The following is a 53,692-nucleotide window of genomic DNA, read 5'->3' as shown; positions in this document are numbered from 1 at the left end:
CCATCTTTTAAATTTTGTTTAGGCACAATTATCTGACTGGTAACAAAGCCTCGCGCAATCATTTTATCTGACAGCATTTTAGATAACATACTGATACCCTTTGCCCCTATATACTGTCCCTTATACTGTTTTAACTCACCATTCATCCAGTTAAAACGCCTTGTACCATTATGCTCTATAACGAAATCACGAATTAAGAAACTGCGCTGTTCCTTTGGCAATACCAATACGCCATTTGCCTTGCTCGTTTTTTGCAATTGTACTGCTGGTGCATTTATTTGTTCTTGCTGCTGTTGGGCCTGCCGCTTTGTATTTTGATACTGATTTACTTCCTGCCCGGCTTAGGCAACAGCCCATACTGTATTACTAAAAGTACTAAAAAACAGTATTACCGCAATTATTATTTCCTTTTTTATCACTATTAACATCCTTGTTTATCTTAATATTTCACTTTACGCTTATATCTCCACCAAATAGTAGAGTTATTTTTTGGAACTAATTGAAATTCGTTTTTTTAACTTATTTTGTGTATTTTAATTCGAGAAGGGTACACCATTAGTCGGAAATAGAAATTAAGTCAGTAAACAAACAATCAAATATCCGTGCTTTTCCTTTCCCCTTTAATTCAGTCTCTACATCTTCGATTATTGTGTTAGCTAATTCACTTGTTATTTCTATATATCCATTTTGAAATAAAACAGCTTGCATTTTGTCAATCACATTTTTTATCTCTGTTGAATAAGTAGAAATATATTTAAAAACCCATTTATTTGTATGATTATCTAATATAGTTTCATTTATAAAAAAATAATAATAATTATCTAAAATACTTATAAATAAAAACAAATCTAATCGTTTCCCCCCTAAAGAATTAATCAATAAAATGTCATCATCTAAGATTAGTTGATTTTGATGTAAAAGAATTCTATATTCATAATCATTAGCAGATTCAAGATCTGTCCAGTCAATTACTTCATAGTCCTCAAAAATCTGAGCTAAAATTTCATTTATTTGATAACTATATGAACCATTTTCCGAATGCTCCCTTCTCTTTCTTACTAACCTTTTAATCTGAGTTGATAAATGATATTTCCGGTCACTGTACGATATATTTTGGGGATAATAAAAATATATCGTTTCTAAAATTTTGTCAAGTATTATCATCATTTTCTCCTTATCTTCATTTTCGGTTATCACCTTTATCAAAACGTTTATCTTTAAGTAATTTTTTTGCTGTCCGTGCGGATGCATCGCCTTTCCTAGCAGCGTTCTCAATATCTTTTAAAGATTTATCTAACCACTCTGCTGGAAATTCACGGTTAATACTTCCTTTTTTTCTTTTGCAATAACATCTTGTGCAATGGAGTCCCCCATTGAGGTATTCAAAATCAACCAATCATATGCTTTATTATATATCCATTCTCCAAACGCAGACTCAGCAGTGTATATAACACCCCAAACTACAACAGTTCCATTAACTAATACTTCAACTGCCCCTAATCCAGGAATATCATATGTCCCAGCAATTCCTTCAAAAAGGCTATTATTCTTTGTCCCATTAGCCGCGATTGAACCACCAGTCTGAGGACTTCCATTAGTCAATTTTGCCGTTGCTGAACCAATAACATAACTTGCCCATTGACGAACATCCGACGGAAGATTTTTTAATTCTTTTTGAAGGACTTCATTTAATCCCTCACCAAATCCTCCTGAAAGAGGATTTTCTCCACTCATTTTAGCCATAAGTGCGCCAAGGACTGTATGAAGAGCAACTTTATTAGGATCTCCCTCTTTCCAGCCTTTGCTATCACTTAGTTTATGAATTTCCTCAGCGGCTACTTCACCAAACAGACCTACCAGTTCTTGTTTTTCCTTAACTGTTTTTTTATTAAAAATTTTTCCTAATGTGTTTAACGAATTAGTAGTATCACGATTGAGTTTAGTTAAATCAGTAGTAGGATTACTACGAACTTCAATTTTACCATTTGAAATAGCTGATCTATTTGCAGTATTAGCCTCTCCACTTATAACAGTTCCAATATCTGGTGTAATACCCAGATCACCTAATTTCATGCCTATAGTAGGCTTATTGTTATAATTTGCACCTATACTACTTGCGCTATAGTCAGCTGTATTTTCTACATCGGAGTAGGTAAGTGTATCTGTAGATAGTTTATTTTTTTCCGGTGTTGCATTACTTGCTATTACGGCACCTTTTAAATCGGTATTTTTGCCGACGTTGATGTTAAAGCCGTCTTTTCCGGCATATATTCCGGCTTGTTCTGTACTGCTTTGGTAGTTGGAATCTATGCTGCCTTTGCTGATGGAGCCATGTTGCCCGGAATCTTTTTCGGTAATAGTTTTACTGCTTTTATCGTCGGGGGCTATTTTTTTTGTTTCTATACTAAGGTCTATACCGGCAGAATGACTCTGTTCGTCATAGTTATCTGTATCCTGCAGGGTTTTTATGTTTAGATTGCGGCCGACGTTCATGTCTACTTTGTTACCGCTGGCTTTGGCACCTATGATGTTGGTGTCTTCACCAGATTGTGTTTTCAGGGTGTCTTTGGCTGTGATGGTTGTTTGGGTATGGGTTGTTCCATTTTCTTTTATTTTTTCACTGTTTTTACTGGCACTTGCTGTATAGGTGATACCACCTGCCAGTCCAAAGGATGCCCCGATGCTGCTGGAGCTGGATTTACTGCTGCTGTCTGTTTTATTGCTGTTGTCAGCTGCTACTAAGTTAATATCTTTTTTGGCTTTGAGGGTAATGTTGTCTGCGTTTACGCTGCTGCCAACGATGTTGATGTCTGTTTTATCGGCTTTTATGTTGACATTGCCATTGGTTGTCAGGCTGGAGCCTACAGCTTGGGTGGTAGTGCTGTTAGTATGGCTTTCTGTTTTGCTGCTGCCAATGCTGACCTCTATGCTTACTGCTGATTTTATGCCATCTTTTTTTATTTTGTTTGCGGTACTTTTTATGCTGTTTGCTTCGTCAATGGCTTTTTTGGCATAAAGGGCTTTTAAGCGGTTGTCTTTTACTTGCCCGGCCCGTTTTATCGGTGCTGTAATGTTGGCGATATTTTGTGCCGCCATGCCTCCTAGTGATACACTAAGACCACTTTTTTTGTATTCGTAGTCTTCTTTGGTGTTATAGATGTTTTCTGCATTTTTTATATCTACTTGTCCAGCTTGTATGTTTATGTCTTTGTCGGTTATTATGTCACTGCCTTTTATGGCGGCTTTGTCACCTGCTTTTAGGTTCACGCTGCTATCTATACTGCCTACAGTGGATCCCAGCTGCTCATTGTTTGCTGTCTGCAGCAGTTCTTTACTGCTTTCTTTGCCGATGGTAAAGCCTATGCCGCCACCTGACAGGAATCCGGATTTTTGGACTTTATCATAGTGTAGTTCGTTGTTTGTTTCTTTTGTCGATTGGATGCTGATACTACCCTGGGCAGTAATATTAACATCACCTGTCCCTGCTATATTAGAGCCAGTAATATTTGTATCTTTACCACTTGATAGGCTGACGGTATTTCCTTCAATGCTGGTACTTTTAGCCTGCACCATATGGAGCCCGTCGATGGTGGTTTCGGTTCTGCTTCCTAGTATATCGCTGTCAGTTCTTTTATGGTTTTCTATTATGTCATTATTTTGCTGCCCGGCAGTAATGTTTATGTTTTTCCCTGCGGCTATGCTGATGTCTTTATCTGTTTGTATTGCAGCAGCTTTAGCTGTGATATCCTGCCCAGCTGTAATTGCAATATTACCTTTAGCTGTCAGTGAGCTGCCTACGTCTGTACTGCTGTTATCATGGCGCTTATTTTCGCTATCCCAGGTAGTTGTGTTATCTGAACCTGTTTTTACGGTGTTAATATTGGCATTTTGTCCCGCTGTGACTGTTATGCTGCCATTTTTCCCGGTACTGGTTACTATAGCGGCAGTTAGGTTTATATCACGCTTGGCTGCCAGTGATATTTTGCCGTCATCACCTGTTACGTTTACACTGCCGGCTTGTTTTATGTTGGTGGTATATCCATGCTTATTGGTCTGGGTTGTTATAACTGAATTTACATTTAAGTCCCGTCCTGCTGTAAGATCCATGCTGGTACCAGCCGTCAGTGTACCCGTATTATTAAGATCTTTTTCTGCTGCCAGGGCCACATTGGAGCCTTTGATTGTTCCACCAAAGTTATTTATATCGGTTGCGGATAGTTTTGCGGTATCACCAGCAATTATGGTTCCTGTATTTAGTATATCATTAGTTACTTTAAAGTTTACATTTTCCCCACTGATTACAGCTGCTCCATTAGCGGTATTATCGGCATCAGCTGCCAAATATACTTGTGGCACTAATGCTTTTACCACACTGCCATCTGGCAGTATTACTGATGTTTCTACCATCCATACTATGTCTGTTTTCAAATTGGCTTGCTGCTATTTAGATAAGGCTACGCCTACTTTTAGGGTATTGTCAGCCGCTGCATATTTAACGGCCGCATCCATCAGGGCTTTATATTGCTCATTATCTGAGGCATAGTCAGCTAAAAAACGACGCCCGGTCAATTCTAAAACCTGGTCATTTATAAGCTGTTCTCCGTAGTAACCATCGCCAAGACGTTTTTGAATATAGTTTGGATCCTGCTTCATCTGCTGGAAAAAATAATCTGATGAGAGGAATTTTTGTTGATTGGTATAGGCCGGATCTGTTTCCATAATGTAATTGGCAGCCACGTTTTTACTAATACTGTATAAGCTGCTGCCTGGTATACGCAAATCTACTGTGGGTATTGCTATAGAGTTAACAGCTGCTGTTGCTGTGTTTTGCATTTGTATATTGCTATAGTTATTGGCAGGTTTTGCTATATTGTATGGTATTGTACCACCAGTATAAATAACTGCTGGTACAGTAATATCTGTAATTATATCTGCCGGATTGTAATCGGTGGTACTGGTATGTGTGTCATCGGCTTTAAATCTAGGGTGATGTATCCAGTATGATGTTACGTTACCTATATCTTTTACGGTCTGTTTACCTTTACCATCAATGTTTTGCAAATTGCTTACCGCAGCGTTTAATGTTTTGCCTGCGGTAATACTGCTTTTGTCATTAATTAATGTATCAGCTGTTATGTTCATGCTGCCGCCACTGATTATTTGTGCGGGGTCACTTTGGGTAATAACATCCTGGTAGATGTATTCGTTATATGAGTATGTGTTAAAGCTAGTGTAATCGCCATTATCCGGCGTATGCAGATGCTGAATCTTGCCGCCAAAGATTATATATGCTTGTGAGTGGTCAGCTGGCTCACCATAACCGGAAAAAGGATATAAAAAGTTTCCTGAGCCTGAGGCTTTGTCATAATGGGTAGTGCTGATAAGTGTGTTGGCTGTGCTAAAATGGTTGTTGCTATTGTGGATAGTACCTGCTGCAATACTGCTGTCACCAGAAGCTTTAATATAGGCGCTGCTATTTTCAATAGCCCCGGCTTTATTTACAGCGTTATGTGATGCATCCAAACTGCCGCCTATGTATAAGTTTCCACCAGAAATAAGTGAGGCATGTTCTTTGTTGGTAATTGTTCCGGCAATACCTAAGTCCATTTTGTTTCTTGCGGCAATTACCGGTGAGGCCCCGCCATAAACTGCAATGTTATTAAGGTTATTTGCCTGCACTGCCAGATGGTCGCCGTATATCCGGCCGGTGTCATTATTATTGACAGTATTTCCCGTTATATAGGTTTGACTGCCGCCGTTTATTAAGCCAGAATTTGTTAATGTGCCCCTGCTCGTCAAATTTACTTTACCGGATTGTATCTGGGCAGAAGAAGTATTAGTTATATTTGCTGCAGTAAGTGTTAGGGAAGTATTGGATAAAATATTCTTTTGGTTAGTAATTGTACCATTTGTTGTAAGCGTAAGATTATTTTGTGCTTCAATACTGCCTGTGTTAATTACATCTTTTTGTAATGACAGGTCTAAGTCTCCGCCAGACAATATTTGACCTGCTGTTCCGCTGAGCTTATCCGCCTTGGCTGTTAATGAATCAGCACTGCTGATAGTACCATTACCGTTAGCAATATTATGCCCGGCTGTTAATTTCAGCTCGTGATTAGTCTTGATAGCTCCGGTAGTATTTAGTATATCCGCATCTGCTGCTATAGTGGCATTACTATTTTTACCAATAATTTTGATACTGCCTTTGGTATTATTTATATTATCGGCTGACATATCTAATGTATCGGCAACAATCTGTCCATTGGTATTATCTATAGTACTGCCTGCTTTAACGGAGGATTTTCCACCCTGTATTATGCCATTTTTGTTGTTTAACATCCCAGCAGCTGTCAAACTTATTTCCTGTTTGGCATACAATGTTCCTCCCTGCTGGACTATATCACCATGTTCGGTTTTGACTGTTATATTATCGCCTGCAACAGCTGTCCCACTTTGATAAATGTTATTTGCAGCATACATTTTGGTATTGCCAACACTGTTTAAAGTGTTGGTTGTTTTTATATTGCCACCTGATTCAAGATCAATGTTGCTGCCGGAATATGTCAGCTTTCCAGTGTTATATCTTTGCTGCTTGTTATACTTAATGCGCCTTGTACTGCTTTTAAGTCAGCCTTCTGACCACTATAGCTGCCAGCATTAATAAGCACGCTGCCATTACTTTCAATACTGCCATTATCTGTATTTAATACCCCGGTATTTATTACCATATCGCTTTGATTGAAATTTTTAATGGCGCCTTTATTATTTAGCGATGATGAAGCTATATTTAGTGTTCCAGCTTCAATATCGCCAGCACCTGCTTGTTTAATATCCGCAGCATTTATATTTATTTTTTTATCTGCTTTTATTACTCCATTAGTTGTTATGTTACCACTATTAAGAGAAAGATTTGATTGTGTATAGGTAATGCCTGTCCCTGCTTGATCTACACTGTTAGACTGTACAGCCATATCGCCGGTTGAATACAGCTTGCCGCTATTAATTACATCACCATTTTGATTAATAGTTATTGTTCCAGCCGTTGCTGAAAGCTGCCCGGCATTATTCACGCCGACTCCCTGCGCTGTACCAATAAGCTTAATACTATTGGCATACATACCGCCTAATGCAGCGACATCAAGACTTACGCCTTTATTTTCAGAGGATAATCCTGTCACTTTTCCGCTGGCATAGTCTATTTTGTTGTTGCCTGTTACGACATTTAAATCTTTGACCCATATCCCGGCATTTACTTGTACCGCCTGTGCCAGAATATCTGTCTTATCTACTGTGCTGGCATCAAGGCCTTGTCCATTGATGCTAACTTCCCCTTGGGACACACGAAAGCCGTCCAGTCTTCCATCCGGTGTGATTTGCGGCACACCAGTCGTAAGAACTGCACGGCTTGTATTTATATAACCAAAATTATTTCCACTTATGCCATTAGTATTGGCAATAATAAGCTCTGCCCGATTTCCGGCAACTTCCATATATCCATTTAACGTTGTCGGATTTGTACCTGTTACTTCGTTCAAGATTACTCTTGCATGCGAATTGCCAGCCAGATTATAGTTTCCCATTATAATCCCTGCCAATTTTGTTGTAGACATCTGGCCGCTGTTATTAAAAATTACGCCTTTTGCTCCCACCTGCAAATTTTTATACTGGTTATGTGATAAACCATGTCCATCGGGAGTACGAATATTTACAACAGTCAGACCATTAGCCGCCTGCGTCACCCCGGGATTTTTACCATTTGTCTTATCCGGTGTAATATCTGCAGCATACGCGCAGGTAGTAAATTGAATATAGGCAAGAACTGTTGCAACTGCCTTAAAAAAGATTCCTTCTTTTTGGATACATTTCATGTGTAATACGCTCCTTCGTATATGTACTGGATCTATATGTCATACTAAATTATGTAATATCTAAGTACTCTATATACTTATCTATATAACAAACTATCCTTGCCTGCTGTATAAATAACTATTTTTATCATTTTAATTTTTATATATTTTCAGATTATAAAGCTACCTTTCATATATAAAAATGATCTGTAAAACTTTTTATTATAATAACTTCATTGTTATTAACTATTTTTTTAAATAGTTCCTTTAATATTTTATTATATGTTTTCTCATTTGTATATAGTTTTCTGTTTTTTGTATTCTTTTAAATTTTTAGTATAATTCATTCAAAATCATAGATATTATTATACAAAATTTATTAATATTATTTATATTAGTATTTCTATTATATTGATAAATTTTTACATAACTTTACTATAATATTATTTAATTATTTTTTACTAAATAAAGACTAAAAAAACACTTTGTACAAGGCTCATAGCCCTGCACAAAGTGCTTTTGCTTATTCATATATATAATTGTAATTGCTAAACCTTTTATTATAAAAGATCTAACGTATTACATCATTCCTGGCATTCCGCCGCCCATGCCGCCTGGCATAGCTGGAGCTGCAGGATGTTCTTCTGGTTTATCTGCTACTAAGGTTTCTGTAGTAAGAACCATAGCAGAAATACTTGCAGCATTCTGTAATGCAGAACGGGTAACTTTAGCTGGATCAACGATACCAGCTTCTACCATATCAAGGTATTCACCAGTAAGAGCGTTGAAGCCTTTACCTGTGCCTGCTTTTTTAACATTTTCTACTACTACAGAGCCTTCAAGACCAGCATTGTCAGCAATCTGACGTACAGGTTCTTCGATAGCGCGTTTTACGATATCAACACCAGTTTTTTCATCGCCAGTAACTTCGATTTTATCAAGAGCTGGTAAGATATCGATGAAGGTTGTACCACCACCAGCAACAATACCTTCTTCAACAGCCGCACGAGTTGCATTTAAAGCATCTTCGATACGAAGTTTTTTATCTTTTAATTCAACTTCAGTTGCAGCACCGATTTCGATAACAGCTACGCCGCCGGATAATTTAGCAAGACGTTCCTGTAATTTTTCTTTATCAAAATCAGAGGTTGTTTCAGCGATTTGTTTTTTGATTTGTTCGCAGCGTGCAGTAATAGCAGCTTTATCGCCAGCGCCATCAACGATTGTGGTTTCTTCTTTGGAAGAACGAACCTGACGAGCACGACCAAGATCTTCGATTTCTACAGTATCAAGTTTTCTGCCGAGTTCTTCAGTGATAACCTGACCACCAGTTAAGATAGCAATATCTTCAAGCATTGCTTTACGACGATCACCAAAGCCAGGAGCTTTTACAGCTAAAGCTTTGAAGGTACCACGTAATTTATTTACAACGATGGTTGCTAATGCTTCACCATCAAGATCTTCTCCAATAATAACTATTTCTTTACCCTGTTTTACAACTTTTTCCAAGATAGGAAGAACATCGCTGATAGCGGAAATTTTACGATCAGTGATAAGGATATAAGGATCATCCATAACAGCTTCCATTTTATCAGTATCAGTTACCATGTATGGAGATATGTAACCGCGGTCAAATTGCATACCTTCAACAACGGAAAGGTTGGTTGCCATCCCTTTGGATTCTTCAACAGTGATAACACCGTCTTTGCCAACTTTTTCCATAGCATCAGCAATAAGGTTACCCATTTCACTGTCACCGGAGGAAATTGTAGCAACCTGAGCGATAGCATCTCTGCCTTCAACTTTATGAGCTTTAGCTTTTACTTCTTCAACTAAAGTTTTTACAGCTGATTCGATACCTTTTTTAATGATCATTGGATTAGCACCAGCAGCTACATTGCGCATGCCTTCACGAATCATAGCCTGAGCTAATAAAGTAGCGGTTGTTGTACCATCACCAGCTACATCATTTGTTTTGGTAGCAACTTCTTTTACAAGCTGTGCGCCCATATTTTCAAATGGATCTTCCAATTCTATTTCACGGGCAATGGAAACACCATCGTTAGTGATGGTAGGTGCACCGAATTTTTTATCAAGAACAACGTTTTTACCTTTAGGTCCAAGTGTTACTTTTACAGCATTAGCTAATGAATCAACGCCTTTTCCAAGAGCACGGCGAGCTTCTTCACCAAATAAAATCTGTTTAGCCATTATTAAAAACCTCCTGAATTTATATTTAAATAGTCGCTATTATTCAGCTACTGCTAAAATGTCGCTTTCGCGAACGATAAGATAATCTGCTCCATTAACTTTTACTTCAGTTCCAGCATATTTAGAGAAAATTATTTTATCTCCTACTTTTACTTCTGGAGCAACTTTTTGTCCATTGTCGAAAACTTTGCCTGTACCTACAGCTACAACTTCACCTTCTTGTGGTTTTTCTTTAGCTGTGTCCGGTAATACGATACCGCTAGCGGTTTTTACATCGCCTTCAGAAACTTTGATTACAACTCTGTCGCCTAATGGCTTAATCATTGTACGTTCCTCCTTATAAAAATTAAATTATTTTTTTATTTTGTTAGCACTCGTTTAAGTTGAGTGCTAACTACATTTCTTATAATAAATAACTTTCTGCAAAAAATCAAGTATTTTTGCAATTTTTTTCGAAAATTTTATTTTATAAAAATGCTTTGTTATCTATAAATCGCTTTATGATATAGATTGCTTTTTAAAAACCACTTTGTTATAATTTTTACAGTACTTGACCGTATTATTGTAAGCAAAGGGTGTGTTTGTGACACGCCCTATCTTTTTATTTTAAAATAACAATATATGAATTGAGGTATACCTATGGGAATTAAATTATTTGTTACAGATTTGGATGGTACATTATTAAATAATAATAATGTAGTTTCTGATAAAAATATTTCTGCCATAAAAGAAGCTATTGCGGCTGGTGTTATTGTCACATTTGCTACTGGCAGAATGTACAGTTCAGCTTTAAAATATGCCCAGCAAATTAATATAGATGTTCCTATTATCACTTATAATGGTGCTTTAATAAAATCAACCTCAAGCAAAATTTACCATGAGGATTTTATCGAGCCAGATGTTGTAACTGAGCTGGTAAACTATTGTGCACCCAAGGGCTGGTATTTATTAGTAGCCAGCAATGATGAAGTATATTTCCCTGATTATACTGAGCGTGCTGTTAATTATGAAAAAACTGCTGGTTTAAAAGGATTTCCTGTTGGCTGGGATAATTTAAGCCAAAAAACTGAAAATGTCGGTAAAATGCTGTTTGTGACGGAAAATTTTTGTCAAAACAAGCTTATTCTTCCCTCCCTTGAAGATAGTATAATAGAGGAAATTTCCCATAAATTTGCTGATAAATTGAACTTCGTAAAATCTAAACAAGGCCTTATTGAAGTCATAAAGCCTACTGTCAGCAAAGCCAACGCCTTACAAATTCTTGCCAAGCATTTTAACATTCCAATAGCTGAGGTCATGGCTATTGGCGACGCCAATAATGACTTGCCAATGCTTCATGCTGCTGGCAAAAGTGTAGCCATGGGCAATGCTGCTGATGACATTAAAGCCGTTTGCGATTATACTGTAAGCAGTAACGAAGACGATGGTGTAGCTGAGGCAATATACACCTATATTCTGAACTAAATTTATTACTATATAATATAATGATTGGATGTGATAAAAATGACTGACAACGATGATTTCCGTCTGGTAATTGTAACTGGCATGTCCGGCAGCGGCAAAACACAGGCTTGCCGCAATCTGGAAGATCTTGGCTATTTTTGTGTTGATAATCTTCCTCCAGTATTTATTCCTAAATTTGCCGAGCTTTGTCAGCATTCCGCCGGCCGTGTAAATAAGGTCGTTTTAGTAGTAGATACCAGAAGCCGCGAATTTTTTGATACATTTGTTCATGTAATACGACAAATGAATGAAGAAAATAAGCCTTTTGAACTATTATTTATGGAAGCGTCCGATGAAGTTATCATCAGACGTTATAAAGAAACCCGCCGTCGTCATCCCATGGCACCTAACTCACGCATTACCGAAGGAATAAATATGGAACGTGAACGTTTAGCGGGCGTACGCAATAAAGCCACATATATTATAGATACTTCAGCTTTATTAAAAAGCGAATTGAAGCAAAAAATAATTCGTCTGTTTGGTGATGACTACAACGAGCAAATGAATATAAATGTACTTTCATTTGGCTTTAAATTCGGCATGCCGCTTGATGCTGATATCGTTTTAGATGTACGTTTCCTGCCTAATCCCTTTTATATTGAAAAGCTCCGTCATAAAAGTGGTGCTGTCCCAGCTGTTGCTGAATATATTGCCAAATGGCCCGTTACCCAGCAATTTATGGAAAAACTCGATGATTTAGTGAATTTTTTAATTCCGCAATATATAAAAGAAGGTAAAAGTCAGCTTGTAATTGCCATTGGCTGTACTGGCGGCATGCACCGTTCAGTATTTATTGCCAGCCATTTATTCAATTTATTGAAAAATCGTGGCTATCTGGCTAATCTTGAGCATCGCGATTTGATGAAAAACGATGTTGCTGAACATATTCAATAACATCTGTTCATGAAGGAGATAAGATTGATGCATTTTTTTAAATGGCTATATCCGGGTATGAAATTTAAACGCTGGCTGTCGTTGTTTGCTGCTGGTGTTCTTTTAACGAGCATTGGTCTGACCATTGTTTTTAACTATAAATACATTGATGGTTTTGAAGATTTTATTTTTAAGATTGCCTATAGTATTATTGGCAGTTATAATTATACAGTTATAAATATTGTGGGATTTTTCATATCTGCCATTGGCATTTTAATAATGCTTGTTGCTATGCGCATGACAATACGTTCAATTATTACGGTACTATTACCTGATAATTCCGATAAACTGGTTGACCTGATCTATGAAAAACGCAAATTAGATAAAGGCCCTGCCATTACAGTAATCGGTGGAGGCACTGGCCTTTCCGTACTGCTGCGTGGCTTAAAAGAAGCTACTAACAATGTCACTGCTGTTGTCACCGTTGCTGATGATGGTGGTTCTTCTGGTCGTTTGCGTCATGAATTTAATATCATCCCACCAGGAGACTTACGTAACTGCCTTGTCGCCTTAGCTGATACTGAACCATTAATGGAAAAATTGTTCCAATATCGTTTTGAGGGTGATAGTGAACTAGCTGGACACAGTTTTGGCAATCTATTTATTGCTGCTATGACTCAGGTAACCGGGGACGTGGAAAAGGCACTTATGGAATCAAGTAAAGTTTTAGCCGTACGCGGTCGGGTTTTTCCTGCCAGCACTGCAAAAATAAAACTAAATGCCACTATGACTGACGGAACTATTGTCGAAGGCGAATCCCAAATACCATTAGCACACAAACAAATTAAGCGCGTACATATTTCTCCAAATAAAGTTGAGCCTGTCGCTTCTTCTATAAATGCCATAAAAGATGCCAATGTCATAATCCTTGGTCCGGGCAGCTTATATACCAGTATAATGCCAAATTTTCTTGTCGACAAGGTTGCCGATACTGTGAAAAAGAGCAAAGCTATAAAAATTTATATCTGCAATGTAATGACCCAGCCTGGTGAAACTGATAAATATACCGTTTCCATGCATGTTAAAGCAATTTTAGAGCATGCTGGTGTGGGCAGTGTTGATTATGTATTGGTAAACGATAAGCCGATTTCCAAGCCATTGCAAGATTTTTATGCCAAAAAAGGACAATATCCTGTTATTATTGATGAAGATGCCATTCATGATTTGGGTGTTGGCTTTGTCAAGGCTGATTTAATCAATGAAACAAATGTAATTCATCATGATTCGGAAAAATTAGCCCATAATATCATGCAAATGGCCTACGGTCTTAAAACTGACAGCAAACGGAAAAAACGTAAATTTGATTAATAGAGGTGTTATCTCATGCCCTCGTTTTCTACAGAAGTAAAAAATGAACTTGCCCATTTCAATGAAACAAATCTTTGCTGCATTAATGCTGAATTGTCAGCCTTATTGCGTATGAACGCATCTTTTTCCCTCAGTACACGTCATCGTCTTGGCATAAATTTCATAACAGAAAATGCCGCTGTTGGTCGAAGAGTACTTGCCTTCGTAAAGGGACTGTGCATTGATGACATTCAAACTGAACTGGTTGTTAAACGCTCCCGACGTCTCCATAAAAACAATCAATATACTATTCGTGTTATACCTTCTAACGCTGTAACCAATTTACTAGAAACATTAGGATTTATAAGCAATGACAGCTTTAATATGGGCAAAGACAATGCTCTTTTAAGTAAATATTGCTGTAAAGAAGCCTATCTGCGCGGCGCTTTTTTAGGTGGCGGCTCTGTTAACCGACCTGACGGCGGTTATCATTTAGAGTTATCAACCAGCAATTATGAATTTTCTCAACAATTATTATCATTATTCAAGCAATTTGGGTTTCCTGTCGGACACACCTCCCGCAAGGATAAATATGTATTATATCTTAAGGAAAGTGAAGCTATTATTAGTTTTTTGCGTATGATTGGCGCTGAAGAGGTTCTTGAAGATTTTGAAAGCACCCGCAATCTCAAAGAGGTTCGCAATCAGGTAAACCGCCTGGTCAATTGTGAAACTGCCAATTTACAAAAAACAGTAAATGCTGCCCTGCGCCAGGTACAAAATATATCAAAATTACTAAAGGCTGTTGATATTAAACAACTGCCGCTACCGCTGCAGGAAACGGCCACAGCCCGCATCAATAATCCTGATGCCTCCTTAACTGAATTGGCTGAAATACTGCATATCGGCAAATCAGGTGTCAATCACCGTCTGCGCAAATTAGAAACCATGGCCCTTGCGCTAAAGGAAAGTGAATAATAATGAAATACTATAAAATTACTGCGATTATTAGTATATTAATATTAATAATCGCTGGTTTTTGTTTTTATATCTACCAAAAGCCTTCTAATGGCCTTTTAATCCTTGAATATCACAAGGTTAATGACATTGATAATGATGAATATACCATTCCTGTAAAAGATTTTACTGCCCAGTTGGATTATTTATCAGCTGAAGGTTATACTACAATCTCATTAATGGACTTTATCCACGCCAAAAAATATGGTGAAAAGCTGCCCGCAAAACCGATTATACTTACATTTGACGATGGCTATGAAGATAACTTTACCAACGTTGCTCCGATCGTTAATAAACATAATATGAAAGCTACTTTTTTTATTATCGGTAACTACATAAATAAAAAGGACTATATAAACTGGGCACAACTAAAACAACTGCAAAACGATAATATTGAAATTGGCTGTCATACCGCCAATCATCTGCCATTAACGACTTTATCGGCGGCACAGATTCAAAATGAAGTAAAATTATCGAAACTTTTAATGGAATGGAACGGGTTAAAAACCATCTTTTTCTTTTCTTATCCTAATGGCATGTATAACAACACTGCGATACAGGCACTGCAGCAAAACAATTATCTGGCTGCTGTTACCGGCGATCCCGGATTAAATACTTTTAGCACTAATCCTTATCTATTACAAAGGACCTATATTCCCCGTGAAAGATTTTCGCTGTTAGGTCTGAAGCTGCGTATACTTAAAAGCAAGCTTTTTTACTATTTTCATATAAATCAGCACTAAACCATTAAATAAATACAAATTTGTGAGGACAAATGAAACATTTTACACGAATATTAGCATTAGTATTTTTATTATCAACAATAATTTTTTCCGTTACTAGCCCGCTTGTACAAGCACGACATCATGAGGAAGAAAACAATACCATCAACAAAACCCCTGGAATAGCTTCATCACCAATACCTGCTGATACAACTGACAATACTACATCCAACGCGGCTAATCAGCTGCCCAATAATGATTTTAAAAACAATATTTCTCAAATGAAAAAATGGCCCATAGAACGAATTGATAAAGGCGGTACTTTAATATTTTCTGACAGCCCGGAAACCGTCTATAATGATGGAATTTTATATGAGGATACTGTCGAAGGCAATGGGCGCCTTTATTATTATCATGTAAATGGCACCACTGCCAGCAAAAAAGTCGTTGTCATGTTAAAAAACATGGATGATAAAAATGTTAATTTTGATATTTCCCGCTCAGCCAATGCAGGTCCTAGTGCGGATTATCTCTATGTTGGCAAGATGTCACAAGTCCGTTATTTTGGTTATCAGGTGCCTGAAAATATCAATTTATTCCAAGGCCAGTCAAAAATTCTTGATACTAAAGCCGGCAATATGGTAATAAAAAAAGACCAGCTGGTCTGCGGTATTTATGATTTTAAAACAAACGGCAAAGTTAAAATTACCGTAGCCATGATGCCAATATATGAAAATCCGCAGACATTTTTAAAAACGGCCCATTATCTGCCAACCGACAGCAGTCGTCTGCGCGGCACTTTTAGTAATATGGACAGAATCCTGCGCAGTAAAAAAGCTTATAACCCAGAAAAAGACGGCACTGTTTATTTTCGTGTTGCCGATGACAATGATGATAAATATTTAACAGGAATCGACGCCACTGATGGCAGTCAGGTCAAAAATTATGGCAATTATGGTGTTTTGTATTATTTTGATTTGCCCGTTGTCGGCATGCAGAAGGCTCATTATTATTTACAGCCATTAGGCGGTGTATACGCTGGTGCCGTAGCCGCCAAAATGAATAACGAGCGTTCTTTAAGTGTTTTTCCTACTCCGGCTGAACGTTCCTTCTTCGGTGAAAATTCCTTGCAGACATATTTTGCTGATTTAGGGACGTATGGACGCAATGATAATTTTTATTTGCAGTATTCTCCACCGGGAGCTTCTAACTTACCGGTAAATATTATTATGATGCCAGCAGAAAATTAAATAAATTCATTATAAATGTTGCCACTACGGCAAAAAAATTATACAATATATATTGTATTAATTTATTGGTATATTAAGGAGGACTTTTTTATGAAACATATTAAAACTATCAACAAACCATATTTACAAAGCACTTTAAAAACTGGTGGCTGCGGCGAATGCCAGGCTTCCTGCCAATCTGCCTGCAAAACTTCCTGCACAGTAGGCAACCAGGTTTGTGAAAAAAGAAAATAATCTTATATAGTCTAAAAAGAGGCTGTTTATACAGCCTTTTTTTAATGTAAAGAAAGGATCTTATTTATAAAATGGATGTAAATATTCATAAATTCCGTTATAAGGATTTATATTTTTTATTAGATGTAAATAGTGGTACAGTCCATGTTATTGATAAAATTATCTACGATATAATGGATAGTTTCGCCGGTAATAATGATGCTGCTGTAATCAGCCAGCTGTCTGCTGATTACAAGCAGGCTGATTTACAAGAAGCACTCGATGAATTACATAAACTTATCGATATGGGACAATTATTTGCTCCTAATATTGAAATACCTCCCGTGTTTGCTGATAAAGGTCTTGTAAAATCAATGTGTCTGCTTGTTGCCCAAGACTGCAACATGCGCTGCAAATATTGCTTTGCTGATGCTGGCGAATATGGGGATGCCGATAAAACGCTTATGAGTAAAGAAGTCGGCGAAGCAGCCGTAGAATATATCATTAAGCATAGCGGCAAAAGAAAACACTGTGAAATAGATTTCTTTGGCGGCGAACCACTCGTTAATTTATCTGTGGTTAAGCATATAACTGCTTATGTGAGAAAAAGAGAACAAGAAACGGGAAAAATTTTCAAGCTCACTTTAACTACCAATGGTTTGGCCTTAAATGACGATAGTATCGCCTTTTTAAATGATAACAATATCAGTGTTGTCATCAGTCTTGACGGCCGCAAAGAAACACATGACCGTATACGCCCTGATGCTGGCGGCAATGGCACTTATGATAGAATTGTACCTAAATTCAAGAAATTGCTTGCCGGTCGCAATAATGAAAATTATTATATGCGCGGCACTTATACGAAATATGATCTTGATTTCACCAAAGATGTTTTATCTATGGCGGATGAAGGCTTTGATATATTATCCATGGAACCGGTTGTCACTAAAGGTGATGTCCCCTATGCTATTACCGAAGCTGATTTACCAGAGATATTTGCTGAGTATGATCGCTTGGTTGAAGCCTATATGCAGCGCCGCCGCGCTGGCAAAGGCTTCTTCTTCTTCCATTTCAATGTTGACTTAAATGATGGCCCATGTGTGGCCAAAAAATTAAGTGGTTGCGGTGCCGGTCACGAATATTATGCTGTTTCCGCACACGGTGACCTTTATCCTTGTCATCAGTTTGTTGGCCGTGATAAATATTTACTCGGTAATGTTTTTGATGGCGTCAAAAACACCGAAATGCCAAATCATTTCAGAAACTGTCACGTTTTGAATAAAGAACTCTGCCGTGAATGCTGGGCTAGATTTTTCTGCAGCGGTGGCTGTCATGCTAATGCCGATTTATTCAACAACGATATCTATAAACCATATGAATTAGGCTGTGAACTGCAGAAAAAACGTTTAGAATCAGCAATTGTAGTTCAAGCTATTAACGCTATGGAAGATTAATTTATATTATTTTTTATTATGATTTTTATATAAAACAATAGTCATATTTTATAGTCAAAAGATTATTATTTTAAGCAAAATAACAGCTATTTCTATTTGTAAGTAAAACCGTTGACAAATAACACGTTTTTATTGTATCATAAATGGTAGTAAAGCTAGTAAGTAGCTTAATTTAATACTATTAAGTCGTTTGCCTGAATAAGACTGTCATATGTTTTGATAGTACGGTTATTCAGTGAACATATTCTGGATTTTTCCGGAAAACTTTTTTTAATTTTTAGGGGGTATTTTTACAATGGCAGTTAAAGTTGCTATTAATGGTTTTGGTCGTATTGGCCGTCTCGCTTTCAGACAAATGTTCGATGCAGAAGGATATGAAGTTGTTGCTATCAATGACTTAACAAGTCCTAAAATGCTTGCACATCTTCTGAAATATGATTCTTCACAGGGCAGATATCAATATGGTGATACTGTAGAAGCAGGCGAAGATTCTATAACCGTAAAAGGTAAAAAAATCACAATCTATGCTAAACCAAATCCTGAAGAATTACCTTGGGGAGATCTTGATGTAGACGTAGTACTTGAATGTACTGGTTTCTTTACTTCCAAAGAAAAAGCTACTGCTCATATTAAAGCAGGCGCTAAAAAAGTTGTTATCTCCGCTCCAGCAGGTAATGACCTTCCTACCGTTGTATACAACGTAAACCATGATGTATTAAAAGCAAGTGATACTGTTATTTCCGCAGCATCTTGCACCACTAACTGCTTAGCTCCTATGGCTAACGCATTAAACAAATTAGCTCCTATCCAAAGCGGTATCATGTCCACAATTCATGCTTACACTGGCGACCAGATGACTCTTGATGGCCCACAGCGTAAAGGCGACCTTCGTCGTTCCCGTGCTGCTGCTGTTAACATTGTTCCTAACAGCACCGGTGCTGCAAAAGCTATCGGACTTGTTATCCCTGAATTGAACGGCAAACTTATCGGTTCTGCACAGCGCGTTCCTACCCCTACCGGCTCAACCACTATCTTAGTAGCTGTAGTAAAAGGCAAAGTAACTGTTGATCAAATCAACGCTGCTATGAAAGCTGCTGCAACTGAATCCTTCGGTTATACTGAAGAAGAACTCGTATCCAGTGATATTGTTGGTATCAGATTCGGTTCTTTATTTGATGCTACCCAGACCATGGTTGCTCAGATGGAAGACGGCAATACTCAGGTACAGGTTGTTTCTTGGTATGATAATGAAAACAGCTATACCAGCCAAATGGTTCGTACAATCAAATACTTCGCTGAATTATCGAAGTAATATTTGTTCGGCCTTGAGCCTATAGTGAGGTCCGGCCTTAATAGGCCGGACTTATTTTATACTGCGGGGGATTATAATGAATAAAAAAAGTATTAAAGATATTAATGTAAACGGCAAAAAAGTATTCATCCGCGTTGATTTTAACGTACCTATGGATGAAAATCAAAATATTACCAACGACAAAAGAATTCGTGCTACCCTTCCTACATTGAACTATTTGTTGGAAAACAACGCTGCACTTATCCTTGCTTGTCATGTTGGTCGTCCAAAAGGCGAAAGAGTTCCTGAACTTTCCGTAAAACCTATCGTAAAAAGACTTTCCGAACTTTTAGGCAAAGAAGTAAAATATGCAGAAGACTGCGTAGGCGCTCCAGCTGAAAAAGCTGCTGCTGACTTAAAACCTGGTGAAGTTCTTTTATTAGAAAATCTTCGTTACCACAATGAAGAAACTAAAAATGATCCTGAATTTGCTAAACAGCTTGCATCTTTAGCTGATGTTGCAGTTGATGATGCATTTGGTGTTTCCCATAGAGCACATGCTTCCAATGTTGGTATTTCCCAATATGTTGAAGTTGTAAGCGGCTTCCTCGTAGAAAAAGAAATCAAATTCATTGGTCAGGCTCTTGCTGCTCCTGAAAAACCTTTTGTTGGCATTATCGGTGGAGCTAAAGTGTCCGATAAAATTGGTGTTATCTCCAATATGCTTGATAAAGTTGATACCCTGCTTATCGGTGGCGGTATGGCTTTCACTTTCTTAAAAGCTCAGGGCTTTGGCATCGGCAGTTCTCTTGTTGAAGATGACAAACTCGACTTAGCTAAAGAACTTCTTGCTAAAGCTAAAACTAAAAATGTAAATGTTATTTTACCAGTAGACGTTGTTGTTGCTGATAAATTTGCAGCTGATGCCAATAATAAAATTGTCGCAGCTGATAAAATTGAAGATGGCTGGATGGGTCTTGACTGTGGTCCTGAAACCTCTAAACTTAATGCTGCTGCATTAAAAGAAGCTAAAACTGTTGTTTGGAACGGACCTATGGGTGTATTTGAATTTGATGCATTTGCTAAAGGAACCGAAGAAGTTGCTAAAGCTGTTGCTGATTCTTCAGCCATCAGCATTGTCGGCGGCGGCGATTCCATCGCAGCATTAAAGAAAACTGGTCTTTCTGACAAAATCAGCCATATCTCCACTGGCGGCGGTGCTACATTGGAATTCCTCGAAGGAAAACCTATGCCTGGTATCGAAGCTATTGCTGATCTTTAATAAATATAATATTTCTAAATCAGCGGTGTCCTGATCATCTTTACATAAAGAAAGTTAGGCCCGCTTATTTAGCGTATAGATAATATTTTAATATCCATATAATAATTAAAAATTTAAAAAGGTGGTTTTTTATTATGCGTAAACCTGTAATTGCTGGTAACTGGAAAATGAACAACACTATTGCTGCTGGTACTGAATTAGTAAAAGAATTGGCTGCATTAGTAAAAGACAATACTAAAGTAGATATCGTTGTATGCCCTACTGCTACAGCTTTAGCTGCTGTAACTGCTGCTGCAAAAGGCACTAACATTCATGTAGGCGCACAAAATGTACATTGGGAAAAAAATGGTGCTTTCACCGGCGAACTTTCCACTGAAATGCTTACTGAAATCGGTGTTGAATATGTTGTTCTTGGTCATTCCGAACGTCGTGAATACTTCGGTGAAACTGATGAAGGAGTAAACAAACGTTCCATCGCTGCTCTTGCTGCTGGTCTTGTTCCTATCATCTGCTGCGGCGAAACCTTAGAAATTCGTGAAGCTGGCACAACCAACACCTTCGTAAAAGGTCAAATCGAAGCTGCTCTTAACAATATGAGTGCTGCTGATGTTGAAAAAGTTGTTATTGCTTACGAACCAATCTGGGCTATCGGTACCGGTAAAACTGCAACTTTTGAACAAGCTGAAGAAGTATGCGCTGTTATCCGCGAAACCATTGCTGCTAAATACGACCAGGTTACTGCTGACAAAGTTCGCATCCAGTACGGCGGAAGCGTAAAACCTACCACTATCGACGGTCTCATGGAAAAACCTAATGTTGATGGTGCTTTAGTTGGCGGTGCTTCCTTAAAAGCTGCTGATTTTGCTCGTATTGCAAATTTTAATTGATAATTAATTAAAAAGAGGTTATCTATCCATGTCAAAACTTAAACAACCAGTTGCACTTATAATAATGGATGGCTGGGGCATCGGTGACACCACTGATAGCAACAATGCTGTTTTAAAAGGAAAAACTCCTGTTATAAGCGGACTGTTAGAAACATATCCACATGCTCAATTACAATGTTCCGGTGAAGCAGTTGGTCTGCCTGACGGACAAATGGGGAATTCTGAAGTTGGTCATATGAACATCGGCGCAGGCCGCACTGTTTATCAGGAACTTACCCGTATAACCAAGGCTATTCGCGAAAAAACATTTTTTGCGAACCCTGTTTTCCTTGATACAATCAATAAAGTAAAAGCCGCTAATGGTGCCTTGCATCTTATGGGACTTTTATCTGATGGCGGTGTTCACAGTCATCAAAATCACTTATACGCCCTTTTAGAACTGGCTAAAAACGAAGGCATCAAAAAAGTTTATGTTCATGCATTCTTGGATGGACGTGATGTACCTCCATCCAGTGCTGCCGGCTATTTAGCTCAGCTGGAAGAAAAAATCAAAGAAATTGGCATTGGTCAGATAGCCACTATTTCCGGTCGTTACTATGCTATGGATCGCGATAAAAGATGGGATCGCGTTGAAAAAGCTTATAGCGCTATTGCTGTTGCTAAAGGCAATACTGCCGCTAGTTCTGCTGAAGCTATTAAAGCTTCTTATGCTGCTGAAAAAACTGATGAATTCGTTATCCCTACAGCTATTGGCGATTATAAAGGCATGAACAGCGGTGATGGTGCAATCTTCTTTAACTTCCGTCCTGACAGAGCACGTGAACTTACCCACGCTTTCACTAATCCTGCATTTGACGGCTTTAAACAAGTTGAAGGCTTAAGCTTATCATTTGCTATCATGACCCAGTACGAACAAGGCATCCATGCTGAAATTGCCTATAAGCCAGAAAGTCTTACCAATACTTTAGGCGAAGTAATTGCCAAAAATGGCTTAAAACAGTTACGTATTGCAGAAACAGAAAAATACGCTCATGTTACTTTCTTCTTCAATGGTGGTGTAGAAGCGCCATTAGAAGGTGAAGAACGTATTTTAGTTCCATCCCCTAAAGTAGCTACCTATGACTTACAGCCAGAAATGAGCGCTGTAGAAGTTACTGACAAAGTTGTTGAAGCCATAAAATCACAAAAATTTGATTTTATCATCTTAAACTATGCTAACGGTGATATGGTTGGTCATACCGGTATTTTATCAGCAGCTGTAAAAGCTGTTGAAACCGTTGATACCTGTGTAGGACGTTTTGTCGAAGCTATAAAATCTGTAAATGGAACTGTCTGCATCACTGCTGACCACGGCAATGCCGAAAAAATGCTTGATGCTGCTACCAATGAACCGTTTACAGCTCATACTACTAATCCTGTACCTTTCATTGTTGTTTCCGACGATGTCAAAGAAGTTCACGAAGGAGCATTATGTGATATTGCACCTACTCTTTTAAAACTTGCTGATATTGATGTCCCGGCTGAAATGACTGGTAAAGCTCTTATCGATTAATAGCAAAACTTAGACACTATCAAATTAAATATTATCTGTCAGGATATAACTACTGTCTATCTTGACAGATAATATAAATACAATATATTATTAGTAGTGGATTATTTTAGTAAAGAGAGGAATACAAGATATGATTTATTCAGAAGAAGTCAACAGCATGACCTGTGTTGCCAAAGGAATTGAAAATCATGGTCCGGCCCCAATTCCTGAAGAAGGCAAATGGGTACAATCAAAAGAAATTAAAGATATCAGCGGTCTTACTCATGGTGTTGGCTGGTGTGCTCCACAACAAGGTGCCTGCAAATTAACTTTAAATGTTAAAGACGGTATCATTCAGGAAGCTTTAGTTGAAACTATCGGTTGCTCCGGTATGACTCATTCAGCTGCTATGGCTTCAGAAATTTTACCAGGCAAAACTATTTTAGAAGCTCTTAACACTGACCTTGTTTGTGATGCAATTAACACCGCTATGCGTGAACTGTTCTTGCAAATTGTTTACGGTAGAACACAGACAGCATTTTCTGAAGGCGGTCTTCCTGTCGGTGCTGGTCTTGAAGATCTTGGTAAAGGTCTTAGAAGCCAGGTTGGTACAATGTATGGTACCCTCAAAAAAGGCCCTCGTTATTTAGAAATGGCTGAAGGCTATGTTACCAGAATCGCTTTAGACAAAGACGATACCATCATCGGTTATGAATTCGTTCATCTCGGCAAAATGATGGAAATGATTGGTAAAGGCATGGCTGCTCAGGAAGCTATGGACAAAGCAAAAGGTTCTTATGGCCGCTTTGCTGAAGCCGTAAAATATGTTGATCCACGTAAAGAATAATACAAAAGAACAGGAAGGATTGAACTAATATGGCATTATTTGAAAGTTATGAACGTCGTATTGACAAAATCAATAAAGTATTAACCGAATACGGCATTTCCTCTATAGAAGAAGCTAAAAAAATCTGCGATGACAAAGGCATTGACGTTGCTGAAATAGTAAAAAGCATTCAGCCAATTTGTTTTGAAAATGCATGTTGGGCTTATACTGTAGGCGCAGCTATCGCCATCAAAAATGGCCGCACTAAAGCTGCTGACGCTGCTAAAGATCTTGGTATCGGTTTACAATCTTTTTGTATCCCTGGTTCCGTTGCTGACCAAAGAAAAGTTGGTTTAGGCCATGGTAATCTTGCTTCCATGCTTTTATCTGAAGAAGCAAGCTGCTTTGCATTTCTTGCTGGTCATGAATCTTTTGCTGCTGCTGAAGGCGCTATCGGTATTGCTGGTAAAGCTAACCGCGTAAGAAAAAATCCTCTTCGCGTTATCTTAAATGGTCTTGGTAAAGATGCTGCTCAGATTATCTCCCGCATCAATGGTTTTACTTATGTACAAACCCAATATGATTATGCTACCGGCAAATTAAACGTTGTAAAAGAAGTTCCTTATTCTGATGGTATCCGCAGCGAAATCAAATGCTACGGTGCTGACAGCGTTCAAGAAGGTGTTGCTGTTATGCATAAAGAAGATGTTGATATCTCTATCACTGGTAACTCTACCAATCCTACAAGATTCCAACATCCAGTAGCAGGCTGCTACAAAAAAGAATGTAATGAAAACGGCAAAAAATACTTCTCCGTAGCTTCCGGTGGTGGTACTGGCCGCACCTTACATCCTGATAATATGGGCGCAGGTCCTGCTTCCTATGGTATGACTGATACTATGGGCCGTATGCACTCTGATGCTCAGTTTGCAGGTTCATCTTCCGTTCCGGCTCACGTTGAAATGATGGGTCTTATCGGTATGGGTAATAATCCAATGGTTGGTGCCAGCGTTGCTGTTGCCGTTGCTATTGAAGAACATATGAAATAATTTTTAAAAAGATGTATAGGTGCAAATTACCTATGCATCTTTTTTTATCGTTATAGAAAACGTTATCTATTATATGTTTTTACTATACATAAAATAAAAAATATATTCTCAATACACATTAGTAATATATTTTTTATTCATTAAGTTAATATTTTGTAAAAATATATCGTATTTGCTTGTTTCAAATGAAATAAATATATTTATCTAAAAAAATATTAAAATATATTTAGCATAAATATCATTCATAACAATTTTAGATTAATAGCATGTTAATCCTTATAATACAAGGTTATTTATATTTTTATTTATTATCTTCGATATACACTTTATATGTACTGAAATTTATGATACAATATACGTGCAGTATTAAAAATGGGAAGAAATATTTTAATTAGGTGGGGTTTTTAATGTTGAAAAAAACAAAAATTGTTTGTACAATGGGTCCTAATGTTGACAAAGATCCACAAATTCTTGAAGACATGATTAACAATGGAATGAACGTTGCTCGTTTCAATTTTTCTCATGGCAATTACGAAGAACATGGAAAACGTATTAATTTAGTAAAACAAACTGCTAAAAAATTAGGAAAAACTATTTCTTTAGTACTTGATACTAAAGGACCAGAAATGCGTCTTGGCGATTTTGCTGCTGGTAAAGTATTCTTGAAAAAAGATACTACTTTCACTATCACAAACTCTGACGAACCTGGTGATGAAACCCACGTTTCTGTCAACCACAAAAATCTTTATAAAGAAGTAAAACCTGGTAACATTCTTCTTCTTTCCGATGGTCTTGTAGGTCTTCGTGTTGAAGAAATCAAAGGTCAAGATATTGTTACTACAGTTCTTAATGACGGCCCTATGAGCACACGCAAACGTGCTGCTGCTCCTGGTGTTGCTCTTGGATTGCCTGCAATCTCTGAGCAAGATAGAAAAGATATCATTTTCGGTATCGAAAATGACATGGATTTCGTTGCTGCATCTTTCATCCAGCGTGCTGAAGATGTTCAAGAAATTCGTGCACTTATCAACGAACATAAAGGTCATATGGAAATCATTCCTAAAATCGAATGCGCTGAAGGTGTTAAAAATATCGATAGCATCATTGCTGCATCTGACGGCATAATGGTTGCTCGTGGTGACCTTGGTGTTGAAATTCCAGCTGAAGATGTTCCTCTTATCCAGAAAGAAATTATCAAAAAATGTAATAAAGTAGGTAAACCTGTTATTGTTGCTACCCAGATGCTTGAAACAATGACAACTAACCCACGCCCTACCCGCGCTGAAGTATCTGACGTAGCTAATGCTATCTTCGATGGTACTGATGCTATCATGCTTAGCGGTGAATCAGCTAATGGTGATTATCCTGTTGAAGCTGTTCAGGTTATGGATTCAATTGCAAAACGCGTTGAAGGTGCTCTTGAATACAAACATATCTTCATCAAAAAAGGTTTTGAACGTCAGGATGAAACCACTGATGTTGTTGCTCATGCAACTGTACAGATGGCTTATGAACTTGATGCAACTGCTATCATCACTCCTACCGAAAGCGGTTATACTGCTAAAGTAGTTTCCAAATATCGTCCTCAGGCTGCTATCGTAGCTTATACTCCTAACGAAAAAGTTGCTCGTCATTTAAACTTACGTTGGGGTGTAATGCCTATCGAAGGCAAAGATTGGGAAACTGTTGATGAAATGATTGCTAATACAACTTCTGCTGCTGCTGCACAGAATATTGTAAAACAAGGCGATAAAACTGTTATCACTTCCGGCATGAAACTTGCTGAAGGTAATACCAGCACAATTCGTGTTCATACCATCTGATAATATCATCAGATAATATTAAACGCTGAGATTTTTTCTTGGCGTTTTTTTATGCCTAAATTTAAACAAACAAAAACGCCGTAGTAAGCATTAATTGCTCACTACGGCGTTTTTATTTATTGCTCTATAGAATATATTATTTTTTATTTAGACATCAACGATGCTATTTTATTAGCTATTTCAGCTGGATTTTCCGGCAGCATGCCTTCAATCAATAATGCCTGCGTATATAATAATTCGCAGTAATCTTTAAACTGGGCATTATCTTTACCTTGTTCATGTACTGACTGCAAACGACCAAATAACTCATGGTGCGGATTAATTTCCAAAATACGTTTAGCTTTAAACATTGGATTATTAGCATCGGCAAAAGCCTGTTCCATGGTAAAGCTTGGACCTTGTTCATCAGCAACAAGACATACAGCACTTGATTTTAAACGGTTACTGATTTTAACATCAGCTACTTTTTCGCCTAAGCTTTCCTTGATGTCCTTAATCAGACCTTCGTTATTTTTAGCGATATCTTCGGTTTCTTTTTTTGTCTGCTGTGATTCAACATCATCCAGCCCTAAATCACCACGGCTGATGGAATGAAATTGTTTGCCTTCATATTCACGCAATGCTTCAATAGCAAATTCATCAACGTTATCGAGCAAGTATAATACTTCAATATTTTTTTCACGCAATAATTCCATCTGTGGCAGGCTGTCAATAGCTTTACGATCTTTACCGGCAGCATAGTAGATCTTCTTTTGGCTTTCCGGCATACGTTCAATATATTCTTTAAGAGACGCAAGTCCCTTATCTTCATTAGATGTTGCAAACAATAATAAATCTTTTAATTTGTTTATGGTATCGTTACCAGAGTACATACTGCCATAAACACCAATTTTTAAAGACTTACCAAATTCAGCCCAGAATTTTTCATATTTTTCACGATTGTTTTTGAGCATACGCTGTAATGTTTTTAAGATGCTGTTTTCCAGATTGCGGCCGATTATTTTTAATTCACGGCTTTGCTGCAATAATTCACGTGAAATATTAAGTGAAAAGTCAGGTGAATCAACAAGACCTTTAACAAAACGCAAATATTCCGGCAATAAATCCTTACAATTATCCATTATAAATACATGACGGGAATAAAGCTGCAAGCCTGGCTGATAATCAGTATGATATAAATTAAATGGGGCATGTGCCGGAAAAAATAATAACGAGGTATATTCGATTGTACCTTCGGCCTTATTATGCAATACTTCCATTGGCTCTTCCCATTCATGGAAAAGATTCTTATAGAATTCATTATATTCTTCGGCTTTAATGTCTGATTTATTTTTAGACCATAATGGCTGCATAGAATTAAGCGTACGGATTTCATCACGTTTAATTTTTTCTGCGCCTTCAATATCTTTACCTTCATCATCTTTTGGTGCTTCTTCAATGACAAAATTCATTTTTATTGGATAACGTACATAATCAGAGTACTTCTTGATTAATCCTTCCAATTTATATGTATCGGTAAAGTTTTCTTCAGCCTTATCGCCATAAAAATCAGCAGATAAAGTCAATGTAATTGTAGTACCACGTTTTTCCTTATCACATTCTTCAATAGTATAAGAACCATCACCAGCAGATTCCCATTTGAAGGCCTGTTTTTCGCCGGCTTTACGGGTTATAACAGTTATTTTTTCAGCAACCATAAATGCGGAATAAAAACCAACACCAAACTGACCAATAAGTTCCTTGCCAGAAATAGCATCATCATCTTTTTTCGCATCCATCATTCTCTGTAAAAATGCTTTAGTTCCCGATTTAGCAATTGTACCAATATTTTCGATAAGTTCATCACGAGTCATACCAATACCATTATCAGAAATAGATAAGGTGTGTGTATCAGCATCTGGAATTAAAAATATTTCATAACTGTCATCATTTTCCAACAAATCCTTATTGGTAAGACTTTCAAAATGTATTTTGTCAATAGCATCCGAAGCATTGGATACTAACTCACGTAAGAATATTTCACGATTTGTATAAATGGAATGAATCATTAAATCGAGTAATTGTTTTGTTTCTGCTTGAAATTCATGCGTTTCTCTAGGCATAGTTCAAACTCCTTCACCATAAATTTTCTTTATTAGCACTCCATATAAGTGAGTGCTAATAACTATGTTTACTATACAACGCTTTACGAAAAAAATCAATAGCCAGAGCTATTTCCCCTTATTGTTTTTAATAAAAACCTATTACTATCTACATTATTAATATATTTTCTTCCTATAAATATATTAATAAATAAAATAATATTTTATAAATACAATTAAAAAACTTGAAAAAAAAGATACCATAGTATATATTGTTAACAGATTAATGTTAACTTTTCATTAATTTTTTATTAATAAAGGAGTGTCGATGTGAAGTACCTGCAAAATACTTTAAGCAACAATTTTAAATTCATAATATTATTCTTTCTATTAAATTATTTAACAATGGGCTGGCAGCTTATCGATAAAAATAAAATAGATTTAGCCATTTATTATGGTTTTACTGTTTTTTTTATGTCATTTATAGCCGCAGCAATAATTTTCCTAATTCCCCTGCGTTTTGCTCAAAAAGTCATTAAATCCTTATGCCTTCTGATAAATATTGTTCCATTTATCATGGAAGCATTTATTATGCATACATATAATATTCTTATAAATGCCGGCGTCATCTGTTCTCTGCTGGAAACAACCACAGCTGAAGCCCGCGAATATATTACAATGTACATAGGCTTTAAGGGTCTGCTGGCAGCAATTATCATTGCCGCAGCTGTAGTATTAGTATTTCGCTTAAATATAATAAATAAAATAGCGGCAAATAACAAGGTAAAAAAATACTTTACTGTCATTTCTTTATCTGCTGGCATTATTTCAACCGGCATTATGTTTATTGGTTACAGCAGTTTCTTTTCCGATAATGATTTTCTTCCACTCCAACGTGTAGCATCAGCTATGAATGTTGCTGTAAAAAACAAGGAAGCCTATGAGCATTTAGAAGCTCAAGTCAACAGCAAAGAAAATATAAAAATCACTGAAAACAACAGTTCTATGAAAAATGTCGTCTTTATTTTAGGTGAAGCTACTAATCGCAACCATATGAATTTATATGGCTACTACCTGCCTAATACACCACATCTTGATGAACTCAATAAAAAAGGGGATATTGCTGTCTTTCGTGATGTTGTAAGCGCTCATTCCACAACAATTGCTTCCCTAAGCAAAGTATTTACATTTTGCCATCATGAATCAAGTAAACCTTGGTATAATTACAACAATTTAATTGATGTAATGAATGCTGCTGGTTATAAAACTTATTGGCTGTCTAACCAGGAAAGTTCAGGAATTTGGGGCAGTGTAGCCCATGTTTTTGCCGACCACAGTACAGAACATGTCTTCACTAAATTACGTGATTCACATGAAGATTATGGCATTGTCGATGGTAATCTTTTCCCTTTGATTGACAAAGCTATTGCTGACCGCAGCGATAAAAAGAATTTTTATGTTTTCCATTTGATGGGCTGTCATGCTTTATATTATAATAGATTCCCATATTCGTTCAGTAAATTCAGTAAAGATGACATTCGGCTGCCGCTTACCGACAGACAAAAGACAATTGTTGCTCAATATGACAATGCCATTCTTTATAATGATTATATTGTTACTAATATTTTTGCTAAATTTCGTGACATGGAGGCAATTGTAATTTATATGCCTGACCATAGTGAAGCTATTTACGACGAAGGCGACACAGTAGCTGGCCATTTTGAAGGCAATGCCAACCGCCATATGATTGAAATACCATTTATTATCTGGGCATCTGACAAATGGAAAGCCCGTTATCCAAAGGAATGGGCACAGATAAAAAAATCAGTCAATAATCCTTATATGACTGACGATATGATTCATACAGTACTCGATATTGTTGGTGTTAAAACGCCGGAATTCGATGCTACCAGAAGCATTGTCAATCCACTATTTAATCCTAATCGCCCGCGTATATTCAATGACAAAAATTATGATACCCAAATAAAAAATGCTGTCACTAATTAATGAATAATCGCTGTTCAAAGCTGCTAAGCTATATGAGTTTAGCAGCTTTTTTATGATATATATTATAAAAATATATGTATTTGCTATTACGATAATAATCAATTATAATGTATAGGAAAGTACTTATATTTATGAAATGAAGATTATTTGCAGGAGGAACTACATGCGAAATCGTGGATTTGAAGTAATAAATTCTTATAAAGATAAAAATATTTCTCTGCCAGAAAGAAAAACCAGCAAAAGTGCCGGCTATGATATTGAAGCAGCCGCCGATGCTATTTTAAAACCTGGTAAAGTTACCATTATTCCCACCGGCCTAAAGGCTTATATGAATGATGATGAGTATCTTGGACTACATATGCGTTCAGGTATGTCTGTAAAGAACGCCTTGTCTTTTATAAACAGCCAAGGAATAATCGATGCTGATTATTACAATAACAGTGACAATGAAGGTCATATTATGCTGGGAATTATAAATCATGGCCAGGAAGATTTCATTATAAAAAAAGGAACCCGTGTTGCCCAAGGTATTTTTTATAAATATCTTATGATTGATGGCGATAACAACAATAAAGGTCAAATTCGTCAGGGCGGTATTGGTTCTACCGGGGTGTAAAAACAAATGGAAAGCATGGATTTATTCAGCAGTGCTGCCCAAAATCAAGAAAAGACAGCAGGTATTAACAGCAATCGTCCTTTATCAGTCAGAATGCGTCCGCAAAATTTTGATGAATTCGTTGGACAAAATGAATCTGTCGGCAAAGGTCATTTTTTACGCTTAATGATTGAAAATGACACCATCCCTTCTTTAATTTTATTTGGTCCACCCGGCACTGGTAAAACTACTTTAGCTCAGATGATTGCCACCATGACTAAAAGTCACTTTAAACAAATAAACGCTGTATCTTCCGGTATCAGCGATATCAGAAAAATTGTTGATGAGGCCCAAGAGCAACGTAAATTTTATAATACTCGTACGATAATTTTTATCGATGAAATACATCGTTTCAATAAAAGCCAGCAGGATATATTACTGCCTTATGTAGAAGATGGTCGACTTATTTTAATCGGTGCTACGACCGAAAATCCTTATTTTGAGGTAAATCATGCCCTGCTCTCTCGTGTCCGCGTCATACGCCTGCAAGCATTAACTGATAATCAAATGATACAAATCATGCAGCAGGCACTAAATAATAAGGAACGAGGCTTAGGTGAGTATAATACTACTTGTGATACCAACTGCTTACAAATAATTGCGCAGGTATCCTCAGGCGATGCTCGTGTAGCTTTAAACTTATTAGAGCAATCAACGATTATTGCCCATGGCAGCAATACTGCTGTCACTGAAAAAATCTTACAGGATATCATCGGTGAAAAACTGCAGTCCTATGATAAACATGGCGATAATCATTATGATACTGTCTCAGCGTTTATAAAAAGTATGCGCGGCAGTGATCCTGACGCAGCCCTTCATTATTTAGCCAGAATGATTGCCTCAGGCGAAGATGTAAACTTTATTGCCCGCCGCATAGCCATATGTGCCGCCGAAGATGTGGGTAATGCCGACCCACAAGCTTTAATATTGGCTATGTCCACTGTTCAGGCTGTGCAGTTTCTTGGTATGCCTGAGGCTCGTATTCCATTGGCACAAGCCGTTACCTATATTGCCTGTGCACCAAAAAGCAACGCGGCCTATTTATCTATTGATAATGCTTTAGCTGATGTACGTCATAAAGACTGTGGGCCAATCCCGCCGCATTTACGCGACGCCCATTATAAAAGCGCCGCTAAACTCGGACATGGCATTGACTATAAATATGCCCACGACTATAATGACCATTTTGTTGTACAGCAGTATCTGCCTGATAAATTAATCGGACAAAAATATTATTATCCAACTGATAACGGCAGCGAAAAAACTTTAAAAGAATATCTAAATAATCATCAAAATACTTTGCATAATTGATATACTTACTGTTATAATAATATATAGTAATTTATATTATATCGCTATAAATTATTATATATAAATGCCGTAAATTTTAACTTTGACATATATGAATTGGAGTGAACTATCATGAAATTATCAACAAGAGGTCGTTATGGTGTAACAGCCATGTATGAACTGGCCTTAAATTATGGTAAAGGACCTTTATCACTACGTACTATCGCTGCTAAACAGGATATCTCAGATAATTATCTGGAGCAGCTTATCTGCTCATTGCGCAATGCCGGTCTTGTAAAAAGCACGCGTGGTGCCCAGGGCGGCTATGTATTAACTAAAGATCCTGCCCATATTACAATTGGTGACATTATCACCATCATGGAAGGGCCTATTGCTTTAGTAGACTGCCTGCTTAACGATGCTGATTCTAAAAGCCAGGTCTGCAAAAAGGCTGGCAAATGCGTTACCCGTGGCGTATGGGAACGTGTATGCCAAAGTATTAGCGATGTTCTTGATTCCATCACTTTAGCTGATTTATGTAAAAACAACGGTCAGCCTACCATAACGGTAGCCCCGCCCGAAGCAAAAGAAGCATAAGTGTTAAAAGTTGCAGGAATATAATTATTCCTGCAACAACTATATTAATACGGTAAAATTAACTTGGTCTATTATGTATTCCAACTATTTTACTAATATATTTATTGCAAGGTGAAAATTATGTCCAACAAAAAAACGGTTGCTGTCGCTATGAGTGGCGGCGTCGACAGCTCCACAACTGCTGCGCTCTTATTAGAACAAGGCTACAATGTTTTTGGTGTAACCATGGTTTTAAGTGATGAAGGCCGCGGTTTTTCCAAAGAAGACAGTTATGAAAATCTAAGCTCCGTGCACGATGCCCGCATAGTTTGTGAACAGCTAAAAATAAAGCATTACGTCCTTGATTTTAAGGATGTATTTAAACAGGAAGTAACTGATTATTTTGTTAACGAATATTTAGCAGCACATACACCTAATCCTTGTGTTCGCTGCAATCATTATATAAAATTTGGTCGTCTATTGAAAGAATGTCTGGCACTCGGAGCCGATTTAATGGCTACTGGTCATTATGTAAGCATTGATAAAAATGATGCCGGCCGCTATCTGATAAAACGTGCCGCCGATACCCATAAAGATCAGTCCTATGTATTATACCATCTTCAACAGGATGCCCTAAAACATATTATTTTTCCATTAAGTTCTTTCAGTAAACCGGAAATTCGTGAAAAAGCCAAGGCCTATAATCTACCTGTTGCCAATAAAAAAGAAAGTCAGGAAATATGTTTCATCCCTAACGATGATTATAAAACATATCTTAAAAACCACACTGATATGAAATTCAAAGCTGGCAATATTGTAGACACCAACGGTAATATCTTAGGCCGTCATAACGGTTTATCGCTATATACTATTGGACAAAGAAAAGGCTTGGGTATTGCTGCTCCCGAACCATTATATGTCATAGAATTAAACACTGAAAAAAACCAGGTAATCGTGGGCAGCAATAATCAGGTATATTCCAAGGGGCTTACTGCCAAAAATCTGAATTGGATTCCATTTGATGGCATTTCCGCGCCATTAAAAACCACTGCCCAAATCCGCTATGGTAAAAACACTTTTTCTGCTACGGTTATCCCACAGGAAAATAATACTGCCACAGTTATGTTTGATGAACCGCAACGAGCTGTCACCCCTGGTCAATCAGTGGTATTTTACGACAATAATATATTGCTGGGCGGCGGCATTATTGAACAAGCTATCCGTGACTAAATAATCTTGACATTTTTTCTATTTACTTTTATACTTGTTACAAGCAATGGCGCTTATCAAAGTGGTAAGTGCTTTTTGTCTGTTTATTCGTAAACCAATCGTTATTATTGTTTAAACTAATTGGCGAAAATATACCAGCTGTACATTTTTTTACTATTTATATGTTTTTTATTCCAGCCTTTATGTTCTGCTGAATATTTATTTTGTCATCCTTGCACCAGATTATCTTACTCATCGGATAAACACTCAGTAACAGGCTTTTATTACAAGGAAGAAATTTTATAAATAAGGTGGTAACAATTACAATGGCTGTAAATATAATATCAGCAACTGACACTGCAACAACTGATTGGAGCGGTGGACAAACGACTCAATTATATATATCTCCCCAAGATGCTGACTATAAAAAAAGAACTTTTAAACTGCGTTTAAGTTCAGCAACTGTAACGGCAGATAAATCTGCTTTTACTAAACTAAAAAATATTGACCGTATCTTAATGACCTTACAATCAAATTGAACTTGAACACGACGGACAGGAAAAAATCACGATTGAGCCATTGAAAGCTCATTATTTCAGTGGTGATTCCGCTACTGTCAGCTATGGCTGCTGTCAGGATTTTAATGTTATGCTTAAACACGGCTCATATAAAAAAGCTGAGCTGTTTTTTAATGAAGCTGGACAGTTTGATTTGTATCCTGATACCGATGAATGTTTTTTATATGTATATACAGGCAGCTACCATATAATAAATAAAGAAGACACCTGCAATATTAATGCTGGTGACCTTATGCATTTAACAGATTTTTCTGCTGTTAAGGTAATACGCAGCAGTCTCGACGCGAAAATGATTGTTTTTAAATTAAATTGGTAATTATATATTTTACAGTAATATTCCATTAATCAATTACACTATAATCAGAGGAAGTATATATGGGAAAAAATATCGAGACTTTTGAACAATTGACAATTATGCTCAAATATGTTGCCGACAGTTCACCAACATATAAAAAAATTGCCATATATATAAATGACAATTATTTGCAGATAGTCTTTATGACTACCAATGAACTAGCCGAACAGGTTGGTGTCAGCCAAGGCAGTATTTCCCGTTTTTTTATGGCACTGGGGTACAGAGGCTATAATGATTTTCTGCAAAATCTACAAAATATTGTAAGCAAGGAACTTACTGCTCCTAAAAGATTACAGTTCAGTGAAGAGCACAGCATTAAGGGCAAATACATGCATTCTATATTTGATAACGAGCTGGCCAATATGGAAAAACTCGGTACTATTATCGAAACTCCCGCTTACCAGCAGTTAGTCAATATAATAGCTGATAATAAACCTTTAATATTGCTGTCCGCACGAATGTCAGCAACAATTGTCCCCTATATTTCCTATATTCTGCACAAAATGCGCAATGATGTTTCCTCTTACACACCCGCTTCACCACAATGGGATACTATAGAATTACTTAATCCGGAAAAAGTAAATATTATAACGGTAATGTTTCCCCGTTATCCACGTCTTTTAGTCGAAAAAGCTCAACGACTGCATAAAAAGGGCTTTAACATTTATGGCATCACCGACAGTGAATTTTCACCGCTTATTGAATGCAGTAAACAAGCTGTATGTGTTCCTCTTACAGTTTCTTCAATTTTCGATATATACAGTACACCAATGATATTTCTAAATATTTTATTACGTGATGCCGCCCAAAAACTACCAGCTATTTCTGAGCGTATGGAAGCTGTTGAAAGGGCCGAATTAGAAAATAATGTTTACTATTGACAATTTATAATGTTTATATTGGTAGAGAGCAATGGTGCTTTATTCTTTTTAGGATAAAGTGCCTTTTTTTATATCTTTTTCTGAATGATTTTTTCATTATATTTTTATTATGAATGAACTCATTTAGTATTATATTTATTTCCACCTATAAAATATTATCCTTATGCAGGAGATGATAGTTTATGACCGAAAAACAATTAGAAAGTAAAAACATATTGATCAATTCTACACGTTTAATGAACCGTTTTAATAAAATTTCACAAATAGGCCTAAACCCATTAACTGGTGGCATTGAAAGGCAACTGGGAACACCTGGTGATAAAGCCGCCCGTAGCTGGCTTAAAGATATATGGCAAAAGGAACTGCATTTAAATGTTTATACTGATGCCATTGCTAATTTATGGGGAACTTATGGTAAACATCTGGAAAATAAGCCTATCGTATTTGGCTCACATCATGACAGTGTTCCTAATGGAGGAAAGTACGATGGTGCTTTAGGAGTAATAATCGCTATGGAAGCTATGCAAACAATAAAAGAAAATAATATTATCACACGCCATCCCTTGGAAATTATTTCTTTTACGGGTGAAGAGCCCAACACTTATTCCGTATCAACCCTTGGCAGTAAAGTTTTATGTGGCCGCTTAAATAAAGATGATATCTTTAAACTCAGCGATTGTTATACAAAAAAAACCTTAGCCTCAACAATTGATTACCTTGGCGGCAATAGCGAAAAAATTAATGAAGCCCGCTTAAGCCGCGATCGCATTACTGCTTTTCTGGAATTTCATATTGAGCAGGGACAGCGGCTGTTTAAAAAGAATCAGTCTGTTGCTGCCGTTAGCTGTATAACCGGTATTTATCGCGAAATCATTACAATTATTGGTGAAGCTAACCATGCTGGTACAACGGAAGCAGCCGACAGACGCGATGCTTTATGTGGTGCTGCTGAACTCTGCCTAGCTATAGAAGGGATCATGCGTGAATGTAACAACCTATCTGTAACGGTAGGCAAAATAACCGTCGAGCCTAATTCATCAAATATCATTCCTGGACAGGTTGTTCTGACACTTGATATGCGTACGGCCTATCCTGATGAAAAAAAGAAAGCTTTAACTTTATTAACAAAATTCACTCAGCAAATAAGTGCTGAACGTCATATTAAAATACAACGTGAATTAAATCTGGACCAATCAGAAATGCCTATGTCTGAAAACATAATAAACAGTATATTACAGGCATCAGTTCTTGAAAATCAACCGGCTGTAAAATTAGTGAGTATGGCCGGTCATGACGCTGCCAATATGGCCCGTCTTACAAAGTCCGGCATGTTGTTTGCCCCTAGTGTCGATGGCTTCAGCCATTGTCCACAGGAATATACACATCCTGAAGATATTGCGATTGCCGCTCAGGTTTATCTTGATACCTTACTTATTTTAGACAAGGAGCTCAATTAATTATGCCCATCAAAATCATACAAGCCGCCGCCTTTTTTATCGATAATACTCTGCAAGAAAATATTGCTGCAGCCATTGATACTCATAGCGGTGATATCAAGGAAATTGCTTCGCCTGATATATTATTAAAAAAATATTCTGCTTCCCCAAAAGAAAACTGGGGCGATTTAGTAATCGTTCCCGGCAGCGTCAATGCCCATAATCACAGCTTTCAAAGTCTGCTGCGCGGCATAGCTGCCGACAGACCATTTCTCGAATGGCGCGATAACTCATTATATAAATATTCACCGCGTATGCGTTTAGATGATATTTATAGTGGTGCTTTATTTGCCTTTACTGAAATGATGAAATGTGGTGCTACTACTGTATCAGATTTTTTCTACCTGCATCAATTTGGCAGCGAAAGTGATGAGGCTGTTGTGCAGGCTGCTAAAGACTGCGGTATCAGGCTCGTCCTTGCCAGTACAATGTACGATTGGGATGGAGCGCCGGCTGGTTATGTAGAAAATGTTGCCGCAGCTGTAGAACGTACCGAAAAACTTATGAAAAAATATTCCGGCGGCATGACTAAGGTTATTCCCGCCCCGCATAGTCTGCACGCGGCATCGCCTGATATGATAAAAGCAGGTCATAAACTGGCCAAAAAATATAATACCCCCTATCATATTCATGTTGCCGAAGAAATGTTCGAAGTTGAACAAGTGCAAAAAGAACATCATACAACTCCACTAGCCTATCTGGACAGTCTTAATGTTGTTGATAAGCATATGTCAATAATCCATGGTGTCTGGCTCAATGAAAACGAAATAAAAACAATGGGCGAAAAAGGGGCCCACCTTATTTATTGCCCATCCAGTAATATGTTTTTAGCCGATGGTATTTCTGATATTCCATGTTATTTACAAAATAATGTTCCCATTGCGCTTGGCAGTGATGGGGCCTGTGGGAACAACCGCATCAGCGTATTTGAAGAAATGCGCATGGTATCAATACTGCAAAAAGCAAAGACTTGTGATGCCCTTTGTGTCAATTATAATGATGCCTTTACAATGGGAACCAGTAATGGTGCTATTGTTTTAGACCTGCCAATTGGAAAAATAGCCGCCGGCTGTAAAGCTGACTTTGTCGGTATATCAATCTCTGATTTTTCCATGCAGCCTTTAACCCAAAAAGGCCAGCAATTTTTGCCTAATCTTATATACTCTATGCAGCCAACTGCCATTAAGCGGGTAGCTGTAAATGGTCAGACTACTGTAATCAATAACACCCTTACCAATATAGCTGATAAACGTGTACTTGATTTAGTGCATTCCACCATGCAACATTTGGAAAAAGATTAATTCACATAAATTCTCAGGGAGGCTTATCATGTATTTAACAGATGAAGAACAAAAAATGCTTAATGGTGATTATGGCGAAGGTACCCAGCTGGCTATGAAAATATTAGCAGCTATTGGTGAAGCCTATGATGCACCTAAAATGGTTCCGGTCAGCCGTACCCATGTTGCCCTCAGCAATCAGGAAGCAGATTTATGGTTTGCTGAAAAGCTTGTCAACGGCGGTGCCAAATGCCGTGTACGTCCTACTGTAAATCCTAGTTTTAATTTAGAACAATTCCAACAAATAACTACTATTGATAAAGAAGATGAAGAAACCGTTAAACGTACTCATGCTGCTTACAATAAATTAGGTGCTATTATGACCTATAACTGCACACCTTATCTGGAAAAAAATATACCTTATTTTGGTGAAGTTATTTCTTTTTCTGAATCAAGTGCCACACCATTTGTTAATTCTGTATATGGGGCCCGTACCAATCGTGAATCAGCCCAAAGTGCTTTGTGCAGTGCCATTACTGGTGTAACTCCCTACTATGGTTTTTTATTAAAGGAAAATCGGGCTGGTCAGGTGCTTGTGCATGTTGAAGCTGATATGGATGATGATTTTGCTTATCAGATGCTCGGCTATTTTGCCCCCCAAAAAATTGGTTTCGATATTCCTGTATTTGAAGGAATACATAATCCCAGTAAAGAAGCTTTGATGAATCTTGGCGCCCAGCTTAATACCGGCGGTAATGTCGCTTTATATCATATTCTTGGTTTTACACCGGAAGCGCTTACTATGGAAGATGCCTTCCAAGGTAAAAAACCTACAAAAGAAGTAACCATTACTAATGCTGATTTAAAAGCTATGCGTGAAGAAATTTCCGATGCAAGCGGCAAAATTGATTTTGCCCTTTATGGCTGCCCGCATCTTACCATTGATCAGATAAGTACTATTGCTGATCTTGTAAATGGTAAAAAACTTGCCGTTCCTCTTTTCATAATGACATCTTCCCTTACCCGCAGTCTTACAAAAAAAATGGGCTATATGGATATAATTCGTGCTGCAGGCGGCGAAATTGTCGAAGATACCTGTATGGATCAACCATGCTGGAAATTTCTTTATGGCAAAAAAGGCATTACGGATTCACCTAAATGTGCCTATTATACAAAAAGACGCGATATGCAGTTCGTCATTGCGCCATTAAAAGATAGCGTCTTAGCTGCCTTGAAAGGAGAATACTAATATGTCTAAAGAATATAAATGTCATAAAATTTCTGGTGGTAAAGTAAAAGGTGAACTATTATTTTCTAAAGATGGTCTGTGCTTTTACTTGATTGATCCCAAAACCGGCGAAGTAATCGAAAAAGAACATTGTCTATATAAGCAGTCCATTGCTAATAAAATATTAGTCTTTCCTTACGGTAAAGGCAGTTCTGTTGTTCAGGCTGATGGTATGTATCAATTGAAAATGACCAGCATGAATCCCGCAGGCATGATAGTTATCAATGCCGATACTACCCTAGCTGCCAGTGCCATTATTTTAGATGCACCAATGGTCAATAAAATGGACAGTACTTTTTATGATGATCTGCCTAATGGCACTATGGTTGAACTTGATGCTGATAATGGTCTTTTAACAGTTCTATAAGATTGGAGGCACTATATGAACCCCATTAAAATCTGGATAATTGATGAAGAATGGCCGGAATATGAATACGAAACAGCTTTACTGCAAAAAGAACTTCCTGGTTGTGAAATCCACTATTCTGATTATAATTACAAACAAGATTTAGAAGCATTTGGTCAATATGCTGATATTATTTTGGCACAGATTTACGTCAATATCGATGCTCCTGTAATTAATAAACTTCAATATTGCAAAGGTATTGCTGTTTATGGTGGCGGCTATGACCGAGTAGATATCGAAGCTGCCAGGGCAAAAGGTATTTCTGTTACTAATGTCCATGGCTACTGCACAGAAGATATAGCAGACTATGTCGCTGCTGCTATATATAGTGCCTGCAAACCGCTTAATAATTATACTGATACTATTATGCAAGGCCTTTGGGGCGCCCAAGCTGTTAAAAACAATATTGCCCAGCGCGTTTCTGCCCGAATATTATTTATTGCCGGCTTTGGCATAATCGGACGCGAGGTTGCAAAAAAAGCCCAGCAATTAGGTCTAAAAGTATTAGCCTATGATCCGTTTGTCAGCCAAAACACCATGCTGGCCGCTGACGTTACTCCGGTTAGTTTGGCAGATGGTTTTAAACAAGCCGATTTTATTAGTATTCATATAATTTGTAATGATAATACTACTAACATGATTACAAAGAAATTTTTTTCTCTGATGAAAAGAACCGCATATATTATAAATACTGCTCGCGGTAAAATAATAAATGAACAGGATTTAATTACTGCTGTCGAAAACAAAAAAATTGCTGGTGCCTTTCTCGATGTAGTCACTATTGAACCTCCTACTGGTAAGGAAAAAATCTTTCATACAAAAAATATTACAGTAACACCACATATTTGTTATATTTCTCAGGAATCATATAAAGAACTAAAAGAACGTACCGCCCACAATGCTATAAAAATGCTGCGTGGTGAGATTCCTGCTGATTTAGTAAATTAATTAGTTTTATTAAAGGCCAGGTGAACAATACTTATGAATCGTCTTCTTATTCAAAATATCAGTCAAATAGCAACTCCTATAGGCAATAAAGCAATACATGGAACTGCTATGGATAATATTAAAATATATAACGATGCTGCTATATATTGTGAAAATGATATTATCCGAAAAGTTGGTTCCACAGCTGAAGTACTAGCCAGTGTTGGCAGCTGCTCCGATATAAATGTTATTGATGCCTCAGGAAAATGCGTTGTCCCTGGTTTTACTGATCCACATACTCATTTTCTTTTCGGCGGCACCCGCGCTGATGAATTTATATCACGCCTCGAAGGTGTCCCTTATCTTGATCTTCTACGACAAGGCGGCGGCATTGTAAATACCATGCAAAAAACCCGTGCTATGAGTTGTGATGAACTTTATAATGCCGGCAAAAAAACTCTTCAAAATATGATAAAACAGGGCTTTACGACTATTGAAGGCAAAAGTGGCTATGGCCTTGATTTTACTACTGAAATCAATATGTTAAAAACCATGAAAAAATTACATGACAATTTACCTGTTTCATTAAAAACAACTTTCCTTGGTGCTCATGCGGTACCACCTGAATATAAAAATGACAGTGATGGATTTATTGATTTTACTATAAAAAAAGTTTTACCGGAAGTTGCCAAAGAAAATCTAGCTGATTTTTGTGATATATTTTGTGAGCAGGGTGTTTTCAGCATTGCGCAATCAGAAAAACTTTTATTGGCAGCTCAAAAGCTTGGCCTAAAAAGCAAAATACATGCTGACGAAATAGTCTCCACCGGCGGCGGCGGCTTAGCTGCTAAAATAAATGCCACCAGTGCCGACCACTTACTAGCCGTATCAGCTTCTGATATAAATAAACTAGCTAATAGTAAAACGATTGCTGTTTTATTACCACTTACAGCTTTTTGCATGCGCAAGGATTTTGCTCCCGCCCGTAAAATGATTGATAAAAATTGTGCTATAGCTCTAGCCAGTGATTTTAACCCCGGCAGCTGTTATTCCTATTCCTCCGCACTTATTTTAGCCCTAGCTGTCATCAATATGCATATGACTATAAACGAAGCCCTCACCGCTATAACTTTAAATGCTGCGGCGGCGATTGATGAAGCTGCAATATGCGGCAGTATTGAGGCTGGCAAAAAAGCTGATATCTTAATTTTAGAAAAACCCGATTATCGTTTTTTAGTTTATCATACCGGCATTAATATTATTGAACATGTTATTAAAGACGGACAATTATTATTTTAAATAACATAATTTTATTACAAGGAGCATAAAAATGGTTGAAATTATAACTGATATAAAACTTGATAATATTTTCCCTGAAATGCCTGTATTTCAGGAAGGAATACGTCGCGCTCCAAGCCGTGGCTTTCATCTAAGCAAGGATCAAACAAAAATAGCCTTAAAAAACGCTCTGCGCTATCTGCCCAAAGAACTTCATGAAAAAGCAGCACCAGAATTTTTACAGGAACTGAAGACATATGGTCGCATTTATGCTTACAGATGGCGCCCACAAGGACGCATCTACGGCAAACCTATCGATGAATACAAAGGCAACTGCATCGAAGGCAAAGCTTTTCAAGTTATGATTGACAACAATCTTGATTTTGAAGTAGCACTATATCCCTATGAACTGGTAACCTATGGTGAAACCGGCAGTGTCTGCCATGATTGGCTTGGTTATCACCTGATAAAAAAATATCTGGAAGTAATGACTAACGAACAGACTTTAGTTGTTGAATCAGGCATGCCGCTGGGCTTATTCCCATCAAAGCCCGATGCTCCACGCGTAATAAATACTAACGCTTTAATGATAGGTATGTTCGACAATGAAAAGGACTGGGAAATCGCTGAAGAAATGGGTGTTGCCAACTATGGTCAGATGACAGCCGGCGGCTGGATGTACATCGGACCGCAAGGCATTGTGCATGGTACATATAATACTTTACTGAATGCCGGCCGCATGCATCTTGGCATTCCTAATGACGGTGATTTACGTGGTCATATTTTTGTCAGTTCGGGACTGGGCGGCATGAGCGGTGCACAGCCTAAAGCTGTAGAAATAGCCAACGGTGTCGGCATCGTTGCTGAAGTAGATTATTCCCGCATAAAAACACGTCTTGACCAGGGCTGGGTCAGCGAATGTTTCTCTGATCTTGATGAAGTTTTTGCCTGTGCCAATAAGCATATAAATGATAAAACGACAATCTCCATTGCCTATAATGGCAATATTGTCGATTTACTCGAATACATCGTTAAAAACAATATAAAAATAGATTTGATGAGTGACCAGACTTCCTGCCATGTTGCTTATGACGGTGGCTACTGCCCACAGGGTATCTCCTTTAATGAGCGTACCCGCATGCTGGCTGAAGATCGTGAAACATTTGAACAACTTGTCAATAAAAGCCTGCGCCGCCACTATGAATTAATAATGGCCTGTGTCAAAAACGGCACCTATTTCTTCGATTATGGTAATTCATTTTTAAAAGCTGTTTATGATGCTGGTGTTAAAGAACTATCGAAAAACGGTATTGATGAAAAAGACGGCTTTATTTTGCCATCATATGTTGAAGATATAATGGGTCCACACCTTTTTGATTATGGTTATGGTCCGTTCCGCTGGGTATGCTTAAGCGGCAGACATGAAGATTTAATTACTACTGACAAAGCCGCAATGGGGTCAATTGACCCTAATCGCCGCTATCAGGACAGAGATAATTACAATTGGATTCGCGATGCCGAAAAAAATCAAATGGTTGTCGGCACCCAAGCCCGTATTCTCTATCAGGATGCCGAAGGCCGCATAAATATCGCCCTTAAATTCAATGAACTGGTACGTGAAGGAAAAACCGGACCAATTATGCTGGGACGTGATCATCATGATGTCAGCGGCACTGATTCACCTTTCCGTGAAACCTCAAATATAAAAGACGGCAGTAACGTCATGGCTGATATGGCTGTGCAATGCTATGCCGGCAATGCTGCCCGCGGCATGAGTCTCATTTCTCTGCATAACGGCGGCGGCACAGGTATCGGTAAGGCTATAAATGGCGGTTTTGGTCTTGTTCTTGATGGCAGTCAGCGTGTTGATAATATTATTAAATCAGCTATGCTTTGGGATGTAATGGGCGGTGTTGCCCGCCGCAACTGGGCTCGCAATCCACATGCCATTGAAGTTTCTGAAGAGTTTAATAAAAAATACGCTGGAAAAGGACATATAACAATTCCGTTTGTCGCTGATGATGAACTAGTTGGCAATCTTGTCGATAAATCATTCGCAAAATAATTAGCTTAGTAATTAAATATTTTTTATTTTTTTATATACTTTATTTAGTTAAAATTGTATATTAATTTAATTTTTAAATATATATAATTGAAACTTTGTAACTTTTATGTTATGATACCATTTATAAAAGACAAAGAAGTCTATTTTACAAGGCTTCTTTGTCTTTTTTTATATTTTGCAATTATCTACAACAAATTATGGAGTTGATCTTATGAATATCTTAACTGAAGCGGAAAAACTTAGCAGTCAAATTATTTTCTGGCGGCGGCAGCTGCATCAAATACCGGAAATCGGTCTGGTACTGCCCCAAACAGCTGCGTTCGTAAAGAAATGCCTTGATAATATGTCTATTTCCTATCAAACTTATGAAAACCATTCAGGCATCGTTGCTGTTTTAGGTAAAAATACTGGTAAAACCATCGGAATCCGTGCTGATATGGATGGCTTGCGCATTCAAGAGGATTCTGATTTTGAATACAAATCCAGCAATAAAAATATGCATGCCTGCGGTCATGATGCCCATACAGCTATTCTCTTGGGAACAGCTGCCTTATTAAAAAAACATGAAGCAGAACTTGCCGGACAGGTAAAGCTAATTTTCCAGCCAGCCGAAGAAGGTCCTGGCGGTGCTAAGGTCATGATTGAAGACGGTGTAATGGAAAACCCTCATATTGATGCCATGCTGGCACTGCACACTGAACGACGCGGTTACAGCCAATCCGTTAATTCCGGTGATATATTATTTAAATATGGCAACAGCTCTGCTGCTGATGATCAAGTAAATATAACTATAATCGGTAAAAGCGGTCATGGCTCTGCCCCTGATTTATGCATTGATCCGATTGCTGCTGCTACACTGGTTATTAATAATATCCAATACATTATAAGCCGGGAAATTGACCCATTTAAGCCTTGTGTTATTACTTTTGGCTCCATTAAAGGCGGTGACGGTGCTGAAAATATTATTCCTGATACTGTAGAAATACATGGCACGATTCGGAATCAAGACTTACAGGTGCGCGATTTTGTCATGAAACGCATTGAAGAAATTGTAAAATATGTTACCAAAGCTACCCGGACAGATTATGAAATAGAGTTTCTTAATGGTTATCCACCAACTAAGAATGATGATAAAATGGTTGACGCCGTTATCGCTTCTGCTAAAAAAATATTGCCGGGAGAAACACTAAAAATCATAACTGACGAAAGCATGGGCGGCGAAGATGCTGGCTTTTTCTATCAAAAAGCACCTGGTTGCTTTTTCCGGCTGTATACACCAGCTGCCTATACCGATAATATTGTTCACCCGGCACACAGTTCCCGCTTTGTTCTCGATGATTCCCAATTATATCGCGGCACAGCTCTATTTGTTCAAAGTTCTCTCGACTACTTAAATAACTAAAGGAGTTTTCACCATGATAAAAAATAAAAAAAGTTTTTTAACTATTGCTTTACTATCTCTTATTATGCTTATGTCTATAGTTTCCGGCTGTGGCTCTACTACAGCCTCCAATGATAAAAGCACCGATAATAGTTTGGCAAAAATAAAAGAAAAAGGTACTCTTGTAGTCGGTATGAATGCCGATTTTGCTCCATACGAATTTCATGCTATGGTTGACGGCAAAGATACTATCGCCGGCTTTGATGCTGATGTAGCACGTGAAATTGCTAAAGATATGGGCGTAAAATTAGAAATTAAAGAATTATCCTTTGATGCCTTAATGACCACTTTACAGTCAAAACAAGTTGATGTATTAATTTCCGGCTTATCTGCTACTAAAGAACGCCGTAAGAGTGTTGATTTTACCGATTCATATTACCATTCTCCTAATGTTGTCTTAACCACTAAAGAAAAATTAAGCCAATTCAATACATTTGATGATTTAAAAGGTAAAAAAATTGGTGTACAACTATCCTCATTGCAGGATCACTTAATGTCCAAATTACTGCCTGATGGCAATTTTTCCCGTATTGACAGCATGAGTACATTAATGTTGTCTTTAAGCCAGGGACAAATCGATGCTATTGTAACTGCTGAAGATACCTGCAAAATGGCTATTGCCAGCAATCCCGATCTTGTAATTGCCAAAGATATTAAAATTGATGATTCATCTTTAGATAGTCCGGGTGTAGCCGTTGCTCTGCCAAAAGATTCACCGGCCTTAAAAGAACAGATGAATAAAACGATTAAACGTCTTAAAGATTCTGGTGAATTTGCTAAATTTGTTGATAAGGCCTGTGCACTTGCTGCCTCCCAACAAAAAAAATAATTACCTAGTAATATGACTGTATAGGAAGTGATTTAAATGGATTTTGGCGTCGTTATGCGCTATATTCCCATGTTTTTTACAGGAATAAAGCTGACAATATTTATCTCTATTGCCGCTATCTTTATAGCTGTCATTGTCGGCTTACTTATATATTTTATGAAAGCCTCATCTATAAAAATCGGCGGTTTTCATTTTCTGCGGGTTATCGCCTTTGCCTTTATTGAAATAATGCGCGGTACACCACTGCTTTTACAGGTACTCATTGCTTATGTATTAGTTGGTATGCTGCCCATGTCATCTGAATTACCCAGTAACTTTGCAGCAATAATTGCCAGTATTGCCGCAATCGGTCTTAACTCCAGCGTATATATTGCCGAAATATTTCGAGCTGGCATCCAATCAATTCCCAAAGGTCAAATGGAAGCCGCCCGCAGTTTAGGGCTTACTCATTTAATGGCTATGCGCAAAGTAATTATGCCTCAAGCCATAAAAAATATTCTGCCAGCCATCGGCAACGAATTTGTTGCCGATATCAAAGGCTCCTCTATGGCATATGTTCTGGGTATTGCTGAACTTACTTTTACTGCTAAGGTTGTACAAGGTGCTACCTATCGCGGCTTAGAGCCACTTATTGTATCAGCGGTATTTTACCTTATCCTGACATTTTCCCTAGGACGTTTTGTTGGCTGGACTGAAAGGAGAATGCAACAGGATGATAGATATTAAAAATTTATATAAAGACTTTGGATCAAATTCTATTTTAAAAAATATCAATACAACTGTAAAAAAAGGGGAAGTTGTCGTCCTAATCGGCCCATCAGGTGCTGGTAAATCGACTTTGCTGCGCTGTATGAACCTACTAGAAACACCGACTAAAGGACAAATATTTTTCGACGGTGAAAACATAACTCTACCTGCTGCCAATATCAATAAAATACGGGCTAAAATGGGCATGGTATTTCAGCAGTTTAATCTTTTTCCCAATATGAACATAGTTGAAAATATTATGCTGGCACCAACAATGCTGAAATTAGCCAGCAAAAAAGAATCATATAATAAAGCTGTTGAACTATTAAAAATGGTTGACTTAAGTGAAAAAGAAACTAAAAGTATTAATTCACTCTCTGGCGGTCAGCAGCAGCGTGTCGCTATTGCTCGGGCTTTAGCCATGAGTCCCGAAGTAATGCTATTCGATGAACCCACTTCAGCTTTAGATCCTGAAATGGTCGGTGAAGTATTAAATGTAATGAAAAAGCTTGCTACCGCTGGTATGACCATGGTAATCGTTACCCATGAAATGGGATTTGCCCGTGAGGTAGGTGACAGAATTCTCTTTATGGATCAAGGCTCTATCGTCGAAGAAGGCAGACCAGAACAAATTTTTAATAAACCACAAAATAAACGTACAGCTGATTTTTTATCCAAAGTATTATATGTATAACATAAAAATAAAAACAAAATAAATATTAAGTTTACAACTTTATATTTATTTTGTTTTTATTTTATTTTTTTATTGACATTTTAATATATATGTCTTATAATTTGAAACATAAAAGCAACGGCGCTTATCTTTTTATCGACAAAAGGATAAGCGCTGTTTTTTATTTTCATATAAATGAAATCATCATTAATTCTTTTTAATTATTTATTTCAATCATCATCATGATTAAATAAATTAATTTAACACTAACACAGCAGGAGGTAATCATGGGCACTATAGTTAATTCATTCACCCCAAAAGGAAAAATCAGGCCTTTATATATTTTTACAATAGCTTTTATTGCCTTTGCTATTATTCTAAGTATTTGGGCATTATTTACATTGACAGGTTCAGTAGATCCATTTTTTTTACCAGCACCAACTGCCGTTATAAAAACAGCTGTTGATTTATTTACCCAGGGAACCTTCATAGCAGATATTAGTATAACCGTCTTTCGTGTTATGGCTGGATTTTTAATTGCTGCAGCAGTAGCACTACCATTAGGTTTAATGATAGGTACCTATGCTCCAATGTCTGCCTTTTTGGAATATGAATTTAAAATGGAAAAAATTATTGGCCGCTGCTATGGTCTCAACCCTGCTTATTGCTGTTACTGGCTGTGGTAGCACTAAAAGTGCCGAAAAATCGGGCCCAGACAAAGTAATAATTGGACAGTCATCCTGGATAGGATTTGCGCCGCTTTATATTGCTGAAGAAAAAGGATTTTTTCAAAAACATGGTGCCGATGTTAAAATCCAGGCTATTGAAAGTAAAACTGATAGTAAAACAGCCTTAGCTGCTGACCGTATACAAGGTGTTTCAACCGATATTTCTACTCAGGTTATGAATGCTGCCGCTGGAATTGACCTGGTACAGATATTAGCTCTTGATACATCTGCTGGCGGTGATGGTATCGTGGCTAAAAAGAATTTTAAAACACTGGAAGATCTTAAAGGAAAAAAAGTTGCTTTAGATACTACCGGCGGTGCTGATTATTTCTGGTTTCAATATTTATTACAGAAAAAAGGCATGAGTCTCAAAGATTTTGATGTACAAAACATGTCTGCTGGCGATGCTGGTGCTGCCTTTGTTGCAGGAAAAGTAGATGCTGCTATTACTTGGCAGCCATGGCTTTCCAAAGCCGAAAAAACCCCATTTGGCCATACCTTAATGGATAGCACTGCCAGTCCCGGTGTTATTGTTGATACTTTTGCTATGAAAAAATCTTACTTGAAAGATCATCCTAAAGTAGGTAAAGCCATTGTTGCCGGCTGGTATGATGCTATTAATTATATGAAAAGCAATCCCGATGATGCTATAGCCATCATTGCTAAACGAATTGGTGAAAAACCAGAAAACGTAAAAGCAGAACTACATGATGTTCAGTTCTATGATAAAGCCGGAAATATGAAATACTTTGGCAGTAATAATAACGGTGAATTTTACGAAGTAACCGGCATAGCCGCGAAACTTTGGAAAGATCTTAATTTAATTGATAAAAACATCACCGCTGCTAACATAATTGACAGCCAATATTTAAATGCCCAATAATGCCAAAGAAGCAAGAAACCGTCACGTACAGTTTCTTGCTTCTTTTAATAAATACTAAAAAATTGTCGTTCATTTAACAAGCTGATTATTTCCTGGGCAAAAGCCTTATATTCTTTACCACTAGCCGATATTATATCATCATCAATAATTACATTTTCATTGACGTATACAGCTCCCATTAATTCAACAGCACTCAACAAAGATTTATCTACTGCCAAACGGCGTTTTTTTAATAGTTCATAGATTGGCAGCATTATCCCTACACCCTGATTAAGAAATCCCTTAATTAGTGTCTTATCAGCAAAACATTTCTTCAAAAAGGCACTGGCTGGCGGCAATATATCTAAGTCTTCAGTTTCTCTTAAATGGCTTGCTACATAAGCATCTGGAACAATTACAGCTGCATATTCTTTTAATTCAGCAGCTGATATTTCTGCAAAATTCTCATTGCAGTTAATTTTGACATTATCCTTATAACTTGTGTATTCGACTGTATCATTTTTTAATAAATTTCCCAATAAATGTACATCAAATCCTGCTTCAGTAAAAGTTTCCTTATAATAACTTAGTTCAGCATTATAAAAATCATCATGTATAAGAATTGCAATTTTTTTTCTTTCACTGATTATTTCCGGATCAGTTAATATTTTATCAATGGTCAGTATATTTTGACCATTTCTATATTTATAGTTAACCTCATCCATAATAGTTGTATATATCTGTATTCCTAACCCTGTATCATCCTGCTTAACCTCAGCTAAAGGATTATACTCAACACCATCATCAATAAACATCAACCGTAAAAGAGATGATTCCATATCATAAAAACATGTCAAAGTTATTTTACCTGGATTATTACCAGGATAAGCATAATCTATTATATTACATAAAATTTCTTCACAAACTAACTCCAGACGTTTTAATATTTTCTCATCACATATATATTTTTCCAATTCGGTTCGTATAACTGCTAATATTTCTGGTAAATTATCCCTAGTAGCAGTAAAAATAACATTATCCAGCATATGCTCTCCTTGCAAATAAAATAGTTTTATATATTATTTCGGCAAAAAAAATTATATTCCTGTATCCATTTTAATAATTTAAAAATAGTAAGCAGCTTTATAAAAAAATCTAACTATATTATTATTTAGCTTATAATTTGCGAATTTTTCTGTCTTTAATATATTCTAAAAATAAGGTATAATTATATATAGTAAATATAAAAAAAGGAAAGCAGGTGAATATACAAATAATATTAATTAAAAATTTAATATTATAATTTTTTATAAGTTCGATAATTTGGAGGGCATTTTATGAAGATATCTTTTTTTCTGATTCCCAAAGATGATATTGTGTATCTTGATTCAAATGCAACACTTCGGCAGGCTATGGAAAAAATGAAATACCATAGTTATACTGCTGTTCCATTAATAAACAAAGATGGCAGCTATGCCGGCACTTTAACTGAAGGAGATATATTATGGGCACTTAATGATAAAATTAATTTTGCCGCAAAAGATACAGAACATATAAATCTAAAAACTATCCATAAAAAATTTCATAATAAAGTGGTTCATATTGATGCAGAAATGGAAGATTTATTGACATTATCAATGAATCAAAATTTTATTCCGGTAGTTGATGATCGTAATATTTTTATTGGCATTATCAGACGACGCGAAATCATAGAATATTTTGCTAAAAAATATTATTCACAGCAGCATATTCATCATTATGACAAAAATAATATTTCGCTTAGTCTTGCTAAATAAATGCGAATATTTTATATATTATAATTAAAAATTAACAATAAAAGTGTATTTCTGTGCCGACCCCCAAAAGTCTAACTTTTGGGGGTCGGTTCATTTCTTAAATAAGCTGACTTTTATATTTCATCTTCATCCATTATCCCAAGTTTCTTTTTCCAATAACGCGAATATATAGCTCCTAGTGGATTATGTGACAACAACCTATCTTTTACTACCAAAGTTGTCACCGGACCGGGACAATTTTTATTGAAAATAGCATCATGCCCTACACACAAACCACATGATATATATAATTCTACATTTTTCTGCTGTAAAAATTGCGCCTGCAATTTAGGATTGCACATTGCTTCATGTTCAAGCTCCGGTCGAACCTGCCTTAATTCAAATTCCTTTTTAGGAAAACTACAAGTTTTACAGCATACACTGTAAAATTCAAACCCGTGTTTTTTAAAAAAGCGACTAATATAATGTGCTTCAGTACTAAGACCAATACAAAATGCCATACCGAGTTTTGTATAACCCATAGCTTTAGCAAATTCTGCCGTTTCTTCCAAACGGGTAATATTACTATAAAAAGTTCCTTCAACATATGCCGCACTTTGCATAATTTTTAGTTCTTCTTTATTATAAGCAGCCTTCACTATTTCTTTATCAATACCTGTACAATTAACACCCTTGGTATAACAGACTTTAGTTGAACATTCTGCACAATTACACTTCATTTTTATCGCCCTCTCTTTATCTTACTTTTTGATAGGATTAGTATATACAAAAAAACCTTCCTCGAACGAAGAAGGTTAAAATTCAAATGGTGGCTCACCCGAGATTCGAACTCGGGACACCCTGATTAAAAGTCAGGTGCTCTGCCAACTGAGCTAGTGAACCAAATGGCTGGGGTAGCTGGATTCGAACCAACGAATGCGGGAGTCAAAGTCCCGTGCCTTACCGCTTGGCGATACCCCAATCAAACAATAAGTATGAATCTAATAACTGATACCAGGTTATCAAAGATAACCTGACACCAACTTAACCGGCAACATCCTATCCTCCCAGGGGGCTGCCCCCCAAGTACTTTCGGCCTGTGGATGCTTAACTACTGTGTTCGAAATGGGAACAGGTGG

At 37.2% G+C, this 53,692-nt stretch carries 48 protein-coding genes, 2 tRNA genes and 1 rRNA gene; 37 read left to right on the top strand and 14 right to left on the bottom strand.

Annotated elements, in window-relative coordinates; genetic code table 11:
* The 8 genes from HNR32_RS09020 to groES all read right to left on the bottom strand — a co-directional run.
* On the bottom strand, positions 1-221 hold a 221-nt coding region (locus HNR32_RS09020), incomplete at its 3' end, for a POTRA domain-containing protein (protein ID WP_311636692.1).
* Positions 187-357 (bottom strand): hypothetical protein, encoded by a 171-nt coding sequence (locus HNR32_RS09015; protein WP_183861838.1) that lies wholly within the window; start codon positions 355-357, stop codon positions 187-189. The genes HNR32_RS09015 and HNR32_RS09020, both read right to left, overlap by 35 nt.
* Positions 358-555: 198 nt before the next feature.
* The gene (locus HNR32_RS09010) at positions 556-1,206 is read right to left on the bottom strand and encodes a hypothetical protein (protein WP_183861836.1); all 651 of its coding nucleotides are present in this window, start codon (positions 1,204-1,206) and stop codon (positions 556-558) included.
* Positions 1,207-1,293: 87 nt separating this feature from the next.
* Positions 1,294-4,428 (bottom strand): hemagglutinin repeat-containing protein, encoded by a 3,135-nt coding sequence (locus HNR32_RS09005; protein WP_183861834.1) that lies wholly within the window; start codon positions 4,426-4,428, stop codon positions 1,294-1,296.
* Between the two features lie 12 nt (positions 4,429-4,440).
* On the bottom strand, positions 4,441-6,480 hold the full coding sequence (locus tag HNR32_RS09000; protein ID WP_183861832.1) for a beta strand repeat-containing protein: 2,040 nt from the start codon (positions 6,478-6,480) through the stop codon (positions 4,441-4,443).
* A gap of 83 nt (positions 6,481-6,563) precedes the next feature.
* The gene (locus HNR32_RS08995) at positions 6,564-7,868 is read right to left on the bottom strand and encodes a filamentous hemagglutinin N-terminal domain-containing protein (RefSeq protein ID WP_183861830.1); all 1,305 of its coding nucleotides are present in this window, start codon (positions 7,866-7,868) and stop codon (positions 6,564-6,566) included.
* A gap of 558 nt (positions 7,869-8,426) precedes the next feature.
* Positions 8,427-10,058: a chaperonin GroEL gene (gene groL / locus HNR32_RS08990; protein ID WP_183861828.1), complete on the bottom strand. Its 1,632-nt coding sequence runs from the start codon at positions 10,056-10,058 to the stop codon at positions 8,427-8,429.
* A 39-nt stretch (positions 10,059-10,097) separates the two neighbouring features.
* A complete protein-coding gene (gene groES, locus HNR32_RS08985) occupies positions 10,098-10,382 on the bottom strand; it encodes a co-chaperone GroES (protein WP_183861826.1) in 285 nt (94 codons plus the stop codon).
* Positions 10,383-10,697: 315 nt separating this feature from the next.
* Here groES and HNR32_RS08980 point away from each other — a divergent pair, with 315 nt between their 5' ends.
* The 15 genes from HNR32_RS08980 to pyk all read left to right on the top strand — a co-directional run bounded on the left by HNR32_RS08980 (position 10,698) and on the right by pyk (position 27,126).
* Positions 10,698-11,522 (top strand): Cof-type HAD-IIB family hydrolase, encoded by an 825-nt coding sequence (locus HNR32_RS08980; protein ID WP_183861824.1) that lies wholly within the window; start codon positions 10,698-10,700, stop codon positions 11,520-11,522.
* 39 nt (positions 11,523-11,561) lie between these two features.
* Positions 11,562-12,455: an RNase adapter RapZ gene (rapZ, locus tag HNR32_RS08975; protein ID WP_183861822.1), complete on the top strand. Its 894-nt coding sequence runs from the start codon at positions 11,562-11,564 to the stop codon at positions 12,453-12,455.
* A 27-nt stretch (positions 12,456-12,482) separates the two neighbouring features.
* A complete protein-coding gene (gene mgfK, locus HNR32_RS08970; RefSeq protein WP_183861820.1) occupies positions 12,483-13,802 on the top strand; it encodes a gluconeogenesis morphogenetic factor MgfK in 1,320 nt (439 codons plus the stop codon).
* A gap of 15 nt (positions 13,803-13,817) precedes the next feature.
* Positions 13,818-14,759 carry a DNA-binding protein WhiA gene (gene whiA / locus HNR32_RS08965; protein WP_183861818.1) on the top strand — a complete coding sequence of 314 codons (942 nt, stop codon included), beginning with the start codon at positions 13,818-13,820 and terminating at the stop codon, positions 14,757-14,759.
* Positions 14,760-14,761: 2 nt separating this feature from the next.
* Positions 14,762-15,541 carry a polysaccharide deacetylase family protein gene (locus HNR32_RS08960; protein WP_183861816.1) on the top strand — a complete coding sequence of 260 codons (780 nt, stop codon included), beginning with the start codon at positions 14,762-14,764 and terminating at the stop codon, positions 15,539-15,541.
* A 32-nt stretch (positions 15,542-15,573) separates the two neighbouring features.
* Complete coding sequence (locus tag HNR32_RS08955; RefSeq protein WP_183861814.1) at positions 15,574-16,770, top strand: copper amine oxidase; 1,197 nt, start codon at positions 15,574-15,576, stop codon at positions 16,768-16,770.
* 90 nt (positions 16,771-16,860) lie between these two features.
* Entirely contained in the window at positions 16,861-17,004 is a 144-nt protein-coding gene (gene scfA, locus HNR32_RS08950) for a six-cysteine ranthipeptide SCIFF (RefSeq protein WP_183861812.1), read from the top strand.
* A gap of 71 nt (positions 17,005-17,075) precedes the next feature.
* Positions 17,076-18,437 (top strand): thioether cross-link-forming SCIFF peptide maturase, encoded by a 1,362-nt coding sequence (gene scfB, locus HNR32_RS08945; protein WP_183861810.1) that lies wholly within the window; start codon positions 17,076-17,078, stop codon positions 18,435-18,437.
* A 295-nt stretch (positions 18,438-18,732) separates the two neighbouring features.
* A complete protein-coding gene (gene gap / locus HNR32_RS08940; protein ID WP_183861808.1) occupies positions 18,733-19,749 on the top strand; it encodes a type I glyceraldehyde-3-phosphate dehydrogenase in 1,017 nt (338 codons plus the stop codon).
* Positions 19,750-19,825: 76 nt separating this feature from the next.
* Positions 19,826-21,010 carry a phosphoglycerate kinase gene (locus tag HNR32_RS08935; RefSeq protein WP_183861806.1) on the top strand — a complete coding sequence of 395 codons (1,185 nt, stop codon included), beginning with the start codon at positions 19,826-19,828 and terminating at the stop codon, positions 21,008-21,010.
* 134 nt (positions 21,011-21,144) lie between these two features.
* A complete protein-coding gene (gene tpiA / locus HNR32_RS08930) occupies positions 21,145-21,897 on the top strand; it encodes a triose-phosphate isomerase (protein WP_183861804.1) in 753 nt (250 codons plus the stop codon).
* A gap of 28 nt (positions 21,898-21,925) precedes the next feature.
* Positions 21,926-23,449 carry a 2,3-bisphosphoglycerate-independent phosphoglycerate mutase gene (gene gpmI / locus HNR32_RS08925; protein WP_183861802.1) on the top strand — a complete coding sequence of 508 codons (1,524 nt, stop codon included), beginning with the start codon at positions 21,926-21,928 and terminating at the stop codon, positions 23,447-23,449.
* A gap of 130 nt (positions 23,450-23,579) precedes the next feature.
* Positions 23,580-24,275 carry an iron-sulfur cluster assembly scaffold protein gene (locus HNR32_RS08920; protein ID WP_183861800.1) on the top strand — a complete coding sequence of 232 codons (696 nt, stop codon included), beginning with the start codon at positions 23,580-23,582 and terminating at the stop codon, positions 24,273-24,275.
* Positions 24,276-24,304: 29 nt separating this feature from the next.
* Complete coding sequence (locus tag HNR32_RS08915; protein ID WP_183861798.1) at positions 24,305-25,303, top strand: GGGtGRT protein; 999 nt, start codon at positions 24,305-24,307, stop codon at positions 25,301-25,303.
* A gap of 407 nt (positions 25,304-25,710) precedes the next feature.
* Complete coding sequence (pyk, locus tag HNR32_RS08910; protein ID WP_183861796.1) at positions 25,711-27,126, top strand: pyruvate kinase; 1,416 nt, start codon at positions 25,711-25,713, stop codon at positions 27,124-27,126.
* A gap of 143 nt (positions 27,127-27,269) precedes the next feature.
* On the opposite strand, the gene htpG is transcribed toward pyk, so the two are convergent.
* Positions 27,270-29,228, bottom strand: a complete 1,959-nt coding sequence (gene htpG, locus HNR32_RS08905; protein ID WP_183861794.1) for a molecular chaperone HtpG — start codon at positions 29,226-29,228, stop codon at positions 27,270-27,272.
* 309 nt (positions 29,229-29,537) lie between these two features.
* Between htpG and HNR32_RS08900 the strand changes: the two genes are divergently transcribed.
* The 21 genes from HNR32_RS08900 (at position 29,538) to HNR32_RS08800 (ending at position 50,799) form a co-directional block, all read left to right on the top strand.
* A complete protein-coding gene (locus HNR32_RS08900; protein WP_183861792.1) occupies positions 29,538-31,214 on the top strand; it encodes a phosphoethanolamine transferase family protein in 1,677 nt (558 codons plus the stop codon).
* Positions 31,215-31,377: 163 nt separating this feature from the next.
* Entirely contained in the window at positions 31,378-31,830 is a 453-nt protein-coding gene (locus HNR32_RS08895) for a dCTP deaminase/dUTPase family protein (protein ID WP_183861790.1), read from the top strand.
* A gap of 15 nt (positions 31,831-31,845) precedes the next feature.
* Complete coding sequence (locus HNR32_RS08890) at positions 31,846-33,180, top strand: replication-associated recombination protein A (RefSeq protein WP_183861842.1); 1,335 nt, start codon at positions 31,846-31,848, stop codon at positions 33,178-33,180.
* A gap of 111 nt (positions 33,181-33,291) precedes the next feature.
* Positions 33,292-33,756, top strand: a complete 465-nt coding sequence (locus HNR32_RS08885; protein WP_183861788.1) for an RrF2 family transcriptional regulator — start codon at positions 33,292-33,294, stop codon at positions 33,754-33,756.
* A gap of 120 nt (positions 33,757-33,876) precedes the next feature.
* Positions 33,877-34,965 (top strand): tRNA 2-thiouridine(34) synthase MnmA, encoded by a 1,089-nt coding sequence (gene mnmA, locus HNR32_RS08880; protein WP_183861786.1) that lies wholly within the window; start codon positions 33,877-33,879, stop codon positions 34,963-34,965.
* A gap of 305 nt (positions 34,966-35,270) precedes the next feature.
* Positions 35,271-35,483, top strand: coding sequence for a HutD family protein (locus tag HNR32_RS08875; RefSeq protein ID WP_183861784.1), 213 nt, complete (start codon positions 35,271-35,273; stop codon positions 35,481-35,483).
* A 40-nt stretch (positions 35,484-35,523) separates the two neighbouring features.
* Positions 35,524-35,838, top strand: a complete 315-nt coding sequence (locus HNR32_RS08870) for a HutD family protein (RefSeq protein ID WP_221300595.1) — start codon at positions 35,524-35,526, stop codon at positions 35,836-35,838.
* Between the two features lie 59 nt (positions 35,839-35,897).
* Entirely contained in the window at positions 35,898-36,758 is an 861-nt protein-coding gene (locus HNR32_RS08865) for a MurR/RpiR family transcriptional regulator (protein ID WP_183861782.1), read from the top strand.
* A gap of 182 nt (positions 36,759-36,940) precedes the next feature.
* On the top strand, positions 36,941-38,215 hold the full coding sequence (locus HNR32_RS08860; RefSeq protein WP_183861780.1) for a Zn-dependent hydrolase: 1,275 nt from the start codon (positions 36,941-36,943) through the stop codon (positions 38,213-38,215).
* Positions 38,216-38,217: 2 nt separating this feature from the next.
* Complete coding sequence (locus tag HNR32_RS08855; protein ID WP_183861778.1) at positions 38,218-39,555, top strand: amidohydrolase family protein; 1,338 nt, start codon at positions 38,218-38,220, stop codon at positions 39,553-39,555.
* 28 nt (positions 39,556-39,583) lie between these two features.
* Positions 39,584-40,783 (top strand): aconitase X catalytic domain-containing protein, encoded by a 1,200-nt coding sequence (locus tag HNR32_RS08850; protein WP_183861776.1) that lies wholly within the window; start codon positions 39,584-39,586, stop codon positions 40,781-40,783.
* Between the two features lies 1 nt (position 40,784).
* Positions 40,785-41,189, top strand: coding sequence for an aconitase X swivel domain-containing protein (locus tag HNR32_RS08845; RefSeq protein ID WP_183861773.1), 405 nt, complete (start codon positions 40,785-40,787; stop codon positions 41,187-41,189).
* A 15-nt stretch (positions 41,190-41,204) separates the two neighbouring features.
* Positions 41,205-42,176, top strand: a complete 972-nt coding sequence (locus HNR32_RS08840) for a C-terminal binding protein (RefSeq protein ID WP_183861771.1) — start codon at positions 41,205-41,207, stop codon at positions 42,174-42,176.
* Between the two features lie 33 nt (positions 42,177-42,209).
* Positions 42,210-43,454, top strand: a complete 1,245-nt coding sequence (hutI, locus tag HNR32_RS08835; RefSeq protein WP_183861769.1) for an imidazolonepropionase — start codon at positions 42,210-42,212, stop codon at positions 43,452-43,454.
* A 31-nt stretch (positions 43,455-43,485) separates the two neighbouring features.
* Positions 43,486-45,498, top strand: a complete 2,013-nt coding sequence (gene hutU, locus HNR32_RS08830; protein WP_183861768.1) for a urocanate hydratase — start codon at positions 43,486-43,488, stop codon at positions 45,496-45,498.
* Positions 45,499-45,709: 211 nt separating this feature from the next.
* A complete protein-coding gene (locus HNR32_RS08825; RefSeq protein ID WP_183861767.1) occupies positions 45,710-46,900 on the top strand; it encodes a M20 metallopeptidase family protein in 1,191 nt (396 codons plus the stop codon).
* 13 nt (positions 46,901-46,913) lie between these two features.
* On the top strand, positions 46,914-47,768 hold the full coding sequence (locus tag HNR32_RS08820; protein ID WP_183861766.1) for a transporter substrate-binding domain-containing protein: 855 nt from the start codon (positions 46,914-46,916) through the stop codon (positions 47,766-47,768).
* 36 nt (positions 47,769-47,804) lie between these two features.
* Complete coding sequence (locus tag HNR32_RS08815; protein ID WP_183861765.1) at positions 47,805-48,494, top strand: amino acid ABC transporter permease; 690 nt, start codon at positions 47,805-47,807, stop codon at positions 48,492-48,494.
* The gene (locus tag HNR32_RS08810; RefSeq protein WP_183861764.1) at positions 48,481-49,209 is read left to right on the top strand and encodes an amino acid ABC transporter ATP-binding protein; all 729 of its coding nucleotides are present in this window, start codon (positions 48,481-48,483) and stop codon (positions 49,207-49,209) included. The genes HNR32_RS08815 and HNR32_RS08810 overlap by 14 nt, the downstream gene beginning before the upstream one ends.
* A gap of 266 nt (positions 49,210-49,475) precedes the next feature.
* Entirely contained in the window at positions 49,476-49,874 is a 399-nt protein-coding gene (locus HNR32_RS08805) for an ABC transporter permease (protein WP_183861763.1), read from the top strand.
* On the top strand, positions 49,798-50,799 hold the full coding sequence (locus tag HNR32_RS08800; RefSeq protein ID WP_183861762.1) for an ABC transporter substrate-binding protein: 1,002 nt from the start codon (positions 49,798-49,800) through the stop codon (positions 50,797-50,799). Before HNR32_RS08805 ends, HNR32_RS08800 begins: the two co-directional genes overlap by 77 nt.
* A gap of 44 nt (positions 50,800-50,843) precedes the next feature.
* Here the strand turns inward: HNR32_RS08800 and HNR32_RS08795 are convergent, their stop codons facing one another.
* On the bottom strand, positions 50,844-51,824 hold the full coding sequence (locus HNR32_RS08795) for an ATP-binding protein (RefSeq protein ID WP_183861761.1): 981 nt from the start codon (positions 51,822-51,824) through the stop codon (positions 50,844-50,846).
* 291 nt (positions 51,825-52,115) lie between these two features.
* Between HNR32_RS08795 and HNR32_RS08790 the strand changes: the two genes are divergently transcribed.
* Positions 52,116-52,574, top strand: coding sequence for a CBS domain-containing protein (locus tag HNR32_RS08790; protein ID WP_183861760.1), 459 nt, complete (start codon positions 52,116-52,118; stop codon positions 52,572-52,574).
* A 113-nt stretch (positions 52,575-52,687) separates the two neighbouring features.
* On the opposite strand, the gene HNR32_RS08785 is transcribed toward HNR32_RS08790, so the two are convergent.
* From HNR32_RS08785 to rrf, 4 genes are all read right to left on the bottom strand, one after another.
* Positions 52,688-53,293: a DUF1847 domain-containing protein gene (locus tag HNR32_RS08785; protein WP_183861759.1), complete on the bottom strand. Its 606-nt coding sequence runs from the start codon at positions 53,291-53,293 to the stop codon at positions 52,688-52,690.
* Between the two features lie 87 nt (positions 53,294-53,380).
* Positions 53,381-53,456: transfer RNA gene (locus HNR32_RS08780), tRNA-Lys, on the bottom strand.
* A gap of 3 nt (positions 53,457-53,459) precedes the next feature.
* Positions 53,460-53,534 (bottom strand) — tRNA-Gln (locus HNR32_RS08775).
* 65 nt (positions 53,535-53,599) lie between these two features.
* Positions 53,600-53,692 (bottom strand): 5S ribosomal RNA (gene rrf / locus HNR32_RS08770); the annotation flags it as partial.

This window comes from Pectinatus brassicae (assembly GCF_014201835.1).
Lineage (GTDB): Bacteria > Bacillota > Negativicutes > Selenomonadales > Selenomonadaceae > Pectinatus > Pectinatus brassicae.
Note: the sequence above shows the minus strand (reverse complement) of the source record. Positions and strands in the feature narration are given on the sequence as shown.

Coding starts and splice junctions, on each gene's coding strand:
- HNR32_RS08865 (WP_183861782.1), top strand. CDS start 35,898: ATGGGAAAAAATATCGAGACTTTTGAACAATTGACAATTATGCTCAAA.
- HNR32_RS08785 (WP_183861759.1), bottom strand. CDS start 53,293: ATGAAGTGTAATTGTGCAGAATGTTCAACTAAAGTCTGTTATACCAAG.
- rapZ (WP_183861822.1), top strand. CDS start 11,562: ATGACTGACAACGATGATTTCCGTCTGGTAATTGTAACTGGCATGTCC.
- HNR32_RS08875 (WP_183861784.1), top strand. CDS start 35,271: ATGGCTGTAAATATAATATCAGCAACTGACACTGCAACAACTGATTGG.
- groL (WP_183861828.1), bottom strand. CDS start 10,058: ATGGCTAAACAGATTTTATTTGGTGAAGAAGCTCGCCGTGCTCTTGGA.
- hutU (WP_183861768.1), top strand. CDS start 43,486: ATGGTTGAAATTATAACTGATATAAAACTTGATAATATTTTCCCTGAA.
- mgfK (WP_183861820.1), top strand. CDS start 12,483: ATGCATTTTTTTAAATGGCTATATCCGGGTATGAAATTTAAACGCTGG.
- HNR32_RS08805 (WP_183861763.1), top strand. CDS start 49,476: ATGGGCACTATAGTTAATTCATTCACCCCAAAAGGAAAAATCAGGCCT.
- htpG (WP_183861794.1), bottom strand. CDS start 29,228: ATGCCTAGAGAAACGCATGAATTTCAAGCAGAAACAAAACAATTACTC.
- HNR32_RS08825 (WP_183861767.1), top strand. CDS start 45,710: ATGAATATCTTAACTGAAGCGGAAAAACTTAGCAGTCAAATTATTTTC.
- HNR32_RS08845 (WP_183861773.1), top strand. CDS start 40,785: ATGTCTAAAGAATATAAATGTCATAAAATTTCTGGTGGTAAAGTAAAA.
- HNR32_RS08800 (WP_183861762.1), top strand. CDS start 49,798: ATGAATTTAAAATGGAAAAAATTATTGGCCGCTGCTATGGTCTCAACC.
- HNR32_RS08960 (WP_183861816.1), top strand. CDS start 14,762: ATGAAATACTATAAAATTACTGCGATTATTAGTATATTAATATTAATA.
- HNR32_RS08915 (WP_183861798.1), top strand. CDS start 24,305: ATGGCATTATTTGAAAGTTATGAACGTCGTATTGACAAAATCAATAAA.
- HNR32_RS08820 (WP_183861766.1), top strand. CDS start 46,914: ATGATAAAAAATAAAAAAAGTTTTTTAACTATTGCTTTACTATCTCTT.
- HNR32_RS08850 (WP_183861776.1), top strand. CDS start 39,584: ATGTATTTAACAGATGAAGAACAAAAAATGCTTAATGGTGATTATGGC.
- HNR32_RS08955 (WP_183861814.1), top strand. CDS start 15,574: ATGAAACATTTTACACGAATATTAGCATTAGTATTTTTATTATCAACA.
- pyk (WP_183861796.1), top strand. CDS start 25,711: ATGTTGAAAAAAACAAAAATTGTTTGTACAATGGGTCCTAATGTTGAC.
- HNR32_RS08920 (WP_183861800.1), top strand. CDS start 23,580: ATGATTTATTCAGAAGAAGTCAACAGCATGACCTGTGTTGCCAAAGGA.
- whiA (WP_183861818.1), top strand. CDS start 13,818: ATGCCCTCGTTTTCTACAGAAGTAAAAAATGAACTTGCCCATTTCAAT.
- scfA (WP_183861812.1), top strand. CDS start 16,861: ATGAAACATATTAAAACTATCAACAAACCATATTTACAAAGCACTTTA.
- scfB (WP_183861810.1), top strand. CDS start 17,076: ATGGATGTAAATATTCATAAATTCCGTTATAAGGATTTATATTTTTTA.
- HNR32_RS08895 (WP_183861790.1), top strand. CDS start 31,378: ATGCGAAATCGTGGATTTGAAGTAATAAATTCTTATAAAGATAAAAAT.
- mnmA (WP_183861786.1), top strand. CDS start 33,877: ATGTCCAACAAAAAAACGGTTGCTGTCGCTATGAGTGGCGGCGTCGAC.
- groES (WP_183861826.1), bottom strand. CDS start 10,382: ATGATTAAGCCATTAGGCGACAGAGTTGTAATCAAAGTTTCTGAAGGC.
- HNR32_RS08810 (WP_183861764.1), top strand. CDS start 48,481: ATGATAGATATTAAAAATTTATATAAAGACTTTGGATCAAATTCTATT.
- HNR32_RS08840 (WP_183861771.1), top strand. CDS start 41,205: ATGAACCCCATTAAAATCTGGATAATTGATGAAGAATGGCCGGAATAT.
- gap (WP_183861808.1), top strand. CDS start 18,733: ATGGCAGTTAAAGTTGCTATTAATGGTTTTGGTCGTATTGGCCGTCTC.
- HNR32_RS08790 (WP_183861760.1), top strand. CDS start 52,116: ATGAAGATATCTTTTTTTCTGATTCCCAAAGATGATATTGTGTATCTT.
- HNR32_RS08815 (WP_183861765.1), top strand. CDS start 47,805: ATGGATTTTGGCGTCGTTATGCGCTATATTCCCATGTTTTTTACAGGA.
- HNR32_RS08890 (WP_183861842.1), top strand. CDS start 31,846: ATGGATTTATTCAGCAGTGCTGCCCAAAATCAAGAAAAGACAGCAGGT.
- HNR32_RS09000 (WP_183861832.1), bottom strand. CDS start 6,480: ATGTATGCTGCAAATAACATTTATCAAAGTGGGACAGCTGTTGCAGGC.
- gpmI (WP_183861802.1), top strand. CDS start 21,926: ATGTCAAAACTTAAACAACCAGTTGCACTTATAATAATGGATGGCTGG.
- HNR32_RS09015 (WP_183861838.1), bottom strand. CDS start 357: ATGGGCTGTTGCCTAAGCCGGGCAGGAAGTAAATCAGTATCAAAATAC.
- HNR32_RS08860 (WP_183861780.1), top strand. CDS start 36,941: ATGACCGAAAAACAATTAGAAAGTAAAAACATATTGATCAATTCTACA.
- HNR32_RS08935 (WP_183861806.1), top strand. CDS start 19,826: ATGAATAAAAAAAGTATTAAAGATATTAATGTAAACGGCAAAAAAGTA.
- HNR32_RS08885 (WP_183861788.1), top strand. CDS start 33,292: ATGAAATTATCAACAAGAGGTCGTTATGGTGTAACAGCCATGTATGAA.
- HNR32_RS08980 (WP_183861824.1), top strand. CDS start 10,698: ATGGGAATTAAATTATTTGTTACAGATTTGGATGGTACATTATTAAAT.
- hutI (WP_183861769.1), top strand. CDS start 42,210: ATGAATCGTCTTCTTATTCAAAATATCAGTCAAATAGCAACTCCTATA.
- HNR32_RS08795 (WP_183861761.1), bottom strand. CDS start 51,824: ATGCTGGATAATGTTATTTTTACTGCTACTAGGGATAATTTACCAGAA.
- tpiA (WP_183861804.1), top strand. CDS start 21,145: ATGCGTAAACCTGTAATTGCTGGTAACTGGAAAATGAACAACACTATT.
- HNR32_RS08855 (WP_183861778.1), top strand. CDS start 38,218: ATGCCCATCAAAATCATACAAGCCGCCGCCTTTTTTATCGATAATACT.
- HNR32_RS08995 (WP_183861830.1), bottom strand. CDS start 7,868: ATGAAATGTATCCAAAAAGAAGGAATCTTTTTTAAGGCAGTTGCAACA.